Genomic DNA, 56,392 nt, shown 5'->3' with positions numbered 1-56,392 from the left:
CCTGCAAGAGTAGGACGTCGCTAGGCACATCAAATCCATTCCACAGTAGCTCAGTGGTAGAGCTATCGGCTGTTAACCGATCGGTCGTAGGTTCGAATCCTACCTGTGGAGCCATAATGGAGAGCTGTCCGAGTGGCCGAAGGAGCACGATTGGAAATCGTGTAGGCGGTGTTAAACCGTCTCGAGGGTTCAAATCCCTCGCTCTCCGCCACAAATTTTGTTTAATAAAGTAAAGTGCCAAATAAAGTACTGTTATTTTTCTTTCATGGCCCGTTGGTCAAGCGGTTAAGACACCGCCCTTTCACGGCGGTAACACGGGTTCGAATCCCGTACGGGTCACCATTTAACCTAAGTGTAAAAGCACTTATTAATTTAAAAAGATTTTATGTTCTGTAATTTGGAGGATTAGCTCAGCTGGGAGAGCACCTGCCTTACAAGCAGGGGGTCGCAGGTTCGAGCCCTGCATCCTCCACCATTTATTTTTTTATATTGTCGCGGGGTGGAGCAGTCTGGTAGCTCGTCGGGCTCATAACCCGAAGGTCGTAGGTTCAAATCCTGCCCCCGCAACCAATTAAATTTTCTTACATTACCGATTAAGCAACGTGCTAGAAAAAAATCGTGTACTGTAAGTGCAACCAATTAAGTTTGAGTATTACATAATACGGTCCGGTAGTTCAGTTGGTTAGAATGCCTGCCTGTCACGCAGGAGGTCGCGGGTTCGAGTCCCGTCCGGACCGCCACTTTTTATAGTAATTCACCTTATGGCTCGGTAGCTCAGTCGGTAGAGCAACGGACTGAAAATCCGTGTGTCGGCGGTTCGATTCCGTCCCGAGCCACCATTTATTTGGAGGGATAGCGAAGTTGGCCAAACGCGGCGGACTGTAAATCCGCTCCCATCGGGTTCGTAGGTTCGAGTCCTACTCCCTCCACCATTTTTTTCTTTTAAGCATGTATAAGAATTCTCACATAGGGGTATAGTTTAACGGTAGAACAGAGGTCTCCAAAACCTCCGGTGTGGGTTCGATTCCTACTACCCCTGCTCTTAATTGTGGCGACTGTGGTGAAGTGGTTAACACATCGGATTGTGGTTCCGACATGCGTGGGTTCGATCCCCATCAGCCGCCCCATTTTTTAAAAAAAATTATATTAATATATATGTTGGGCTATAGCCAAGCGGTAAGGCAACGGTTTTTGGTTCCGTCATGCGTTGGTTCGAATCCAGCTAGCCCAGCCATTTAAGCGAAAGTAGTTCAGTGGTAGAACACCACCTTGCCAAGGTGGGGGTCGCGGGTTCGAATCCCGTCTTTCGCTCCATTTTTTTATTATCATCTAGTTGCTAAGCGCATATAATTAAAATATGGCGGTATAGCCAAGTGGTAAGGCAGAGGTCTGCAAAACCTTTATCACCGGTTCAAATCCGGTTACCGCCTCCAAATAGTGCCGGTGTGGCGGAATTGGCAGACGCGCGGGACTCAAAATCCCGTGTCTTCACGGACGTGTCGGTTCGACCCCGACCACCGGTATCTAAACACATATTTTTTGTTTATATGAAAAGCCTATAGCTGTTTAAACAGCTATAGGCTTTTCATATAAATTTTTCTTTAGCGATTCACTTTTAGTTTATTAAATTAGCCTTTTAGATGATGATAACTGCTTACATATTCACTTAGATTAATAATTAGAATTCTATCCAATCTATTACACCAAGTGGCTCAAAGCAAATAGTAAAACCATCTACCTGAGTACAAACACCATATTTCTCAACATACCGCTCAATAGCTTCTCCTAGAAAGCCTTCTGTTACTCCTAAAAAATCTGCTAATTCATAGCGGTTTCTAACGTTTGCCTTATGGGCGGATATGATCTCTGTTAAAGGGATAAGCTCTTCATGCGCCCATGATCGTGCACGCTTTTCATGCTTTCTATTCACTAGTTTTGACTGATCTGTGATATTTCCAGCAGTTGTGTGATAATGCCCAATCTCTTCAGCTAATACACAAAATTTTTCTAAAGTGCATAGTCTGTCCTTAATGAGAATTACTTTTTTGCCTAATACCTCAGCATATAGACCTTTAAATTGTTCAGGGAGAATGTCCGTTTCCTTAACAGATACTGGGCTTCTATTTAAAAGAATTTCGTAATTATTCATTGAATACCTCCAAGAAGCTCAATCTTTTTCTAAAGCTATTCTAAGAGCATTTTTGACTTGTTTAATTTCTTCATCAGTTAAATTTCCTTCATAGCCAACTCTATGAGCTGCAAGCGTCATAATTTCGTCATCTGTTAACCCTAATTGTTGTTCGGTTTTAGGTATAGAATCGGATCTACTTTCGAGCATAGTCGTTTTTTTACCAGGAGTTCTCTCTTTTCTACTGTCATAGCCCATTAACCAGGCTTCATTAACCTCTAGTGCTTTAGCAAGAATAAACAATTTATCTGGTCTGGGTTCCGTTTTTCCATTAACATATTGGCTTAAATCTGTCTTAGATATTTTTAAATTTCCATGTGTAAATCTTTTTGTGAGATTTAAAATATCTACTTGCTTTAAGTTTCTTTCTGACATAATTTGATTTAGTCTTCGCCCAGTCGTTTCCCGCATCGTGAACATCCTTTACAATTTATTCTTTTAATAAGTATAAGCGAAATTAAGCATTTGATCAACATTGTAATTCAATTTTATTGAACTTTTTGTTGACATAATGTAATTATCTAGTTATTATTATTTTAAGTTCAATTAAATTGAACATCTTTAATTAGATTAGGTGTTTAGAAAATATATAAAGAAGACTAAAGATGAAGCTTGGATACAAAGGGTTGTAATTTCATTGAAAGTAGTAATTAGATTGTTTATGTATTAGGTCTATTAGAGTAATATTTCTTAGTTTTATTGAACTATTCTTTAATAAAATGTTGTGAAGGGAGGATAATTATTTGAAATTCTATATGTCGGTATGTTTAGTTATGGGAACTTTTAATCTTAGGTAATAAGAAAAATTGCATAATAATTTAAAAATTAATAAAGCTTTTTTTAACTTTGCTTTTTACTTGCATAAGAAGAAAATTAGGAGGTTTCTCAATGACAGAATTAACAAAGGATTTATTGAAAATTATTTCTGAGACTGCTATTAAATTAAACCGAGCGGACGAGCTTAAGAAGCAAGAAGAGAAACATGATCGACGTATACGCAACATTCGTTTACTCTTAAAAAACTATCGGGCACTTGTTTTGCATTCTGAAAGAATAAAAGACGACTTAGACTGTCTTGATGAAACATCAATTCATCATTTAGATGTTTATACAATTAGCTTAGAATCAATTGAATCAATAATGAAAAGTCAGAAGAAAACAGTGGCTATGATTGAATTTGTTAATGATAAAATTAATGCCTATAAAAAATCATGTAATAAGGAAGAACTAAAGTATTTCAAGGTTCTTGAGATGAAATATATTACACCTGAAAAATATAGTGCTCAAGAAATAGCTGAACGAATCAATGTTGACAGGACTACTGTAAGTCGATATTTAAGTAGAGCAGTTGATGATTTACATGTTATTATTTTTGGAATCGAAGCGCTGCAATTTGAGAGATAAAGTATACTAATATTGTCATATTAAGTAATAATGGCTTTTTATTATAGTTTTTAATTAAATATTGTATTAAAGGTTATTTATTCTAAAGGCTATTTACTTCAAATATAAAAACTCAAGGGTACCTAGAAACTGCACAAGACTTGCACACAAATACATTATTTTATGTGTTAATATGATAGTGTAAGAAATTATGGTTAGATTGAAAAGACTTAAACTGTTATAGACAGTTGTTAATTGAAACAAATAGCTAAGTTTTTACTAGCATCTGATCGCCAAAAAGGAGATAGGTGCTAGTTTTTTGCTTGAAATAACTTCTTGACACTTTATATCCTGTTGCAGATAATTTGCAAACAAATACAATATCTTATGTGATAGTATGATACCCTAGGAAAATGAAGGTAAAAAGAAGTTCTTCTAAATAAGAACCTTTAATAATTTAAAACGATTAGATTTAAATCTTACCAGCATCAGATCTTTAAAAGGGGTAGTCACGATTATTTTGCTGTGAATAGCCATTTACATTTCAACTCTGACTGCATAAATTTTGCACACACATACAACATTTAATGTGCTAAAGTGATAGAGTGATAAATTATTATTTTATCGATAGCAATTAGTAAAAATAAGATTTCTAAAGCAATTAACATAATTTAGAATATAAAAAGCGTTTGATTCCTATTAGGATCAAGCGTTTTTTTTTGCCCTGTAGCATGGCGTTAAAAGGCTTTTAAATAAATTATTATCAATATGGTTAAGGGGGTGATAGATGAACAGTGAAAAATATTTTGAATTAATTATTTCGCTTTTGTAAAGGAGGTATTTACAAATGACCATTTATTAACAAAAAGGAGGCAAGTTAAATGGATGTAACCAATAAAATTTTAGAAACATTAGGCCTCTTGTTTCCGGATGTACCAGATCAATACCGTAATAATCTGAGGCAAGGTTTTAATGAAAATAGTTTCTTTGTTAAACAGGTTTCTGTTAACAATGAGCAGATGTTGGCTAATAGATCAATTCGATCATATAATTATCAGTTACATTATTTCCCGGAAAATAATCCGATAGATCAGGAGCAAAGATTAGAAGAGCAATGTGAGAAGATGGCTGAAAGGATGTATAATCAATTTCTCTATTTGAATAATCATGAAGGTAAGGTATTAAAGCCTTATCACAGAATAGAGGATGGTGTTCTTTTATTTCAATTCAATTTAAAATTTGAGATTGAACATTCGCCAGATCATACACCTATGCAGTCTTTTGAGGAAAGGAGTGGTCTAAAAGGTGACAGTTAAAAGCGACTTGAAAAACATGTTGAGAACTGAACCTGTTTTTTCTAAGCTAGCTTTGGTTATCTCGGAGCAATTTAGCTTTGGGGATAAGGCCATCTTAGGAGCTGTACTAGAGAATAAGGAATACACGATATCAGAGGCAAAAGCTGCCGTTGTTAGACATAAAAGAAGGAGAGTGATTTAAATGGCAGGAGGAACATTTACTAGCCACAATAAAGTAAGACCGGGTGCGTATATCAATGTGCGTACTAATAATTTAAATGTAACAAATGAAGGTATTTCTGGAATTGTCACTATTCCTATTGTATTAGGGTTTGGACCGGAGAAAACGGTGATTGAGGTTGATTCAGGAACCAATTTTAATCGTATTTTTGGATATAGTTTGGATTCACCACAATTATTATTAGTACGAGAAGCACTAAAAAGAGCAGGCACTGTCCTCGTGTATCGTGTTAATGAAGGAACGAAAGCCTCAGCAGAATTGGCAGAGGAACTCATGGTTACAGCAAAGTACGGTGGAGAGCGCGGAAATGAAATAAGTGTGGTTATTCAGCCAAATGTTGATTACGCGGATACATTTAATGTGCTCACCTACTTAGGGGTTGACTTAGTAAATACACAGCTTAGTGTAGAAGGAGCGGCTGATCTAATTGATAATGATCTAGTTACTTTTAGTGGTGAAGGAAATTTGAGTACAACTGCTGGTATTACTTTATCAGGAGGTGCAACGACCGATGCGCTAGCTGGTGATTATGCTGATTACTTTAATGCTATTGCGGTATATGATTTTAATACTCTGGCTTTACCAATTGATGATCAAACAACAAAAGTTGCGGGTGTTAATTTTATAAAGGCATTACGTGACCAAGAAGGTAAGAAGTGCCAAATTGTTATTTCTGGCTATAGAGCGGACCATGAGGCAGTTATTAACGTAAAAAATGGTGTCGTTCTAGAGGGAGGTACTATTTTAACACCGGCACAAGCTGTTCCATGGGTAGCAGGTGCAACGGCAACGGCTGCTGTTAATGAATCATTAACTTATTTTACTTATGAGGGGGCAATTGATGTTCACCCTCGGTATACTAATTCCGAGATTATAACATCCCTAAATAATGGCGAGTTTTTGTTTACTGAAAAACGTGGGACAGCAGTAGTTGAACAAGATATTAATTCATTAGTTACGTTAACTGTAGAGAAAAATCAAGAGTTTAGAAAGAATCGTGTATTACGAGTTCTAGATGATATTGCAAACAATACCAAGCAAGTTTTTGAAGATAACTTTATTGGCAGAGTAAATAATAATGCAGATGGTAGAGGTTTATTTTTAGCTAATCGCATTAGTTATTTTACTGCCCTACAGGATTTAGGGGCCATTGAAGACTTTTCTTCTGATGATGTTTCGATCTCCCTTGGTGAGACGAAGGACACAATTGTCATGAATGCTATTGTTAAACCAATTGACTCAATTGAAAAACTATATATGACTGTCGTTGTGCAGTAGGAAGGGAGCTAAGTGAATATGAACTTAAAAGCTAGAGATACAATAAGTGGTCAGGAAGGTACAGCCTATATTGAAATAAATGGTCGTAATGAAGAAATGTTCTACGTCAAAAGTATTAATGCAACTGTTGAGAAGAACAAAGTGCAACTACGTACGTTAGGAAAACGGGGTGACCAAAATAAGACAGTGGGTTGGTCTGGATCTGGTTCGGCAACTATTTATGGTGTTACATCTCGTTTTGTTGAGATGGCACTGGATTATGTGAAGAATGGGCGAGATCTTTTCGTAAACATTATGGTAACAAATGAGGATCCTACCTCTACAGTTGGAAGACAAAGTGTTGTTCTTAAAGAGGTTAATTTTGATTCTTATCCGATTACTATGTTGGACGTTGATGCAGAAGCTTTGGAGCAAGAGATGGACTTTACTTTTGATGATTTAGATTTATTAGAAAAATTTCAGGAACCTACTAATTAAGGAAGGATGAATTAAATGAGTTCACTTCAAGATTTTATGTTAGAAAATACCTCACTCTCGGAGAAGGAGGTAAAACTGCCACGCTTCAAATCGCCTTTTGTTATAAAGGCGATTTCTGAAGCTGAAAATACTGCTTTACGCAAAAAGAATACTGTTAAAGTAAAGGGTTCCGGTGGTCAACTCATGCCCCGTACTGATTCAGAAAAGTATATGGGTGAACTAGTAGCTTCTTGTATTGTAATACCCGATTTGGCGGATAAAAAATTACAGGAGCATTATGGGACGTTAGGTAGCAAGGTTGATACATTAAGGTCAATGTTGCTTGCAGGTGAGTTTGCGACTATTACAAATGAAATTCAATCTATTAACGGCTTCGATATTGAACTTGATGAATTGAGAGAAGAAGTAAAAAACGACTAAATGACGGTGATGGGGAATTTAATTATGCCTATTACTGTCTTCATAAATTTAAGTGGGAGCCTTCAAAACTCGGCAAAATGTCGATGCGTGAGAAGGCTCTTGTGTTTGCTTTTGTTGATGAACGCATTAAACGAGAAAAAGAAGAAGACCGTCAAATGAAAAGCCGCCAGAGTGCTTCACGCTCTCGACCATCTCGAGGCAAAAGGGGAAGGAGGTAAAATATGGATAATAATGCAATTGCAAGAAGCATAAAACTTTTTGAATCTTTTGGTAGTGTAATCCAACAGTTTAACAAAGGTTTAGCTAATGCGATAGATAATTTTGAGAAATTTCAAGTTGTTTTAGATAAGGGTTGTAATTCAGCGCCAACACCCTTAAGTCAGGGTTTTGATAAAGCAAATCAAATAGATTTCATGAGTAGAGAGATCTGTACTGGTGGGGTAGACGATAATAATGATTTATCATTAATGAATCATGCCAGTTCCCTTAGTCAACTTGAATTATCTTATCAGCGTATTAGTATTGGGGCTAATAGGTACGCTAGTATGCTTCTTGTTTTAAGATCTAGTATGGGACAAATGATTCAATTACAGAGCAGCTTAGGTAATAATAAAGGATTGAATCTGCAACAGACGAAGCTTCAACGAGCAGCAGAGTATGCTCAAATGTTAATTAATCGCTTTAAACAAACAAGTCCACCTATTATTGCCTTAAGCTATCATATTTCAAGGGTAAAAGACCATATTACTCAGAGTGCACTTGCGCAGAGTCGCTTTGGGCAAGTAATTGGACGATCATTAGGATTTATCGGCCGTTTAACAAGTTCTGCTGCACGTTTACCAGGAGCATGGGTATCGTTAATCCCAATTATTGGACAAGCAATTAAAAAGCAGTACCAGCTCAGGACGGCGATACAGACAACTGCGAAAGGGCAACAGAAATTCAATGGTCTATCCTTTTTAAAGGGAATAGGTAATGCAATTAAAACTGTTCGCCAGTTTGCCCAGTTACTTGGAGCTGCTGCAAGTCAAGCTGATTTAATTACCCAGTCAATGAGACGTGTGAGTAATATTACAAATTCTGACCAATCCTTAGATCAATTAAATGATAATATTATGGCCAGTAGCATAGACGCAAGAACACCTTGGCAAGAGACAGCAGCTTTTGTTGCTAAAGTAGCACAAACCTCTGGTGGATTGTTTGCTAACAATGACGAGGTAGTTGGCTTCACAAACTTGCTACAGAAATCATTCAAAGCTGGTGGTGCGAGTGCAGAGGAGCAGAAGTCTTCCATGACGCAGCTTGCTCAAGCACTACAGAAAGGTGTCTTAAGTGGGCAAGAACTTAATTCTATCATGACCGATGCCCCTATGATAGTTGATGCTATTACAAATCATTTAGGTATTACAAAAAGTGAATTGAGCGGTATTGCTGACGAAGGGCAGCTTTCAGCACAGCTTTTTAAAGATGCAATGTTTGCTGCTGCAACTGACATTAATAATAAATTTCAAGAGATCCCCATGACATGGGGAGAAATGTGGGCGCAAACAAAGAACATTGCTCTATACGCTTTTATGCCTCTAATTGAGTCTTTTAATGCCTTTATTAATAGTGATGTAGGTCAACAAATTTTTGAGAGCATTAGTACAGGGTTTGTAATGTTGGCTGAGGTAGCGAGTTGGGTGTTTGCCTTCATTGTTATTGGGCTGACTTGGCTGCAAGAGAACATAGAAAAGGTCATGACTTTTTTCACAATTCTAGGAGTAGTTATTGCAACAGTTGCACTTATAGTTGCTATTTCCTGGGCAATTGCGAACTGGCCAATTATTTTAATGATTTTATTGATCATGGCACTTGTTAATTTTTTTGAAAGTCTAGGTATTACTGCAAGTGACATATTGGGATTTATAGCGGGTACATTTGCTTTTCTAGGTGTGCTTATTTATGACGTTATTATTATATTAGTTGGGATATTTGAATTTTTATTCCAATTAGTTACTAATGGATTGATAGGTATAGCTAATTTAGCATTGGCAGCAGCTGAATTCTTTGCTAATTCATGGAACAACTCCATTTATAATGTTAGAAAAGCAGCGCATGCAATGATTACATTCATTCTAGATATCTTTGCAAAACTTGCAGAAGGATCTGGTGAGACAGGTCTTGCTTTAGCTAATGCCTTTGTTAATGGAGCGAATATGGCTATTAAAGGTATTAATTGGTTAATCGACGCAATAAATGAAATCCCAGGTATTAGTTTAGGCAAAATCTCAACAATGGATAATTTCGGATCTTCTGCAGAATTAGGTGATCAAATACGAGGATTAGTAGATCATTTCGATCCAGGTGACGAGCCTGAGCAGATTCAGTATAAGCGCTTTAAATATTTAGAAATGGATGGTTTAAGTAAGGTAGGAGATAAATTAAAAAATCCTAATGATGCATTCAACAAAGCTTATGAAAAAGGTTCAAATCTAGGTAATAACGCTAACGGCTTTATGGATAGTCTTACTAGTAAAATGTCTGGTGATTTAGGTCTTTCTCCTAGTACAAATAGCTTAGGTAATATAGGAGATGGAACAGGTGACAAAATTGGTAAAGGAAAAGAAATAGGTGACATTGGTAAGATAAAATCTGAAGTCTCCATTAATGATGAAGACTTGAAATACTTACGTGACATTGCCGAACGAAACTTTATTATACGTTATCAACAGTTATCACCAAATGCAACAGTTAATCTTTATGGCTCCAATAATAAGGAACAAGATGCGAAGAAATTACTGGAGGAGATGGAGATTCTTATTGAAGCAGCCGCAGCAACTAATTTAGCGTAAAGGGGGCTATACTGTATGGCCATTGGTTTTTTTATTGAATATAGTGGGCAAATAGCCCACTTTCCTGTTAACCCAGAATCGGTAGTATTTAGTAAGAACTCTAGCAACGAAAGCACCGAAATAGTTGGTCTTGGTGAAATAAACGTATTAGGCATTACAAGTTTAGGAGAAATGACTTTTGAAAGCTTCTTCCCCGGTTTTCGTCATGCCAGCTATGTTAGAACAAAAAATAAGTTCTGGAACCCGAAACGGTACATTGATTTAATTGAGAAGATTAGACGTCAAAAAAAGCCTTGTCGTTTTGTTATTACTCATACACTTATTAATACTTTAGTATCAATTGAAAGCTTTGAGTATGAGTATCGTGCAGGTGAAGAAAATGATGTTTACTTTTCGATCACACTTAAAGAATATCGCCCCTATGATGCTAAGTTTGTAAAGGTTGTACAGCAGGTATCGCGTCCAACGACACCTAAAGTCACAAAGAAACCTACTAAAAGTAAATCAACTAACAAGCAAGTTACTACCGGTAGTACGGTTATTGTTAATGGTCGTTTACATCGTGATTCTTATGGTGCAGGACCAGGGCAAACTGAGAAAAATGCTAGACGTAAGGTTAACTTTATCAAGAAAGGGCGTAAATGCCCTTATCATGTTACCAATTTAAATGGTGGCTGGCGTGGCTGGGTAACAGCTAGTAGTGTTAGAAGGGTGGATTAAGAATGAATATTGAGTTTTTAATTCAGAACATTAACAATGGACGTACCTTTGATATTGGAGAGCTTGCATCAAATATTGAATGGTCTACAGATGTTGATTTTCAGCCAGGAAAATTTACCTTTAATCTTCTTCAACATAATGATGTTTCCGTTAGCGAGGGTGATATTATTCGGTTTAAATTTGAAGGCCGTAATATTTTTTATGGGAGGGTATTTAAGAAAGCAAAGTCAGAAGGGTTATGGTCGATTACTGCCTATGACCGTCTGCGTTATTTGCAAAATACCGATACTGTAGTTTTTGGTGCATTACCTAGTCATGAGGTTTTTACCCATATATGCAGACTAAACAATTTACCGTTCCGGATTGTTAATGCAAGTAGATATAGCTGTACTCCTGCCATTCAGGATAAAAAAAGCTATTTTGCTATGATTCAAGATGCACTTGATCAAACATTAGTTAACCATGGATTATGGTATATCATTCGCGATAACTTTGGGACATTAGAGCACATCTCTCTTAACAGCTTAATTACTAGCCTTGTAATTGGTGATCTTAGTATGGCAACTAGCTACAGTTATGAGTCTAGTATTGATGACTCTTACAATGTTGTTAAATTATCAATGGAAAATAAAGAAACAAATAAACGTGAGGTTTACCTTGTGCGTGATTCATCACTTGAAACAAAGTGGGGTAAGCTCCAATATCACGAATCAGTTAATGGCGATTTAAACCCTGCGCAGATTGCTAGTCAAGCTAATAAAATGCTGCAGGCATTAAAAGTAGTTAATAAAACTTTTAGGATAGACTGCTTGGGTGTAAAAGAAATCTCCGCTGGATCTGGTATAGTTCTGCAATTTAAGGACCTTGAAAGTGAGGGGTTGGGGAAACCTAAATTGGCGATTGTTTCTAAGTGTACCCATAGTTGGGGAAAAACTCACGAAATGTCAATTGATCTAAAGGTGGTGTAACAATGGCTGGTGAGAGAATTGCTCAGATGATTAAGGCTGCTAGAGGGAATGAACAAGACTTTTCTGATGTTTTATTCGGACAAGTCACACAGAATAAACCACTAATTATTAGAGTGGATAATCGTTTTGAAGTTACAGAGCAGCATTTGGTTTTATCAAGGAATGTCCAACCCTATAGTGTAAAGGTTGAAGTACCGACTATAGCAAGTTCTTCTACTGGATTTGTGCAACCACCTGTTCTAGCAGGTAAAATAGATGTTAATAGTGATGTCTCCTATCAAAATGTGGTTACTGATGTTACAGTGGGTAGTCGGTTAATTAATATCCAAATCTTTAGAGCACTGGAAGTGGGCGATTACGTATCGTTAATTAGATCTCAAAAAGGACAACTCTATTATGTCTTAGATAGGAGGTAGTTGCCTATGATGGCAATGGAATTGCACAATGAAGAAATTGAAGAAACACTCCTTCCCTCACGAACCTATGCAGTCTATAACAATAGAATTATAGGCACGGTTGATGGTATAAAGGCAATAAGGCAAGCTGTAGAAAAAATTCTTAGAACTCAGCTCTTTAATTATGAAATATATACTGAAACTTATGGCATTGAATCTGATCGGTTGATAGGACAAAATTTTGACTTTGTGAGAGCAGATATTCAACGGACGATAGAGGATGCTTTGTTAATCGATGATCGAATTGAGGAAATTAACGATTTCAGGATTATTTCAGAAACAAGGAATGCTCTAGCGGTGGGCTTTACCGTTCTATCTATAGAAGGCCTATTTCCAATAGAAAGTGAGGTGCAAATGTGAACATAAATGAACTTGGTACATTTCTAGAAAAATATACGTACGAAACATTACTTGAACAAGCCTTAGATCGAGTACCTGAAGGTATTGATATAAGAGAAGGAAGTATTATTTACGATGCTCTTGCGCCTTCTTGTTATCAGCTTGCTGATTTTTATATGCAACTTAAAAATGTCTTGCTTGATATTTTTGCTCAAACTGCTTCAGGTGAATATCTTGATTTGAAAGTATCTGAATATGGTGTTAAAAGGTTTAATAGCACAGCTGCCATAAGACTTGCTTCATTTCTTGATACTAATGGTGAATTTTTAGATGTACCAATCGGAGCACGCTTTAGCACATTTGAAACAAATGGATTAATATTTGAAGTGTTACAAATGCTTAGTAAAGGGAATTTTCTATTGCGATGTGACACAGATGGTGCAATAGGAAATACTTATCATGGGCCAATATTACCCGTAGATAATATTAACGGTCTGGCAACTGCTACTATAGGCGAGGTTTCCACACCAGGGCAGAACGAAGAAACGGATGACGAATTACGTAGCCGCTTCTTTAATTTTGTTAATCAAAAATCATTTGGTGGAAATTTTTCTGATTACGTAACGAATGTTGGGCAAATTGAAGGTATAGGCGGACAGCAGATTTATCCGGTGTGGGACGGCCCAGGTAGTGTAAAGGTTGTTATTATTGATTCAGACCTAAATATTACTACCCAGACATTTATCGATAAGGTAAAAGAGCTACTTGATCCCAACCCTTATTCGGGTGAAGGGATGGGACTAGCGCCGATCGGTCATAAGATTACGGTCACGACTGCTGAAGCATTGACTGTTAATGTAGTTTTTTCTATCTCATTGATGGCAGGCTATAATTTAGATCAAGTTAGGCCAGCATTAATGGATGTCATGCGTCTATACTTTGTCGATTTGCGAGGGGAGTGGTCATCCTTTACTGAATCCAATGCATACCATTTAAGTGTTTATCGAAGTCAACTTGTAGCTGGATTAGTTAAGGTGCCGGGTGTGGCTAATATTGATAATATGGAATTTAATGAGCAAGCAGCAGATGTTAACTTAATTATGACAAACGATCGAAGCCAACTGCCGTTCTTAGGTGAGGTGACGATAAATGAGAGTTGAGCGGATTAATCTTGAGGAATTAAAACCTAGTTTTTATAAAGATGTGCTAGAAATGGATGCGCTTATTCATAACTATGGCAATATATTTGAGAACTTACGCCTTGATACGCAACGTGTACAAGATAATGCTTATGTAATGCTTTGTGATGACGATGCCCTAAGGGTGTACGAAGATATGTTTCGCATTATTGCTGATTCAGTCAATGAAAGTAATGAGTTTAGGCGTCTACGGGTTCTGAACCGCATGACTTCACGCCCACCCTTTACGTATAAATTCTTGGTGGAAAAGCTTAGTGAAATCTTCGGTAATGATCACTATGCCGTGTTCTTAGATTACGATGATCAAACACTCTATATTGAAAGTGCTGCCACAACGTCAGACTGGTATAAAGAAGTTAGTTTGACTGTTAATGCGGTTAAGCCTGTCAATATGCGTTATATTCAAATACCTGTCCATTTCGAACAAGTACGCTTAATCGAGCGTGCTTTTTTGCTTGAAATGACTTATGCACGTGTAGGATATGCACGAGTTGGGAGAACACCTCTTGAGGAGAGACTCTCAGAAAGTGAGGTTGAATTAATATGATTACTGATTTAACAAAAAATTTAATTGCGGTTCAGTATGAAGAGAATTTAATAAATGTTAGGTTAAACGGTTCTGTTTTAGTTAATGATTTTGAATTAAGTGAAGTCAATCAAAATACTGTGACTCTTGAGTTTAATGTCCCTAGTGGCATAAGTCAGATTACTAGGCTTGAGTTATTAGGTGAAACAGGCGTGTTGTCTGACTCAAATTTATTTGTGCCAGTTGAGGTTGATACACGATTTAGATACAGAATGAGGGTGGTATAGATGGCAGATAAACAATGGGAGGTAGGCTCAGTCATTGGGCTTGATGATGTATTAAAGTGGGACCGTAAAGTTGCACCAGAAGAGTTGCTACAGTTAGTGGAACAGTTGCAGTCAGGACAGATTACCGTAGCGGAAGCGAGGAAGTGGGCAGAGTCTATAACCGTTACGCTAGCTGGTGATGTGCGAGGTAATGTTAATATTGATGGATCGGGGAATGTTACGCTTACTGTCACAGTTAATAAGGCTACTCAGGCTGAAGCTGAAGCGGGGGAAAGTAATACGCGCTTTATGACTCCATTAAGGACAGCCCAGGCTATCTTTTCAGCCGGATTAGCAAAGGTAGCTGATTTGGCTGGTCATATTGCTAACCGATCTAATCCTCACCAAGTCACTAATGAGCAAGTGGGGCTAGGTAATGTTGATAATGCTAAGCAAGCTACCAAGCAAGAGTTTGATGTGCATATTGACAACGAAGATAATCCCCATGATGTAACTACGAGGCAGGTAAATATACTTCCAACCAGTAATACAGATGTAACTGGTCAATCTGGTATATCTGAATACCCTTTTGGAATTACATCTCTACAGATTATAAATAGAAATGGATTCCCTACCGCGCATGGTGTATTAGAAACCGTTAGTCAGGTTAGTTCGAGTGGCTATGGTTACCAAATATTCTCCTCTCGTGTAACTCCAAGAGGAATTTGGTTTAGGAATGCTATTAGCATAAATTCTTGGACTGATTGGAAAGAAATTGAAACAACTGATTTTAGCATTGGGGTAAACAACCTTGTCCCCAGTTTCAAAAGTAATGAATGGCTGTTTAGTTCTCTGGCAAGTCCTAATATAGATGATTACAAGGTTACAATATCAACGGAAGGTGCGGGTTGGATTACAGGTCGTTTGTTTTTATCCTTAGAACCCAACACACAGTATTTTCTAGGGGCTAAAAGAGCTGATGCTAGAGTTTCAATAAGATTAGGTCATAATCTAAACGGCTCTACAATAGGCGATAAAAATGAAATATTCATAACACCTTCTGATGGTTTAGTTACTGTTAGGATTGACAACAGTGGAGCGACAGGAAGCTTCATTTTTGAAAACATTTATGTTGTAAAAGGGACTAAAGATGTGGGCTGGACATTTCCTGCCATTGATGTAAAAAATCACATGGCTGATCTGAATAATCCACATAAGGTGACCAGTGAACAAATTAATCATCTTCCTGCTGAATCAATTAGTAATGATACAGGTCCAGATGAATTTCCTGTTGGGATTAGTGTTGTTAGAGCTAATTCGGACTTAGGTTTTCCTGTACAGTACGGTGTGCTAACGACGGAAAAGTCAAGTACTCGTTATACTACGCAATATTACCGACCTGTTCAACCTGCTAATAGGGGTCAAATGTATTTCCGAAATTGTACGACTAATGCTGGCGTGTGGGGAGATTGGATGCAGGTGGAAACCACGGGAGGGGCACAATCTAAAATTAACACTCATGCTAATTTAAAAAATAACCCGCACAACGTTACCGCAGCACAAGTAGGTTTGGGAAACGTTCAAAACTATAGCTTTGACAACATATTAATTGATCCAACTTATGATCAGTTTAGGGGGGCCGCATCTAAGAACCTAGGACCTGCAAGCAATAATGAGGGAACTGTACCTTTTTATATATTGCTGGCTAGAGCAGATGTTGCAAGTAAAACAGCAGGTACTATTATGGGATCAAGATCAAATTCATCTTCTCATTATGATGCTGCTTTATTTTTAGTGTCTGTGAGTTGTGCAGAAAATGGTGATGGTGCTATGGTTATCTCTTTGGAAACAAGAACTCCAGTTGCTAATTTAGTAAAGGTTACGTTTAACTCAAGAAGATACTTTGCCTTAAAGTTAATATTGCCTCAGCACAGACGGTTTGATGTAAATATGTTTCAGGGAATGTCAACACATATCGATGAAATGCGAGTAGTAGATGAAGAGGATGTGACAAATGAAGAAGCTTATTCAGGTGGGAATGCAAGAAACGTATCAGTTCTAGGTGCATCTGGCATTACGGTTAATGATAAGCCACTGGTGACGCCGCCTGATGTTTTAACTGTCACTGGCACTTCTTATACAATCCCGACTAATTTTGGATCAAGCGTTGTCATTAGGTTTACAGGATCAAGTAATACTAATGTCACCTTGGCTAGTGGAGCTGCTAATTTACCAGCGGGTACTCAACTACTTTTATCTAACTCGGCTAATAAAACCGTAAACTTAATTGCACAGGGATCAAATGGCCTACAGGTAAAAGAAGGGTATATTCCGTCATGTTCAGGTGTAGGTTCATGTATGGGTCTGGTAAAGCTAGACTCAACTACTTGGGCAGTGTTTGGTGACGTAGATGTTGGGGGCGTGGGATAATCATGTCACTTATAATTATGCAAGCTGTTATGCAAAGTAATAATGGATTTAAAATCTATGAGAGAGGTTTGCAATATCAATCAATTTTAGGGTACTCAGGAGGGAATGCTGAAGCGAATTTCCGTGGCGATTCACTACAGTGTATTTTTACTTCAGGCGCTCCAATAGCCTTTTTTTATCTGGCAAACCCGATTAATACAAATGCATTTAGCAGAGTGTTTATAGATTGGCAGTACAATGTTGCTGCAGGGGACAACGGACCATGGATAGGTATATCTGCTTCAGGAGGCAACGAACCGTGGAACTATCAAAACATATATTTTGGTAGGGATGAATGGGGCTATTCAAGACGCTTAGACAGTTTTGATTTACCCAGTCAAGGAAATAGATACTTGTCCTTTGGATTAAAGCATGAATTTGCACTGTCTTCTGCAGAACTGAATATATTTAGAATTTATTTAAAGTGATAGTTAGGAGGTTAATCTATGACTTGGGGGGAGATCGGAAGCATTGTCGGCAGTTTAAGCGCAGCGGGCTCCTTTTTAATTTGGCTTTATAAGAAATTGGTTCAGGAACCTGATCAGAAAATCAGAGAGAAAACTGCTGAGGACTTACTTCAAGCTGATCAGGAACAACGTATGCATATGGAAAAGGTTTTGTTACCCATCTCAGATCAAATACAAAGGCTTAATGAAAATCTTGAAGAGAGTCGGCTTGATCGAATTAGGATTCATGAGCGGTTGGATCATCATAAGGAAGAAATAGTCGGACTTGACAAAAGGTTTACTAAGATCGAGCATCATGTATTTGAAGGAGGTGATAAATTATGAATCTGAAAGGTGTAAGCAAGTCGGTATGGGTGCGAGCAATCGCACTTTTTTTAGTGCTGGTAAATTTAATTTGTATTGAGTTTTTTGGATTTCAAATTATTCCTTTTGCGGAGACTGAGATTTATGAAGGAGTTTCTATTGTTGTTGTTACAACGGTAACGATTTGGACAAGCTGGAAAAATAATAGTTTTACAAAAAAGGCACAGCACGCAGATAGATTTTTAGAATAATTAAAATGGGAGTGAATTTATTATGAGTGAAGTATGGAACGGCTTTAGAATTTCAAGTCCATTTGGCTACCGAACGCATCCCATTACTAAACAGAGACATACTTTTCATACTGGCATTGATCTTGTGAAAAAACACCTTGCCCCAATTGAGGCCTTTATTAGTGGTCGTGTCTTATTTGTTGGTATGGGGCAACAAGGGTCTGGCTTTGGTGGCTATGGTAATGTTGTGTTGATTCAGGATGCTATTGGACGAGGCAATGTTTATGCACATCTACATGATGTTTCTGTAAGGGTTGGACAAACTGTAAAAAAAGGTCAGGTTATTGGCCGTCAAGGAAGCACTGGTAATAGTACAGGGTCACACCTTCACTTTGAAGTCCGTAAAGCAGCTTCCTCTAATGTACCTTACGGTTGGATTGCTGACCGTCCTAACAACTGTGTTGAGCCGACAGCTTATGTTGATGCATACAAAGAGCCAGTAAAAAGCAATCCTGTACCTAAACCAGGAACTGGCGGTAAAATCACCTTAAAGATTGATGGACGTTGGGGGCCACAAACGACACGAGCTCTACAAGATGCGATTAGCACGGTGACTGATGGTATAATCAGTGACCAGACAAGAAACCAAGCTAGTCAAGCTATTATCGGTGTTGAGTTTGGTAATGGTCGCAACGGTAGTTTGGTCATTAAAAGATTACAGCGCATTGTTGGAAGCAAGCAAGATGGCTTAATCGGTCCACATACGGTTAGAGCAATGCAAAAGCATTTATGTACCGTGCAAGATGGTGTGATTAGCACACCTAACTCGTTAATGGTTCGTACACTGCAGCGGAGACTTAAGATAGGGAATCTAAAATAGAAAAGAAATTTTACGGATTTAGATAATAAAAAAAGGAGAGATATTTATGGTGAATTTTATATGGCCAACAACAACAAAAAAAGTAACAAGTGGGTTCCGTCCACCACATAGACCTAGTCACCATGGGATTGATATTGCTGAGAATGGATACCATGAAATCTATGCGTCTGCAGCTGGAACTGTTTCAAGATCGGAAAATAATCAAAATGGTTATGGTCAATGCATTTTTATTGTTCATAATATCAATGGTCAAACCTGGGAAACAGTATATGCACATATGAGAGACAATTCGAGAACTGTGTCTGTGGGTCAAACAGTGCGTCAAAATCAACAAATTGGAGTAATGGGTAACACGGGAGACAGTTCAGGTCAACATCTACACTTTGAATTACACAAAGGTCGATGGAATGGTAGTAAGTCCAATGCGGTTAATCCTCTAAATTATTTAGATGTGAAAGAAGAACCTAATCCAATCACTGTTCCTAATGAAACACCATCCGATAATAATTATTATCGCATTCACACTGGTTTATTTACTACCTTATCTGGTTATGAAAGAGCCCTAAATGAGCTTAAAGCAGTGTATAATTACACTATCTACTTAGCACCAGATGAACCTAAGCTCGTAGGTGATGATGAGTGGCGGATTCGCTTTTATACAGGACGCGTCCAAGGACAAAACAATGCACGAATTCTGAAAAAGGCATTTGAGGATAGATTTTCTTGGAATATTCACATTGTAGATGCTAATCAAGATCATGAAGAAATTGACTATAAAGCAGCCGGAAACTCAGAGAACACGTATTATCGTATAATGACAGGTTTCTTTCGAAGTCTTGGCGGTTTTAATAATGCTAGAGCTACTCTTAAGCAAAGTTATTCAGGTATTACCTATGAAGCGTCCGATGACTCTAGACTTCGAGAAGATGGGGATCTTAAATTGAGATTCTATACGGGAAGGGTTATGGGAATTACCGCAGCTCAAGAGCTTAAAGCTAGACTAGAGCAACAGTTTTCATGGAACTTTAATATTATTGAAGCACAAGTTGGAAAGAAGTAAAATAAGTAAGCCAAGCCCTCACTTTCTATGACTACAGTAGTGAGGGCTACATAATTAGAAAGGTCATTTACTAATTAAATCTTTTGAAATAATTCTTGCAAGTACTTATGAATTAAAGTGTTTTTATATAGCCACAAAACTAGTGTTAAGCTTACTAAAACGAAAAGCTAGCAAGTAAGGAAAGTTAACAGCTTTGAGAACTACCAAGATTAATTGAATTTAGAAATGGTAAGTATAAGCTCATAACTTCTATTAAAACCAACCCCTTATTTACTATTTATAGTATCAAACTAATCACAAATATACCGTCATGAAGGCTCATTCATTTTTATTTTTAATTATGTATACTGAATCTACATAGAGAGGGGTAATAGTGTGAAAAAAATACTAGCTTTATTAATTGTTTCAATTATGTCGATGGTATTTATTGTGTCTTGCAGTAATGATTCAACAGAAGGGGCAGGACAATCAAATGATAACAGAACAGATTCAGATAATGCTGAGAATGAAGCAGATGAAGTAGAAATTACGTTACCAGTCTCATTTTTAGGAGAAGAGACTGATATTGACCAAGTTCAGGCCGATGCTGTTGAGCTTGGAATGACTAATATAAATCGTAATGATGATGGTTCAATTACCTATTCGATGCCAAAAGACCTTCATCAAGAGTGGATGAGTGAATATGCAGCAGAAATTGATACAGCAATGACTAATTTAGAAGAAAATGAACATTTTGTATCGATAGCTACAGTCGCTGCGAATGATAATTATTCAACCTTTACCATCACAGTTTATCAAGAGGCTTTTGAAGAGAACATGGAAGGAATGGCGGCATATGGCCTTGGATTTTCAGGAATGTACTACCAATTTATGAATGGTGAAGGAGAGGTTAACACTAGCGTTACCATCGAATTTGTTAATCAAGCATCTGGAGCAGTTTTTGATCAATTTGTTTTTCCAGATGATCTTGAATAGTCGTTTAAAGTCACCTTTTGGTGGCTTTTTTATCGAGCATAGCTAATCTGAAAATGTAAAATCTAGACATTTAAGAATAAAAAAAACGGCTAAAGCTACCAACTCGCCGTTTTAGAATGTTTTCTTGATTATAAGCTTTCTTCAAGCAAAGACTACTACCCTCTATTAATTCCACCATGCAATAAAGTATGCACCCCACTTCACAACGACAAGCTAATGTTACATAGCTATCGCCCAAACCGATACGTATACAACTCCCCATTATAAAAGGTTTCAAAATAGCCAAGTTTCTTCTCTTGCTGGTCAATCGCAACTGTTGTAAGTACTTTTGATTTAAGTAGTGCCCCAAGGTCAATTTCAAGAATTTCTTGTTGCTCAGCGGTTGGCAAAACAGCTTCCATTTCAAGATCTGATCCAATTATTTTAAAGTCTAGGCTAGTAAGATAATCGTATAGGGAGTGGTCTAATGCTTCAATATTTAATGCAGACAAAACTTTGGTAGAAATGTAATTATAGCTAATCGCAATGGGCTTCTTGTTTCCAGTTCGTAAGCGGATGAAATAATGAAGAAATGTATCTGGCGGTAAGCCTAACTTTTCAGCTATTTCTGGAACTTCATTGCCATGAATTAATCGGTAAGAGAGCAATTTTGATCCGGGTGTCAGGCCAATACTTTTCATATCGTCAGAGAAACTTGTGAATTCTTTTAGCGATTTGGTAATATGGCGTGGTTCTACAAAGCTACCTTTGCCGGACACTCTTGTTATATACTTTTTATCTACTAATTTGCTGAGTGCTTTATTAATAGTCATTTTACTAAAGCCGAAGCGGTCAACTAATTGATCCTCAGTCTCTATTTTGTCACCTACCTTCAGGTTGCCTTGCTTAATTTCATCAATAATAAAGTTTTCAACTTGAATATATTTAGGTACCTTACTCATAAATTCGCTCCTCATTCAACACTTCAATATTTTTTCCAATTATAAATATATATGTATTGTAACATAAAATATATAATTGATCATTAGTGAAGATGAAAATTATACAATCATCATATAAAAATAGTGCTAACTGATAAAAAATTCTTCTTAATTCTCTTTTTAAGATAATTTTTTTCTTAAAAACATATAAATAATATCTTTAAATTATATATTTATTAGTGTACCATATTATATAATTAATAAAAAAGCTTGAAGATTCAGAAAAAGGAGGTTGGCGATTTAAACAGTTAATAAATCTTGAAAGGGGATTTAAGATGAAGAAAATTATTATTGGTACTCATGGACATTTGTCTAAGGCGTTTATCGAGACTGCCAAGTTAATCGCTGGTGATGACATTGAGGTGAATTATCTTTGTATGACAAAGGGCAAGTCAGTAGCTGAAGCGGAGCAAGAAGCAAGAAGTTTGTTAGAGGCTGATGGGCAAGATTGCAAAGTTATTGTGCTTACCGATGTCTTAGGAGGAAGTGTAGCCAATTTATTTACAGCTTTACTACAGAGCTATCATTTTGATCTTATAACAGGTGTCAATTTACCAATGGTCTTAACTGCACTATTATCAGTAACCAACCATTCTTCTGGTGAACTTATTCAAGAGATTATTACCGAAGCACGAAATGGCATTCAATATGTCAATGATTTAATCGACGAAGCAGACAAAGGGGATGACTTAGATGATCTCATTAATGAGGGTTGATGATCGGTTAGTCCATGGTCAGGTTGCTTATGGCTGGACATCGACAGTTGATGCTAGTGTTATTTTAGTAGTTAATGATGAAGCAAAGAACGACAAGGTGCGGGCGATGGCGTTGAATATGGCTAAGCCTAGCAACGTAAAGCTTTATATTCGGGGAGTCGAGGAATCTGGAGAGATTGTTAAAAAATTTGCCGAATCAAAGAAAAACAATGTCCTTGTCATCGTCAAAAACATAAACGATGCTCATCGGTTAATTAATATCTCAGAAGGGGTAGTCAACCATTTAAACATTGGTGGTCTCCCACATCAGGAGGGGAAAACAAAGCTAATGGATCTGGTTTCAATTAGTGAACAGGAATTAGAACAAATACGAGAAATAGAAGGTCGAGGCGTGGAAGTAGAATTTCGGATGCTACCAAGGGATAGGCGGAGAACATTGAACCAATTAACGAAATAAGGGGGATTATTATGTTTGTTCAAGCGTTAATGATCGGCTTAATAGCAGGGATAGGTATTCTTGATGGGCGTATTTTAGGGCAAGTGATGCTGGATCGTCCTCTTGTTACTGGAACATTGGTTGGGGTTGTTTTAGGTGATATTGAACAAGGAATTGTTATTGGGGCGCAGCTCGAATTAGTCTGGATGGGGTTAACGGGCATTGGAGCATCAACACCACCGGATGTGGTAACGGGTGGTGTGCTTGGTACGGCATTCGCAATTATGTCTGGTAGTGGTTTTGAAGTAGCACTTGCACTAGCCGTCCCAATTGCTGTCTTAGCGCAGACATTGGGTGTGCTTTGTCGAATTGTTAATTCATACTTCACTCAAAAAGCAGATATGTATGCCAAAAAAGCAGATTTCCGTGGCGTTACGATTATGATGTGGATTCCTGTTAGCTTATTCTTTTTGAGTACCTTCATTCCATCATTTCTTGCCATTATGTTGGGGGCAACTCGAGTGGAAGGCTTTATTAATGCAGTGCCAGATGCCATTATGGCTGGGCTAGGTGTAGCGGGTGTGCTTCTTCCGGCAATTGGCTTTGCTTTGTTGCTTGACATGCTTTATTCAAAGAAAATGGCAGTGTTTTTCTTTGTCGGCTTTCTGTTAGTTTCATACACAGCGTTGGATACCATGGCTATTGCCTTACTGGGTGCATGTTTAGCTGTCATTTTACACTTCTATGCTCCAAGTATAAAGGGCTCAGGGGATAATCATGCAAAAAGCTATCAACCAATAACAGATAACCTAACGGAAGGAGAGATTGACTTTGACTAGTGTGGAAAGAAAAAAAGTCACGAAAAAGGATTTGAAGCAGGTTTTTTGGCGGTCCTTTGCTTTACAGGGTGCCTTTAACTATGAACGGATGCAGAATTTAGGCTATGGCTATGCTATGTTACCAATCATTAAACGCTTATACAGCAAAAAAGAAGAGCAATCTGCTGCGATGGAACGACATCTAGAAATTTTTAATACAACACCGCAAGTTTCACCATTAATTATGGGGATATCTGCAGCGATGGAGGAAGAAAACGCAAATAGTGACGCGTTTGATGTTGCATCAATTAATGCTGTGAAAGCATCGTTAATGGGACCGTTAGCAGGTATTGGAGATTCGTTATTTTGGGGTACCTTCCGGATCATTGCAGCTGGAATTGGTGTTTCGCTTGCTTCAAATGGCAATATTCTTGGCCCACTAATCTTCTTACTGTTATTTAATACGCCGCATTTTTTGGTCCGTTTACTAGGGCTGAAGTATGGCTATGAGGTTGGGATCAACTCGCTAGAACGCATTCAACGAGAAGGCCTAATGGATACAGTGATGAATGTGGTAACCATTGTGGGTCTGCTAGTTGTCGGTTCCTTAGTAGGTTCATTGTTAAACATTAATACGCCACTAGTCTTTGAGGTGAGTGGGGCAGAGGTTGTTATTCAGGAAATTCTCGATAGTATTCTACCTAATATGCTGCCGTTAGCTTTTGTTTTTCTACTCTTTCGGCTAATTCGTAAGGAAATTAGTGTGACGAAATTGACGTTAGCTACTTTGGTGGTAGGTGTCGTGTTAAGCATAATTGGAATATTATAGACAGGGGGTAGTTCAAATGAAAGTAGCAGCATATATCCAAGAAACTCCAGCTAAAATGCATCAGGTGGTCGACAAGTCTACTTCACTATTTCAAGAGGTAAAACAAGCAGCGTTCGATCGCATCATTCTAACAGGTTCTGGCTCAAGCTTTCATGCTGCACTTCAAGTGAAGCCATTATTGCAGCGGCTATTAAAGATTGAAATTGAAGCATTATATCCTTTCCAAGTAACTAGTGAGACTTTTGCAGGAAGTCACCACACCACCTTGTTAATTGGTTTATCTCAAGGTGGTAGTAGCTACTCTACCTATCGAGCTATGCTTACGGCAAAGGAGCACAATGTCAAGATTGCTTCGATGGCAGGTGCTGAACAAGTACTAATTGATGAGCTAGCCGATTATGTGTTAACCGTTTTTTGTGGTGAAGAGAAGGCTGGACCTAAAACGAAGGGTTTCACCACTACTAAATTAAATCTAATGCTGTTTGGCTTGCATGTGGCATTAGAGAGAAAGCACATAACGCAAGAGGATTTTAACAAACAACTTACATTAATCGATCAAGCTATTGCAAAATTTGATCACGTTTATCAGACGGCGGAAGTGTGGGTGAAAGCAAATCAGGAGACCTTAGCTGCTGCTTCAGATCTTCGCGTTGTAGGGACAGCTGACTTGTATGGTGACACCCTAGAAAGTGCGTTGAAGATGTTAGAAACGCTTCGTACCCCAGTTACGGGCTATGAATTTGAAGAGTTCATCCATGGTATTTACAATGCAATTAATGAGAATTCGACCTTGATTATCTTTAATTCTGGTAAAGAGGAGCGGGTATCCAAGTTGATTGAGGTATTAAGTGACTGGACGAGTCAAGTTTTTGTAATTACGAATCAACAAGTGACGAAATGGGAGAATAGTATTTACCTGCCAATCGATGAAAACAATCCATATGACATGCTATTTCTCGTCATTCCGATCCAATTAATTTGTGCTTTGGTTCCAGAGTTAAAGGGCATTAATCCAGCTATTCCAAAGGATCGCCAATTCCATCAAAAATTAAATAGTAAAAAACTTTAAGTAAAAGAGGGAGGGGTGACGTTTTTTAGTCAGCCTCCCTTATTTAACAGGGGGATTTTTATGCGTCTAATCGTTGCTGCTGACAAGCTATTATACAACGGAGAACTAGTAGATGATCACGTTTTAGAAATAAAGCATGGGAAAATAGTTAACCTACTTAGCAAAGAAACAGTCAGAAAACCTGATTACACTTATCGGGGCATCATTGCACCAGGGTTAATTGATACCCATATCCATGGTTACGAAGGGGTGGAGGTTATTGATGCGAGTGTTGAAGAATTGGTAACCATGAAGCAGAAGCTATTGAAATGTGGTGTTACATCGTTTTTACCAACACTTCAGACAGATGCACCTGATAAAATATCACAAGCAATTAACAATATAACTGAAGCACAAAAAAATTCACAAGGGGCACAAATCGTTGGTATTTTTCTCGAGGGGCCTTTCTTAGCAGAGGCATTCAAAGGCGCACAAGACGGGCGTTTTTTACAAGAGCCATCAATTGAGCAGCTACGTGAATGGCAAGCCGAATCAGATGGTTTAATAAAGAAAATTGCAATTGCACCTGAACTAGCGGGTGCATCTGAATTCATTACTTACGCTACTCAACAAGGGATCGTGGTCGCTATCGGACATTCAAACGCTACAGCTGCTGAAGCTGAAAATGCAATTGACAATGGTGCTACTGTCGCCATTCATACCTTTAATGCTATGCGCTATCTACACCATCGTGAGCCTGGTATTATAGGAGAAAGCTTAATCAACGATGATCTTTATGCTGAGCTGATCTGTGATGGCTACCATCTTGATAAAAGGATAGTTGACTTAATTTTACGGGCAAAGGGAGTTGATCGCTCCTTATTAATAACAGATGGAACCAAGGCATCAGGTTTACCAGATGGAGATTATAATCGAAGTGGGGTTCCCATTCAGGTTAGAGGTGGTGCCGTCCGAACTAAGGACGGCGCTTTAGCAGGGAGCTCGCTCTCGCTTCTTCAAGCAGTAAAGAATATTGTAACCTGGGATAAGGTTTCATTAGTGGAGGCATTGCAGATGGCAACGATAAATCCGGCTAAATCATTGAAACTGGAAAAAGAATTCGGAGGCTTTTGTAAAGGGGCCCGTGCCGATTTTGTTGTTCTAGATGTCCAGCTTGACGTGATTGCGACCTGGGTTAATGGTGTGGAGAATTTAATTAATAAAGAAAACGAATAGCGAAAATTGGATTCTGGCTTTTTTGAACGCTTCTAAACCTTTCTCTATCTAATTAGCGTGTGCATCTCTATGGAGTTAACACAATACCTTAAAACAAACTAAATAGAATACACTAATACGCTTACACTTGAAATTGGTGATGGCATTTCAACGACAATATCATAAACAGGTTGATTAATCTACATTTTGTACTAAAATATATAAGAGTATAGCAAAAGTGTTTAGGTTGCTATATTCTTAACAATATGTTTATTATATCGTTGAAGGAGTCAGACAGTGAAGCTTAAACAATTTACGTTAACCGCCATTTTTGTATCCATTATCTTGTTATTTGCTTTTACGCCAATTGGCTTTATCCACTTGGGCATAATTAAAGCAACAATTATTCACATTCCCGTTATTATTGGTTCAATTGTGTTAGGACCGAAACTTGGTGCAGTGCTTGGTTTTTCATTTGGAATGACTAGTCTTGTTACCAACACGCTTACACCGAGCCTATTATCATTCGCCTTTTCACCGGTTATTCCGGTTTTAGGCACGAACCAGGGTAGCTTTTGGGCTTTGTTTATTGCCTTTGTCCCACGAGTATTACTCGGTATCATTCCTTTTTTTCTTTATAAAATGCTTGCAAGTGTAATGAAGAGAAAGGAAAGTGAAAAAGCCCCCCTATTTATAGCGGGACTTGTAGCAACATTTATTCATACCTTTCTAGTCATGGGTGCAATTTCAATCTTGTTTTATGATGCCTATGCGCTCGCCATTGAGGCGGGTAGCATACAGGCGATTGTAATTGCTGTTCTAACGGTATTTCTGACTAATGGTCTCGCAGAGGCCCTGCTTGCTGCTCTTATTTCGGCAACAGTAGTACCGCCGTTAGTTAAGCTTTCGAAAGAAAAATAGATAAACAAAAGAACTCGCCAATTAGGTGAGTTTTTTTGTCTGTACCTTTTTTGATGGCTGTTATCAAGCAACAAGGGAAGTGCAGGTAATGGCTAGGTTAAGCAAGCTGATTCCAGACTAAGATACTTTAATAGGTACCTCGACTTGCAGTCAAGTAAGTATTTTTCAATAAAGCCTTAATTATAGAAAAAAGAGGTCCCTCTCAATTTACGACTGAGGAGAGATCCTTCTGCGCACTGTTTTATAAAAAACAATAAGCTATAAAAAATTTAATTTATTTCACTTGCTAGCATCTGTTTGGCTGTTTCATGCATTTCTGGTAGTCCAGAAGTTTCTGCATATTCAGCAACTGTGATACCGCTTGTTGTTAAAAGATTGACGATATGCTCATTCATACGTGGCCATGTTTTGCCACCGGCATTTTGGTAAGCATCAAGTAATTGCCTTAGACCGGTCTGACCGAAAAGAAGATAATGGGACATAAAATCAACCGATACATCGGCAATGCCCACTTCTGTCCAGTCAATTATCCCGGTTACTTGATAATTGTTATTAATCAGAATGTGACCAGGGTGAAGGTCGCCATGCTTTACCCCAACATGGGTTGGCCATAGGGTATCATCTGCTAACCAGTCCTGCCAGCACTGCCAACGCGAAGGATTAATGTCATAAGTCTGATTTACTTTCTTCATCCGTTCTTTCATATGACTTCTTAATTGATTTGCAGGTAGGTATTCAATACCAATTTTTTTAAATGGAGCTTGGGGCAGGGCGTGTAAATTTGCTAACGCCTGACCTAATGAGTGATTGTATTCAGCTGGAACCTTCATGTTATCAAAGCTCCAGATATAATCTTGCAGTTCCATATCTATCGTGGCGGCTGGGTTCCCACCTAGCTGTTGATAGGCAACGAACTCTTCAGAGATAATTGACCATTTTGGAACCTCAAAACTGGCATGCTGACCGATGATAGCCAATGCTTCTTGTTCTAGTTGAGCGTGGCGCAGTGACTCTCGGCGTCGTGGGATTCTTAAAATCCATTTATTGTCATACTCATCTTTGGCATAGGCGACTTGAAAGTCAACGCCAGATTCATTAAATGTGATACTGTCTAGTAAGATATTTAGTCCATGCTTGTGTGCTAACTGCTGTAATTTAAGTGTATGCATTGTTTTTTCCCTCCAAGTAGTTTGTAAGGTTGAAATCATAAAAAAGACACAGACTGGCGCATGTCTGTGTCGTAAGTAAACGTTGTGCTCTTTAGCTATTAGCTGCATGTTCACAATGTGTATAAAGATATAAGAAAAGACAAATTAATAGCTACTTTTCCTCATCTTTAGGTTTATCTTTATCCGTAGAAGATCATTAAAAATGTGCAGACTACACCCGTTTACTCTGTTTTATCAAGACAGAGCCTTTGAATATATTAAATTAGCCATTATTCAAAGTTTGGTAACGTAGTCTTCCAGATAGCATCATTTTTTCACAATCCTCCTTTTGTTAATTTAATACTACTATACCTTCTTTTTTTTCTTATTGTCAATCGTTATTTTTTACGATAAACGATCAGGTTTTTTATTGGTAAATGGTCACTATTTGCCCGTCAGGAAACATTAGTTTAAGTGTAATTGTTGCTAAATCAGTCGGTAGAGCATCGTAATTAATTTCGAACGTTGTACCCGTAATGCCGGTTTTAATACTGCTACCAAGCCATACAACTTCTTCATTATTAATAAGTAGCTTAATCTGATCAAGCGTTAGCCCTTCAATAACTGCTTTATCACCACGACCCGCGATCTTTGTTTGGGTTGGGGAGGCAGTTAGCGTTTGAATCGTTAGGGAACCACCATCAAGTTTAACGCTTTTGCGGATTGATTGCTTAATGGAATGACCAAGAGCTTGGGCTGGGTTGTAGGTAAATGTTAATGTTTGATTAGTCCCCCAAAATTCAATGGTTAGAGCTCTAGCAAAACCATTTGGCGGCGCAAAGGTTTGGACGCCTTTAAGTTTCTTCCCATCTTCACTATACTCACCAACGCCACTTATTGCGCTAGCATTTGTTAGAAAACCAGTTAGTTGCTGGGGTGTGACGTCATAATTAGGATTATCCTGTAATGGTTTAGGACTTTCAAGTGTGTAGAACATGACCAACTGATTGTCATCAACCATTACACCATCAACAGTGAAACGAAGTCCATTTTCAAACACTAAGCTTTTATTAATTGCTTGCCCTAATCCACCTTCATTTAAATGCTGTAGTGTATCAGAAATAATATGGTCATAGCCAAGTAGTTTCTTGCCATAGTAGGCAAGGCTTGGCGCCGCATGATTAATGATCAGGATCATGATAATAAAGGCAGTTGCATACCTCCATAGTTTTTTCATTCGAAACAGTCTAACAGACTTAGGCTGTTTGATTAATGCCTGGCTAAGACGTTGCTCCAGTTCAGCAGGTGCTTGGATCTGGTTAAGCTGCTGCTTACGATGATAAAAAAGCTCTTTTACTTTATCCATCCTGTTCACCTCGCGCTAGTTGATTTAAGTGTTTTAATCCATAATAAATACGGGACTTAACTGTTCCGATTGGGGTATTAGTCAGCTGACTAATTGTCTCCAAATCAAAATCATGTAAGTATTTAAGTTTAATCATTTCAGCATGATGCGGTTTAGTTGTGCTAGTAAATAATCAAGCTCCAATTCTTGATGTTTCTGTTCAACCTGATCGCTAGCTGTAACAAGCTCAGCTTGGTTGTCTGCTAAACGTGTCATTTTTTTCTGCTCACGAAAGGCACGATAACAGCACCTTACTAATATTTTTTTGCTCCAGCTATAAAAGGCTTCTCTTTTTCTAAGGGTCTGAATTTGCTCATAGAGGATAACGATCATATCCTCCATTACATCTAACGCATCATTTTTGTTTTTCATGTACGACCATGCCAAGCGATAATAGTCGTCTTGTTTATCTAGAATAAGTTGCAATAAAGCTTCTTTATCTCCTTTTTGAGCTTGCTTAACTAACCTGTTAATCAACTGGCCATCACCTTCCTTATCTGTAAGAGATAATCGGACTATAAAAAGTTCAATTATCGATAAAAAATTTTTTTCTTGTTCAATTAAAATTAGTATACTTGAGCAATGAAGCAAAATTAATGACGATGTAAATTCGGCAAAACTTAATTAAGCATATTATGATAGAATAATAACAGTCTTAAACATGTAAGTTCGCTAAAGAATTAGAGGGTGAGGACAGATGAATCTAAAAAAATATTGTTATAGATTAAGTAAAGGCAAGCTAGTCATGTTCACCTTTTTAATAATACTCTTTATTGGGTCAATTATCTTTGTGAATAATAATGATCGTTTTTATAATCGATCGATTGTTGAAGTGACAAGTATTGCTCAAGTTGATGAAAGGGAAGTCGTGGATCAACGGCAGAATCGAGATATTGTCTTTCGACAATATCTTACGGGAGTTGTCAAGAATGGGCCTTTTAAGGGACAATCGATTCAATTAAGTAATGAATATTCACAATCAAGAGCTTATCATCCTGAATTATCCGTAGGGCATGCCGTGTTTGTTGGTATTGAGGAGCAAGAAAATGGTGCGCTTTTCGGTGAGATAACAGAGATAAAACGTGATCAGGTCCTGGTATTAGTGGGTTGGCTATTTATCTTCACCTTACTGATCGTTGGAAGAAAGCAAGGTCTCTTTGCAATTATAAGTTTAGTGTTAAATACGGTTATCATTGTCTATACAATTCATCAATTTGCTGCAACTGCCAATGCTGAGTTATTACTATTAATGAGCTTTGCCGTCGTCGTTATTACGATCCTATCAATCTTCTTTGTGAGTGGTTTTCATGTGCGGACCTATGCTGCCATCCTATCAACCTTAATAGGAACCTTTGCTTTACTTGGGATCGCCATTGCTGTACTCGAACTAACGGGAGAACAGGGATTAAGATTTGAGGAAATGGCTTTTTTAAGCAGGCCACCACATGCGATCTTTATGGCTGGGGTGCTCATTGGTGCACTAGGAGCAGTAATGGATATTGGTGTATCAATGGCATCGTCGCTCTTTGCCTTGTATGAGCAGAATAATCAAATCTCTGTCAAAGCCTTGATTGAGTCAGGACGTGAAATTGGCAAGGATATTATGGGCACGATGACTAATATTTTATTTTTTGCCTATGTAAGTGGTACTATTCCTTCATTACTACTCTACTTCTTGAATGGCGCACCGTTAGGGTTTACACTGTCAATGAATTTGTCCTTAGAAATAACACGGGCATTAGCTGGTAGTATCGGAATCGTGCTCACCATTCCAATTGGATTGGTAACGACAATTTTAATGATTGAGTGGAAGCGGAGGAAGCTATGAATACCATAACAGCATTAAGTCTTATCCTTTTCCTATTAATGATAGCTATCGGGGGAAAGAAAGGGGTAAAGTCATTTATTGCCCTTTTTCTTAATTTTTTTGTATTAATAGTGGCTGTCATTATTATGAATGATGTCAATGTCGATCCAATAATTCTAACCTTAATTGCCTGTGCCTTTATTACATGTATTAGCTTATTTTTTATTAATGAAGTCAATAGTAAAACGAAAACAGCCTTTGTATCAACGATCATGACAGTTATCCTAATGATAATGTTAATTAGGCTAATTACTGAATACGGCATGATTCATGGTTTTGGTGAAGAAGAGGTTGAAGAACAGACCATTTTCTCTTATTATGTCGGGGTGAACTTTGTTAATATTGCGGCATCTGTCATTATTATGAGTACAGTAGGGGCAATTATTGATGAAGCAATTGCGATCAGTTCGCCCATGTTTGAAATTCATCGCCATCATCCTGATATTAAACGAAGAGAGCTTTTTCTAATTGGCATGAGAATCGGTAAGGATTTGTTAGCAAGTAATGCAAATACGTTATTCTTTGCCTTCTTTGGTGGTTACCTTGCGCTTCTTATTCGTTTTTTTGATCTTGGCTATACGATTGGCGAGATCGTTAATTCAAAAGTCTTTAGCAGAGAAATGCTGACGATCTTTGCTGGTGGAATTGGTGTTGCGCTTGTTATTCCAATAACCGCTAGTGTGGCAGCATATGTTTTAACGAAGCAGACTAAATCAATCCATGATCATGAGGAATAATAACGGGAAGGAGAGCGAGTTGTAGAAACTGGCTCTCTTTTAAAATAACAAGTTGTGTTAATATAATCCTGCTCCAAATCTAGTTATTTGCATTGATGTATTCAGCTGCTTGTTGCCCGGCTTGACGACCGAAAATGATAATATCAGCAAGGAGGAATTGTGATAATTCCTCCTGATAATTAATTACTTATTTTAAAAATTTAGAAACATTTTTATACGCATATTTAATGAACAAGATTGTCAATAGCGCATACTTTGATAAGCACTAATCATTTGCTCATACGTTAGTGCACCGTAGCTTTTGTCATGAATAATACCAGTTTGGTCAATCATAAAAGTAGTTGGAATAGCTTGTATATCGTACAAGCTTGAAGTGTCACCAGCTTTATCTATCGGGATGGGAAAGGTTAAAGCATGTTCCTTAACAAATGCGTCAACATCTGAATTTGAATGCTCAGTGTCAGTTAGGTTAACAGCAAGAATAGTAATTTCGGTATCTTCATAGAATCGTTGCATGTCAGGCATTTCAGCGCGGCACGGTGGACACCAGGTAGCCCAGAAGTTTAGCATGATTGGACTGCCAAGATAGTCGGAAAGCTGAACACGTTCGCCAGTTAATGTTTGAAGGTGAAAGTCAGGAGCTTGATTTCCAACCGCCAATCCGACTTCAACCTCCTCATTAGTTAGAACAAGCTCCCCATCATCATCATTATCACGAGAAAAAGTGGTGTAAATAAAATCAAATGCTGTCCAAGCCACCATGCCAATAATAGCAAGGATTAGAAGTGATTTGCGCACGCTAAAACCCCTTTCTAGCCTAGTCGCCCAAGCCAAGTATCTTGAATCAGTTTAATTAAGAGCCGGGAAAGATAGGGCATTAAGCCAAAAAATAAGGTTAATCCCATTAGTATCATTAGAATTGCACTGAGCTTATGCAGTTTAGTGCTGTATTTTCCAAGCCAGCTTGTTTTTTCAATGAAAATAATTAGGAAAACAAAAGGAATGATAAAACCAAGAACATAGACAAACGTATAAAGCAGTCCTTGAGCAGGGTAAAGAGCCGCTAACCATAAGATTGACCCGAAAATGGGACCGATACATGGTGTCCAACCTGCCGCAAAGGCAAGACCAACCAACAAGCTACCAAGATAGTGGGTAGGCTTCTTCGTAGAATGAACGCGCCAATCCCTCATTAAGCTCGGGATTTGAAGCCAATCAAGCATAAATAGACCCATTATCATCATAAAAAGGCCACCAATTCTTTGCAGGAGTAAGCCGGTATGTCCACCTAGTAGATGTTGGAACCATTGACCGAAGAAGGTCGCACTAGCCCCTAAACTTATAAAGATAAATGATACACCAAGTATGAAGAACAGACCGTGTATGAAGAGGTGATAAATTGATTTGGTTGTCTTATCCTCTTGGCTAATACCAGATAGATAGGACAAGAAAGCTGGTAGAATCGGGAGGAGACATGGCGATAGAACGGATAAAGCACCAGCAGACAATGCCCAGTATACACCTATAAATAATGACTCGGTCTCAAATAATCCCATAGCTTGATCTTCCTCCTATAAGGATGTCCATAACTCTATTCTTGTTATATATACGTTTAAAAACTAAAATCATGCATTGATAACATCGGAATTTCGTTATCAAAGGTAGCTGTTGAGAAATTGACAATATACCCATGCGGGTATATAATCTAGTTAATTATTAATAGAAGGAAGAACGAGAGGAACAATAAGAATGAGTCGTTTCACTTGTTTTTTACTGACATACTGAAGTTCCTAAAAAAACAAGATTTGTCTAACGATGATTGAATTAAAGGAAGTGGCCGATGTTGGATCACGAAACATTGTATACGACTGGAAACTGTCCGTACTGTATTATGATGAAGAATTTCTTAATTGAGGAGAAGGTTAGTTTTACTGAAGTAAGAGTAGATGCCGATCCAGCTGCCATTCAACAGGCTATTCAACAAACTGGACGTTTAGGGATTCCACAATTAGAGGTGAACGGGCAATGGGTTGTAGGCTAACACCCCCAAACTGTTTTGAAGTTAATAAACTGACATAATGCTGGTGAAATGACTAAAAGCAATTTGTTTGTTAAATATGCTTTAAGCCAGCTAAAGCTTAAGAAAATTTAAAATCCGCTAACAGATAGCTAACTAGAAGGAGTGATTGAACAATGGAAAGTATGACTGCAAAGGAATTATATGACCGAATAATGAATAGAGAGACATTGAATATTATTGATGTGCGTGAAGCAGATGAAGTTGCAGAAGGTAAAATTGCTCAGGCACAGCACATTGCGATGGGCCAAATTCCTAATGCTATTGCTGATTTAAATAAGAATGAACATTATTATATCATTTGTTTATCAGGAAGTAGAAGTGCAGCAGTTTGTCACTTCTTAGCAGATCAAGGTTTTGAAACAACAAATATTGAGGATGGCATGCTTGCATGGCAAGGCGAAACAGCTTAAGGGGGGCAATTAATGAGCAAGAAAATTGTAATTGTTGGTGGCGTTGCTGGTGGGGCATCCGTCGCGGCCAGACTTAGAAGATTGGATGAGCATGCCGACATCATCATGTTTGAGAAAGGGCCTCATGTTTCTTTTTCAAATTGTGCGTTACCCTATCATTTAAGTGGTATTGTTGAAAACAGTGACAAGCTGATCCTGATGTCTCCAGATATGTTTAGAAAACGATATAATATTGAAGCTAGAGTTGGTCAAGAAGTTACTAAAATTAACCGTAACCAAAAAACCGTGACCGTGTCTGAATTGACCAGTGGAAAGAGCTATCAAGAGAGCTATGACCAATTAGTTCTTTCGCCAGGTGCCGCGCCCGTACGGCCAAATTTACCGGGAGTTGAGCTTCCCCATGTTTTTACTGTTCGTAATGTTGTTGATATAGACCGGATTCATAAATATATTTACACGAATGAGTTAAAGGATATTACTGTTGTTGGTGGTGGCTTTATCGGTGTTGAGGTCGCTGAGAATTTACAATTGGCTGGCTATCATGTTACTTTAGTTGAATTTTCCGAGCAAATTATGAAGTCCTTTGACCATGATATGGCACAGATCTTACATAAAGAAATGCATGATCAGGGTGTAAAACTGGTATTAGGTGACGGCTTAGCAAAGATTAACGACAGCTCGATTATGACCCAATCTGGAAAGGAGATTTCGACCCAAGCTGTAATTTTAGCAATGGGAGTTAGTCCAGAGACTTCTCTCGCAAGTGAAGCAGGACTTGCGCTTGGTCAAACAGGTGCAATAAAAGTTGATCATAATTATTTAACGAATGATTCTAATATTTATGCGGTTGGCGATGCGATTGAGGTTTATCATAAATTACTGCATAAACCTGTTCGATTATCGTTAGCAGGGCCAGCACAAAAACAAGCACGAGCGGCGGCAGATCATATTTATGGTATTCCCAGCCGTCATCAAGGGGTGATTGGTTCATCTTCACTTCACTTATTTGACTTAAATGCGGCTTCGACCGGGCTAAATGTTCGTCAGGTTGAAGCGGCGGGGATAAGTTATGATTATAGTTATCTTATTCCACCGGATAAGGTCGGTTTGATGCCCAATAGTGCGCCCATGCACTTTAAACTGATTTTTGAAAAACCAACGGGAAGAATTCTTGGTGCTCAAGCGATTGGTAAAGGTAATGTTGATAAACGGATTGATGTGATCGCCACGATGATCTCAATGAATGGGACACTTGAGGATTTAAAGGATCTTGAGCTTAGCTACTCACCTATGCTCGGTACAGCAAAGGATGTTGTTAACCACGCTGCTTTAGTTAGCTTAAACCTTCTCCATGGTTACTATCAAGAGGTAAAAGTATCCGAGGTAAGATCACTTGTGGAGAAAAATGCTTTTATTATTGATGCTCGCGAAGAGGGAGAGTTTAGGTCAGGCCATCTGATTAATGCGATAAACATACCTTTAAGTGAATTTAGAACGAGACTTGACGAGATACCGAAAACAGAACCAATCTATGTCCATTGTCGATCTGGCCAACGTAGCTACAATATGGTTATGGCTTTGTTACATTTAGGTTATCAGGATGTTTACAATATCGCAGGTTCATATTTGGGCATTAATCTGTATGAATATTTTACTGATCAACATACCGGGCGTGAGCCGATTGTTACCAAGTACAATTTTAAATAAAATAGAGGCTGGTAGTATCTAACCTCTAACATTCACTGACGACAATTAAAGGTGAGGGAGTATACATGAATGGATTATGATAAACGTATTGTTAATCGTTTGAAGCGAGCAGAGGGTCAAATAAAAGGTGTGCTCACAATGATTGAGCAAAATAAGGATTGTCGTGATGTGATCACCCAATTATCGGCCTCCCGCACCGCGATTGATCGTGCGATTGCGTTAATTGTCAGTATAAATTTAGAGCAGTGTGTCAGAGATAGTGTTGAAACGGGCCAAGATAGTAGTGAGCTTATTAAAGAAGCGGTTAATTTGTTAGTTAAGAGTAATTAGGTTGGTCAGGCTAAAGATAAAGTGAATCTTTAAGCAGTGTGTGTTTTTATCCTACACTGAGTGTTGTCACCACAGGCATGGGACTGCGGTTACTCGCCCCATCGAAAGCATTTGCGCCTAAAGTTATGACCAAAGTGCGGTCTCTGAATGAATTGGACTTTTATTGACTGTTGATCCCCCACCGCACTTGGATTTTCCTCGTATCCTTGAACTGGGGGCATACAGTTAGTTAATCTGCGAAAAGGGGAAAAATTGATGTTAATGGAACTAGACAGATCGAAGTTTGAATGTTTAACTGAGCTTGTTAGTCAAAGTAATCATATTGAAGAGAAAGCGATTGTGACTGGTAATAATCCTGGACGGATATTTGTTTTAGATTCAAATAATCCGCGATCTGCTTTGATTTGGCCAGCCAATAATGATGGTTTTATTTTTGTTGGTTATGCAAATGATCCTGTTTTTAACAGTGCTGCAAAAAACTACATTGAACAAAAACTAGTTCCAGAGTTGAAGGCACTAAAGTTGGATTATTTTGAATGCATCGGTAATAGCCTAGACTGGTTTACTACGATCGAGAAACTATTCTCAGACCGTAGCTTAAGCTCTTGGAAGCAAAATTTGTATCAACTTCCAGAAAATAACTCACTTGATGCATTGATGCTTGATCTTGATGATAACTACGAATTAGTCGAGGTAACTAAAGATTTTTTAAACCGAGTTGATCTAACTAACATTGCTTTTCTCCAAGATTGTTTAAGTGAGTTTTGGGGGAGCTTAGCACAATTTTTTGAGCACGGTATGGCATTTGTCATCATCTATAACAATGAAATTGTGAGCATCTGTTATTCAGGGTTTGTCTTCCATAACACGCACGCAATTGGGATTGAAACCATTGAGCCATATCGGGGCAAAAGGCTTGCGCTTCAGATTGCTACAGCTTTTGCTCAAGCAGCGGCTGTTAGGGGAGTGTGCCTTGTTTGGGACTGTATGGCGGAGAATGTCCCCTCAAATAAATTGGCGCAACGGCTTGGTTTTCAGTTGCAGTATACTTATTATGGGTATGAATTTGAACTTTAACCTAGTAAATTAACAAGCTCTTATTGAAGTAGAGGTTCAATGAGAGCTTGTTTTTATTTAAGGGTTGTGTGCACCACGAACAATTGCAATGAGGTACCATTCATCATTAATCTGTTCGAAGACGAAGCGAAGTGCTTGCCAGTAATGCCAGTCATCTTCATCTGGTTCATGATAGTACTCAATGTATATAGCATCAGGAAAAACTTCGGGAATGGTATTGGGTTGACTACCGCCCCCGTCGACAATGGAATCATTATAACTAATTTGATCATAGGTAAGTTGATAATCTGGATTAAATTTATGTACGGCTAAGAATTCATCAACCCATTCATTCGGGGTAGCAAAATATTCACGTCCGCTTTGATCCCAAGACCATCGATATTCTTTTTCATTATTATTAAAGTCCTCAATATCTTTAACACTAAAAAAAAGATCATCTTCAGCCCCGATATTTGCAAACGGGGAGTAAATTAGCCCCTTGTCATAATGAGGTTTGCTTGCTAATTGGGACCATTCTTTATGCATTAAATTTTGAAAGATAGCATCTGCTTTTGCTAATAGGAAAAGCTCAGCTTGAATGCCTAATTTTGTTGTTATCTGATAGTTAACAGTTTCATAGCTAGTCACCTTTAATTGTTGGAGTGAATAATTGGTAATGAGATAGCCACCTAGAAAAATGACAAAACAAAAGAAGAAGGCGATAATAACGTATGGATTTACTGCTTTTTCTCTTTTCTTCAAGGGCAAGACTCCTTTTATTTTTGTACTCGCCATAAACTATACCCAAAATAATAGTAAGCGACACATGCAGAAAAAAAATCCCTCGATTAGAGCAAATGATTATTTGCTCTAATCGAGGGAGGAACTTAAATTGCTTTTAGTTTCTCGTGCAAGTATTCAGCCAAGTACTCATGTGCAAACATACCTGCCGCTTCTTCGGCACTAGAATTATAATTTGTGTTGGTATTGACATCATAAACATAAATTTGATGATTACTATCCTCGACCCATTCAATGGCAGCTACATCAATATTAGCTTGATTTAAAAAAGTTTGATAGCTTTGCTGCTGGTTGCTTGGAAGGGGCTGAGTGATCTCAAATTTGGTTGAGCTCTCAAGCTGTTCCGGCCTATCTTCAATCGTACATTCATCGGCGGGGCATAATTGAAACCCATCTGTTGTATCAATAGAAACCGTATATAGAAATTTTTGATTAATGAATTCCGAACGTCTTATTTTCCCATCAATTGGTTTAATGTATTGTTGTAATAATGTAATGCCATCAACTGAAGGTTCAAATAATGGGCTGTTAACATATGCAGCTAGCTCTGCTTGTGAAGCAAACAAGTGGACTCCAAGACCTTTGCCAGCACGGTTGTGCTTGGTGATAAGTGGATAACAATTAAGCTCCTGTGCCGCAGAAATAATGCGCTCTTGTCCCAGGACAGCAACGGTTTTAGGTGTTTGAATGTTAGCCTGTTGCAGCGCCAAGTATTGCTTAACCTTACTAATCTCAAGATCAATAGCACCCGTACCATTTATGACAGGGCGTTGATAGAATTCTAGCCATTTAATGACTTGTTGGGTGAATTCAGGCGCATAGCGATGCCCTCGTGTATGGGAGGAGGCTGACATGCGATTATAAAAGACACCAATTGGTGGTGAACTATCGATATTTATGCTGCCACTAGCTAGATCCCACAGCTCGTAAGGAACACCTTTTATGTCTAGCCATTTGGTCAAGTGTTCAGTCCACTCTAAGTTTTCATGTAAGACAAATACTTTTGGCTGACTCATTCCTTCACTCCTCGTTTTTCACTAAATTTAAGTGATCGTATCATTTAGAAGTGAGATTGTCAAAGTAATTGACTTACCTAATAGCATCGACAAACGATTAGGTCATGATTCTATCTGGGATAGGGTGTAGCTCACGAATCCTGCTGTTAAACTGAATATCATATAGACTATTAATTAAGTTGTTAAAAATAGTATCCCACGATTGAGCTTTAGCAAAGTTTCGAGCTGACTGTGCCATTGCTGCACGTAGTAACTTCTTTTCAATTAACATTAGCGTTTTGTTGGTAAACTGCTCAACTTGCTTTGCATCGCATAGGAAGCCGTTAACCCCATCTTGAACAAGGTTCTTAACCCCGCCACTGTTCGCTCCAATAATCGGTAACCCCGATGCCATGGCTTCTAACACGACATTACCAAAGGTCTCACTTGATGAGGGAAAGAGAAAGATGTCACTTGATGCATACAAGGTTGCTAATGCCTCTCCTTTAACGAAACCAGTCCAGGTCACATTTTTCTTTTTTTTCTTGGATAAAGGAGAGAGGAGTGGACCATCTCCAGCAATGATTAAATGTGTATGTTGTCTAACCTGATCTGGCAGTGCGGCAAACGTCTTTAATACAATCTCAATCTCTTTTTCTGGCGCAATGCGCCCGACATATAAGAGTATGGTCTCAGCGGTTATTTGATATTTTTCTCTAATAAAGGTTTGATGCCGTTTTTTTGGTGTGAAGTAAATATGATCAACACCACGGCTCCAAACTTCAATTTGCGGATGGAACTGTTGGGCCGTTAATTTCATCTTTGTCTCCACTGAGGGAACATAAATCCGCCTAATGGGTTGATGAAACCATGCTAAATACTTTTGTAGCCATTTTTTAAAATAGCTTAGTCGATAATAATCTAAGTAATGATCAAAATGGGTATGATAGGAGGCAACGATCGGAATATTTTGGCTTTTACCATAATGTAAGCCAATTAAGCCAAGGTTAAATGGTGTGACAATATGAATGAGATCTGGTCTAAATTTATCTAGCTCTTTCTTTATGTGTGGGTAGATAGGAAGCGTAAATCGACAATTGCGATAAAGTAAAAATGGAATACTAGTAAGGCGCTGCACATCAGGCTCCGTGCTGATAGCTTTAGCAGAAGATGGTGCAAACAGGCGATAGCTAATACCTTTTCGTTTTAAGTAGGTGAGGTAGCGCTCCAATGTTACAGCGACACCATTAACTTCAGGTGCAAAAGTATCAGTAAAAATAGCGATTTTCATAACAGCACTCCTTTTCATGACTGATTTAATGCTACTTTTACTATAACAGTCGTTCTTTGAGCAGGTATTAAGCTAGAGTTAAGGTATTGAAAACTTTTACTGAAAAGAAGCACTATTTTTTTGCGAAAATAATCAAAACATTAGTTGCTATCATTCATCATAAACATAAGAAGCAGGCTCTTCATAGCCCGGATCGTAATAATCTGCTTTAATAAAAGTATTCATCTAAAATATCTGCGTTCAATGATATTTAATGAGATGCGTGGTCAGGAGTAGGGGAGGGTTAACGATTTTCCCTGACAATGAACAACTGGCCAATAGATTTTCTGTAGTTATTATCAATGGCCTACTTATGTTGCTCAGGAGCAGTGACGTAGTTTAAAATGTTCATAAGTAGATGTTTTTCTTAATTTAACCCTTAATTAGTGCTTGGATGTTTGAGTAGCCTATAGAATGGTTATAGATGTCACTAGTAGCTATAAAAAGGAAGAGAGGATGTTTAAGAGACATGAAGGTTTTAATCATTGGTGCAAATGGACAAATTGGCAAGCATTTAGTGAAATTAATGCAAGAGACGGAAAGTATTCATGCCAAAGCAATGATTCGCAAAGAGGAGCAAGCCGCATATTTTAATAATCTGGGCGCTGAGACAGTGCTCGTTGATCTAGAGGGTGAAATAGAGCAAATTGCTGCGGCAGCTAACGATGTAGATGCGATTGTATTTACAGCTGGATCAGGACCAAAGACAGGTAAGGATAAAACAATTATGGTTGATCTGGACGGGGCTGTTAAAACGATTGAAGCAGCTAAAGTAGCAGGAGTACAGCGCTATATCATGATTAGCTCATTTGACACGACGCGAACAGCTATTCAGGAAGCGCCAGAGTCATTTGCCCCTTACGTCGTGGCAAAGCATTATGCAGATGAGTGGTTACGTGCTACTAATCTCGACCATACCATCATTCATCCAGGAATGCTTACAAATGATGAAGGAACAGGACAAGTGACCTTGGCAAACACTGTAGAGGTGGGAGAAGTTGCGCGCGAGGATATTGCTCTTGTTATTTTAGAAACGCTTAAGCAGGACAGTACAATAGGCAAGGAATTTCAGGTCGTTGGTGGAACAACACCAATTGCCGAAGCAATTCAGTCAATTTAAATTAAATAGAAGAGCACGTTAGTTCATGGTAACCATGATGCTAACGTGCTTTTTAAATAGTATTTGTGTTGGCGTTAACGTGGGATTGATAACCGTTTTCCATATTAACGCAAGTGCTGTTTGCGTCAACGAGGAAACGATTACCGCCCTCCAGATTAATGCTTACGTCAGAAAAATTAATGAATTAGCCACTTCAGACTAGCAGTAATCACCAATATCAAGCGCTGTAATCACTTCGAAACAATCGCGATAGTCAATCGTGACCTGTTCATCTTCAAGATAGCGTTTTGTTGTATAATCAATCTGAATCGGAATATTGTCAATGGTTACGGTGGTATCAATCTTTCTTGGCTGATCAAAGGTGAATAGATAACGGACACCCATGCCACAGCCACCGGAAATCTGTGCATCAATTCTAGGCAGATACGAATCTGAAAAGTGCATCATTTTTAACTGGTTAAGTGCTGGTTTTGTCAATAATATATTCACCTTATCTCCTCCTTAGCTAGTCCTCTTTAGTATAACGTAAGATCGGTTTTCGAGAAGCCTTTGTTTCATCTAAGCGACCAATTACCGTGGTATGTGGTGCATTTAATACCATTTGCGGGTCGTTTTCAACCTCTTTGGCAATTGCAATCATCGTATCGGCAAAGGCGTCTAATGTTTCTTTTGTTTCTGTTTCGGTTGGTTCAATCATCAGGCCTTCTTCTACATTTAACGGGAAGTAGATGGTTGGCGGATGATAGCCAAAGTCAAGTAAGCGCTTGGCAATATCTAATGTACGCACACCAAGCTTTTTCTGCTTTGAGCCGGACAAGACAAATTCATGCTTACAAACCTGTGGGTACGGTGTTGCATAATAAGGTTCTAAGCGTTTCTTTAAGTAATTGGCATGAAGCACGGCTGATTCCGACACTTGGTACAAGCCGTCTGGCCCCATTGTGCGAATATACGTGTATGCTCTTGCTAGGATACCAAAATTGCCATAATAGCCCTTTACTCGTCCAATTGAAAGCTTCTCACTCGTATTTAACGTGTATTGGTCACCGTTTTTCTCAACTCGCGGAATCGGTAGATATGGTGCAAGCTCCTTGGTAACGCCAACAGGACCTGCACCTGGTCCACCGCCACCATGTGGTGTGGTAAATGTTTTATGCAGATTTAAATGGACAATATCAAAGCCCATTTTCCCTGGTGTTGTTCTTCCAAGAATGGCGTTGGCGTTAGCCCCATCGTAATAAAGTAAACCACCAGCTTCGTGGACAACCTGAGCAATCTCAACAATATCCTTCTCAAATAAACCAAGTGTATTTGGGTTTGTAAGCATTAAAGCGGCTGTTTCTTCATTAACATGCTGTTTAAGTTCAGCAAGATCGACTAAACCAGCTTCATTTGATGGAATTGTAACTGTTTCAAATCCAGCAATAGCTGCCGTTGCTGGATTTGTCCCATGGGCAGAATCGGGTACTAACACCTTTGTTCGATTTTGGCCATTTTGCTTATGGTAGTGCTTGGCAATCATCAATCCGGTCCATTCGCCTTGCGCACCAGCAGAGGGCTGGAGACTGACTTCATCCATACCAGTAATTTCGGCTAAGTCTGCTTGTAGTTCATATAAAAGCTGAAGCGCACCTTGAACTGTTTCTTCAGGCTGATAAGGATGAATGCGACTAATGCCATCTAAACGAGCTATGTCTTCATTTACCTTTGGATTGTACTTCATTGTACATGATCCTAACGGATAAAAACCACTATCGACACCATAATTCTTATTTGATAGAGCTGTATAGTGACGCATAAGTTGAAGCTCTGAAACCTCAGGGAGCTCGGCTTCACTGTCTCTGAGTAAATGACTTGGAAATTTATCTGTTAAGGTCACTGGATCAACATCACTTGTTGGCAGGTCAACGCCAATCCGTCCTGGTTGACTGACCTCAAAAATCATTTTATTGTACGTTGTCATGATAATGCCCCCAATACAGCTACAAATTGATCAATCTCTTCTTTAGTACGTTGCTCAGTGACAGCAATTAGCATGTGTGTGTCTAAAGAATAGATTCCTGATAAGTCAAACCCGCCAATAAAGCCTGCTTCAAATAGTGCTTGATTAGCGTCCTTGGTTGAAACAGGTAGCTCAACGACAAACTCATTAAAAAACGCTGACTGATTATGAATAGGAAAGCCCTTTTCCCTAAGCTGATTGGCCAGATAATCTGCCTTCTCAATATTAAGCTTAGCCATTTGTTGAATGCCCTTTTTGCCCAAGGCGGACATACAAACAGCTGAGGCAAGTGCATTTAACGCTTGATTCGAGCAGATATTTGAGGATGCCCTTTCACGTCGAATGTGCTGTTCCCGCGCCTGAAGGGCTAGGGTAAAGCCACGCTTACCGTCAGCATCATTGGATTGGCCGACAATTCTTCCGGGAATCTTCCGCATTAACTTCTTCGTTGCTGCAAAGTAACCGCAATGTGGACCACCAAAGGACATCGGAATGCCTAAGGGCTGCATATCGCCAACAACGATGTCAGCACCTAGCTTACCAGGTGCTTGAAGAACTGCTAATGCAAGCGGATTTGCACTAACAATAAAGAGGGCGCCGTTATCCTGAGCAATCTTTTTTATCTCGGCTAAATCCTCAATCGATCCCAAGAAGTTAGGATACTGTACAATAATAGCTGCTGTCTGCTCATCTGTTTGCTCAGCTAGACAAGTTAAGCTAGTAATATCGCCTGTTCTTTCAGCAGTGTTGACAGTATATTCAAGTCCCTCTGCGTTGGTAGCAAGAATGGCACGTGTTTCTGGGTGGACAGTTTCAGCAACGATTACCTTGGGCCGCTTTGTTGAGGTTACCGCGAGTGCTGCTGCTTCAGCAACAGCGGTGAAGCCATCATACATTGATGAGTTAGCAACATCCATACCAGTTAGCTCACACACCATTGTCTGAAATTCAAAGATAGCCTGCAATTCACCTTGGCTAATTTCCGGTTGGTATGGTGTATAGGCAGTATAAAATTCAGAGCGTGAGATAACGTGATTAACCACACTTGGAATAAAATGATCGTAAGTACCTGCACCAAGGAAGTAGCTGTATTGATTAGCATTAATATTACGTCCAGCTAGCTGATGCATTTTTTTAACAAGTAGTGACTCGGGTAGCGCCGCTGGAATTGTTAAAGGCTCAGTCAATCGAATTGATTTTGGTAAATCTGCATATAAGTCATCAAGTGAATCCATCTTTAAGAAGTCAAGCATTGCTTGCTGATCTTCAATTGTATCTGGCAGGTAGCGGAAGCGAGCAGTCATGGTTATTCTTCTCCTTCAGCAATTAGGTTTTGATAGGCTGCTTCATCTAATAGCTGCTCTAACTCACTTGGATCAGTAAATTCGATTTCAACTAACCAACCTGCTTCATAGGGGTCGCTGTTTATCTTCTCAGGTTCATCCTCTAAGCTCTCATTTACCTTTACAATCGTTCCTGAGATTGGCGCATAGAAGTCGGAAGCGGCCTTTACTGACTCAATAACGCCTAATGAATCGCCAGCATTCACTTTATCGTCAACCTCAGCATTTTCAACGTAAACAATATCGCCAAGCTCCTGCTGAGCAAAATCCGTAATGCCAATTCGTGCTCGATTATCTGTTAATGGAACAATCCATTCATGTTTGATCGTAAATTTAATAGTTTTGGTCATAAGATAACGCCCTTTCCTTTTTGCTTATTTTTTTGTTAAAAATGGAGTTTTTACAATTTTAGCCTCAACCAGTTTGTTTCGAATCTCAATGTAAACGGTCGTTCCTACCTCACTGTAGTCAGTATTAATAAGTGCTAGCCCTAAGTGTTTTTTTAGTGAGGGGGAATGGGTGCCTGACGTAATAACGCCAATTTCAGTACCTTCCGCTGTTAAAACACGATAATCATGGCGAGGAATTCCCCGTCCAAGTAGTTCAACGCCAACTAACTTGCGCTTAAGCCCAGCAGCTTTTTGTTCAGCAAGAGCGGTTTTACCAATAAAGTCAGCTGGCTTGTTAAGCTTAACCGTAAAGCTAATCCCAGCTTCAAGTGGTGAAATCTTGTCAGATAGCTCTTGACCGTAAAGGGCTAAACGTGCTTCAAATCGCAAGGTATCACGAGCACCAAGGCCACATGCCATTATCGCATCATTAGCAGCTAAAAGTGCCTGCCACAACTTAGGTGCCTCACTGTTTGCAAGATAGAGTTCAAAGCCATCCTCACCCGTATAACCGGTTCTAGAGACGAGGATATCAGAAATATTAGCAATTTCTATCTCCTGAAGGAAATGAAATCCTTTAATTTGACTTAAATCTGTTTTAGTCAGTTGCTGCAAAATTTGCTCTGCCTGTGGCCCTTGAATAGCTAATTGCGCCATTTGATCGGAAATATTAGAAATGCTTAGCCCTGCAAATCTTGAAGCGTGTTCTGCTACCCAATTAAAATCTTTCTCAATATTGGCTGCGTTAACGACCAGTAAAAAGCGATCATCTGCCAATTTATAAACAAGGAGGTCATCAACCGTCCCGCCGTCGGGATAACACATCGCTGTGTACTGAGCTTGATTAATTGAAATTTTTGTTACATCATTGGTAAGCAAATAATTAAGAAATGACTCTGCCTGATGTCCTTCAATCAAAAACTCACCCATGTGCGAGACATCAAATAGACCTGCCGCTCCTCTTACCGCCTGATGTTCATCGATAATACTTGAAAAATGGACTGGCAAAGCCCAGCCACCAAAATTAATTACCTTTGCACCATATTGCTCATATAACGGGAAAAGTGGTGTTCGCTTTAAAGCATCCTGACTCATCTACTCTAGCACCTCCTAAATTAATCGAACCCTTGCTCGTAAGTCTCTAGATAACAGAAAAAAGGACAGAGAAGGGCACTTAACTACAGCCCTTCTCTGTCCTCTTTACCTGAGAGTTTTCGCTTTTTAAAAAAATAAAAAGCTCCCCTTTGGTGGCATCAGCATGCGCTCTCCAGAGATTCGTCCTATTATGGTTCGGTTACCTGAGAGATTAATTCATAAGGGATCTTTTATGAACTTGCTCCTTCGGTGGTATGCAACATACGCTCTCCCATAATAATCATCCGCACTATTTATACTTAGTTAACATGTTACTATTGTTTTAAGAGAAATGCTATAGCTATGTTATTTTTTTTAACAATTTTTCAAGCGAAAAACGAACAATGTCTTTGTTTTGTTTTGAAAAAAGGAATGAAATAGTTATTAATGAGGTAATTTTTAAAAAAATTATCTTAATGTTCGGTTTTAGAGTTGGATAAGCGTAAGGATAATAAATTAAAGAAAGAGAATGTTTGTTCGTGTGAGGTGTGTTATAATAGGAATAGATAATGTTCTTTTAGGGTAAGGTCGGCTAATCCCCGAGAATGGAAGGGGGTGAGGCCTATGAGTATGTACGAAAGTATAATGGTACTGTTAGGGTTTGGTACCTTCTTGATTGCATTGCTCGCTTTGGTCATATCAATGATCAATAAAAAATAGACCTCCCTATTTGCCCTGAAAAGTAATTAGGAGAGGTCTATCACCCAACGTGATAGCCGATCCCTCTGGGGGAACCGCTTATCGATAACGCGTAGTGATCGCTACGCGTTATTTATTATCGTCATTTATGATTTTATTATAACATAAATGTGTTCGATAAGTCATGACGTATATTTATTTTGTACATTTAATCTGTAATTTAATAAAAATGGTTAATCTGTAACGGTGGATTTATCTGACATTTCGTGAAAAATCGAACAATATCGTGTATAATAGATCATATTTGATAGATACAATGGAGTGAGTAATTTGGGGAATTTATATAAAAGTAAATTAACAGGTAAATCGCTTGGTGTTATCTTTGGCACCTTTGCACCGATGCATTTAGGACACTACAACAATATTATGCGGGCAAAAAGAGAAAACGATGCTTGTTTAGTTGTTGTAAGTGGCTATACAGGGGATCGTGGTGATGCAATCGGCTTGAATCGGACTAAGCGGTTTAGATACATAAGGGAATTATTTGCTGAAGATGAGAACATCTACGTTGCTCAGCTAGATGAAAGTCAAATTAAGCGCTATCCACACGGCTGGGCGGAGTGGCTGGTTAAGATGAATCAGCTTAAGGACTCAGCAACAGAAGAAGTGCCCGAACGCGTAACGTGGTATGTCGGTGAACCTGAGTATAAGGAGGAGCTTGATAAACGGACAAATGATCAGATTGTCCTGTTAGATCGTAGCAGTTTACCAATTTCAGCCTCGATGATCCGCAGTAACCCATTAAAGTATTGGGACTACATTGTCCGAACCTTTAGAAGGCACTTTTCAATTAATATCTTAGTGATGGGAAGTGCGTCTACCGGTAAGACGACACTGGTTCGAGATATTGCGCGGAGCTTTGGTAGTCCGTATACCGATGAGTACGCCCGTACCTATGAGGAAGAGTCCAATGTAAGAGATGAAGAGCTCGTCGCCAATGATTTTCACTACATTGCCAGTGGCCAATTTGATAATAATAAAAAAACAATTATGAGCCCATCTAATAATGGTATGTTTTTTGCAGATACCGATGTAGCGGTAACCAAGTGCTATAGTAAAAAATATTTACCTGGCGAGGATCACGAAAAGTTAATCCCTTTTTATGACCTCTTAGCTGAGAAGGAGAAGTGGGATATCATCATTGTCATCCCGCCTGTCACCAAATATGTTGATGATCAATTTCGGGACATGTCACATGCCGATGAAGAAACACGACAAGAAATGCATGATTTGATGATGGCGGAGATTACTTACCAAGGTTGGGAGGATAAGGTGATTATGCTAAACCCTTCCTTTGACCAGCAAGCGAGCTATGATAAAGAAGGGTTTTATGCCCGATATACTGAAGCTAGGAAAGTCGTAAAGAACTACATTTTAGATAATTATCAAATTGAATTACCATAGCAGTCTGGTTTTTTCAACGCCAAGGTGGTAGATGTTGTCATAATGTCTATTGGCTTGGCTTTTTAAATCCTTATTCTAGCGATATGTTGTGGACATTGTTCTAGCATTAATATTATAAGCATTTATGAGCCTCTATACTTGCCATAAATTCGATTGTAGATAATGATTAAGATAACAATGCCGCGTAAACATAAAGGTACTAATGCAATAGGCCCTATTATAAAATTTTATAGAGATAAGGTACCAGTCATAGCCATAAGAATGCTGTAAATTGCCGCATTAAACCATTCGCACGGTTATAAGAGGGGATATCCGTTATTTCTTCAGCACGTACAGTACTTCCTGACCAAAAATGCATCGGCTCTTTTCGCTTGAATGCACAAAGGGCAGCTTATATAAGCTCATTGTCATCATTTTTTTTAGAAACTAAAAAACTTAGATATTACGTTAGATTTACAATCAAACTCAAGGATTGATTAAAATGCAAATTCAATTGATGTCACACGATGTGAATAGTCAAAGCCTATTTTTTCGGCCACTCTTTTGGATGCCTCATTCGATTCATCAGTTGTCCAATACACACCAAACCCTTTTTCCAAGCATTCCTTTATGTATTGTTGTCCTAATATCGTTGCCAAACCACGATTTCGTACGTTTTGATCAAATGTTGCTATATAAATTTCATGGCGGTCTCCGTTAACACAACATGAGTAACATGCACTTATAACCTTCTCATTTTTTAAAATAGCATATCCTAATCCGAATTGATCAAAGGATTCGAGGGAGGGCCAATATTCAGTTAATTCTTCTTCTAAATCCACATCAGAATTAATTAATTCCTTAGTGATTTTTATCATGGTCAAATCTTCATCAAGTATATGAAAGGGTTGCTTCAAACATTTATTAAAACGAACAGTATTCAATTCAAAATAGACGCAGTAATCCACATAATTCCAGACTTTCTTGCTTTAATTGCACAGAAATCAAATCACCTAGGTGGCTGTTAAACGACTCATTCTCTGGATCACCGAGCAGAAAGTATTCCAATCCTACTGCGTATACGATTGCAGTACGAGGCTCCTCTATTTGATCAACATATACTACGCCTTGATTCATACCGCTAATAACTGCATTTAATACATTTTCATTTTTTTCTTGCGGACTAACCAACATTCTTTTGATTTTATAATAATTTTTTTTAGGCATTTTAACGATCATAACTTTTCTCCTCGCAGTAATATAAGAGTCATAGAATTAGTCCTGCTCTTTCTAGCTAACTCGTTTACTTAAGCTATTTTAAGTGTTGGCATTTCATCTTACAATTTCACTTAAAATAAAAGTAGCACCTAATCAGATTTGATTAGGTGCTAAGAGATTTAACAACAAATTTCTTCATCATTCATTTCAACAAGTTCCATCTGATACCTTCCAGCTAATATGTTAGACTCAATGTCGTGAATATAAGCTTGAATATCATCTGATTGATCCGTTAATTCAGCAAGGTCAAAATAGAGAAAGCCTTGCTCCCTGTGTAAAATGGTTAAATGAACATTTTCTGCATGCTTTGACGTTGCAACGAGCCGACAGGTTTCCCCTTTTGGTGCCATCTCGAATGAAATCGTCATCTCCCCCTCGGTTACGTAAATACTAATATTTAATCCATAATAAATTGTATCACATGAGAGTTATGACTTAAATATGCATAGAGTAACTTTTCGGCGAATAATTAATAGTTATTTACTATTAGAATAATCTAGGGATGATATGCTTAAAATTGCTCTAGTTAGTAACAATTTAAGCCTATAGTTGATCTTTTACAGAATAAAGAATCCTGCAATTTGCTGGTCTTGATCAAAGGTCAGCTGAAACCTAATGGAAGTCCGTTCAAATTCTCCTGCTAGAAAAACAATGGTATGTCCTTGATCCTCAGTCGTTTCTTCAAAACTGTGTCCTTTAAAGTCACCAAATTCTACTGTGAGTTGCTGCCATAGTTCCGCTAGAATAGCTGGTGTTAGAGCGTCAGCCATTTCATCATTTAATTGGGCAGCAGCATCCTCATAACTGCCTTCATTAAGACTGTTAATAAACCCCTCTGCTCGTTCAATTACTTCATGTTCATCTTCATTTTCATTAGATTGACAACCTATTAATATGCTAGTCAATGTTATCAATACAAGAGTTAAAAACAGTTTTTTCATCATTTAATCTCCTTTAAATTAGTTTTCTTGCTTGAGTAACCAATTGGCAATGTCATCAATAACCTGTGCGTCCATCTCTGCCTCAACCATATACTCTTCAACAGTACCTTGTTTATCACCCTGATAATCGACGAAAAAATGATTTAAATTAGAGTAGAGCATAAACGTAGCGAACAGGTTATTGTTGAGCAGGTCTTGATACGCCTGGTAATCTTTATTAACAGTAACCTGAAAATCTTGTTCTCCTTGCATAATGAGTAGCGGAATATCAATTTGTAATAGGGCTTCTTTGGTATCAAAGCTATCAAGTTCTTTAAGGTAAAAAGCGGGTATGCCAAAAATGGTTTGACCATAAACTTCTGCGAAACTTTGCGATGTAAGCTGTTTGGCCCGCTCAAATTCTGCCTCCACAAACGTCTTATTTGTTTGATAATGAATACTTTCTGAGTCTAGATCTGCTAGTACAGCCATGTTCTGATCATAAATAATTTTCCAAAGTGAGCGAGGTGAACCAGCTAATAGGATAAGCCCCGCCAAATTTGGCTGGAGTGAGTAAATGCGAGGTGCAATCATCGCCCCCTGACTGTGTCCAATTAGATAAATGGCGTCCGAATTAATCCGATCATCATTTTCTAATAGAGAAATTGCACTTAAGGTATCCTCAATTGATTCGTCCATAATGGTGAACTGTTCTAAATCAAACTCACTAGGATAGCTATAGGTTCGCTTGTCATAGCGAAGCGTTGCAATGCCTTGCTCAGCAAGGCCATGAGCGAGATCTTTAAAAATTTGATAGCCAAAGACAGCTTGATTACGATCACTTGGACCGGAGCCATGGACTAGAACTACGGCCGGAACAGGGATATCTTGCTCGGCAGGAATACTAAGTGTTCCTGCTAATGGGAAGTCACTATCCTCAGCCAATGTAATGGATTCCTCAACAAAATTAGCATTTGAGCAAGCCGTTAACATGATTACTAAGGTGAAATAAAACAAAACATCTATGATTTTGATAATGAATGCGACCTCCCCGCAAATTAATATTGACTTCGATGTGTTGCCTTAAGAAAACATAATTCACATGTATAAGTTTACCTTACACTTTTAGTAAAGGGAAGGATATCCATATGCGAATTTGGTTGTATATGGATAAACTTGTCCGATTGTAAGGCGTTTAATAAGTTATTTATTAATTGGACAGGATTTGTGGTTAAGGATCATGCTGAAAAAGTCGATCGCTATGGGGTTGTTAGTAATCTGAAAATAGCTAAGATAGTAGAAAAAATAGACGGTCCGTTATCAGATGTTGAAGTAAAGACGTTTGAACTTGAAGATGAAGAGGCGGCAAGACAGTGGTTGCTCTGAATTTAATAGCAGGATAAATAGATAAAAGTAACGACACCATTTGGTAAGGTCGTTACTTTCTTTACATCAAGCCAGCTTATGCTTCTTTAAAATATTTAGTTCTTAAAGGTGAGATCCAGTGATCAGCGTAATATTATTTTGAAGTTATATTTGTAGATTATCTAGGTTTTTATAATATAATAAAGATAAATATGCTATCAGGTAGCTTACTTTACATACCCTTAGGAGTTTAGTACTAAAGGAAATGGTTATGTAGTTTACAAAATAAAAGAAAGCGACAATATTACAATTGGTTACAGAAAGGTGTCCTTCAAATGGAATGGCAACAGGAATTAAGTGAAAAGGGTTATCAGAAGGTAGCTGAGCGTCTAGCAAATATACATAGCTGTGATTATTTTCTTAAAGAGCTTACCTTAATTATCAAGGGTTGCGTTCCCGCGGCCAGTAATCTTCCTGACGATATTCATATCTTGTACAATCAATTGACGAGTTTAACTACTTTTTGCGAGGAATACAAACCAATTATTATGCGTGATTTGAAATTTCTATTCATTGAAATCACCAACCCTTCAAATAAATGCGCACAAATGTATAGCAGTACAACAGAGGAAGGTATTGCTCTGTATCATCAAGCCATGCAAGGTAACGTAGCTGCCCAGCTCAAACTGGCTTATTTTTATCAAGCAATTGAGCGTGATGATTGGGCCTTTGACTGGTTTAAAGTAGTGGCCGATCTTGGTAGTGCCGAAGCGCAGTATTGGCTAGGCAATGCATACTTTGTTGGGAAGGTTATCAAGCGTAATTTGGAAAAAGCTTTTTTTTATTATAAAGAGGCTGCTGAACATGAGCATGGTGATGCTCTAAATAACTATGCCGATATGTATTTGCGTGGGGAGTTTGTCGAGCAGGATGAGGGGAGAGCTTTAGAACTTTTTAAGCTAGCTGCTGGTAAGGGCGTACCTGAAGCAATGTATACACTTGGTCATATGTATGAAAATGCTGTTGGGACAGAAGTGGACATGGTAGAATCCAAGCGCTGGTTTACTGAATCTGCTCTTTGTGGTGATGTGTTTGCAGCAAATCGCTTAGGGCATGAGGCGGTGGAAGATGGGCGAGGCGATGAAGCAATAGCTTGGTACCAACTGGCTGCTGATCAGGGTGATGCTTACGGAGAATTTAATTTGGGTGTTTGCTATGAGTCTGGGATCGGAACCCATGTTAACATAAAGAAAGCGAAATATTGGTATAAGAAAGCTGCTGTTAAAGGTGATGAGCAAGCAAAGCAGAAGTTGGAAGAATTTTAACGCCACACTTAAGGACAAGTTGATGGTTATAGTAATAATAAAGGACAGCTACTCATAGTGGGTGCTAATGCCATTGTTGCAGCACTATTCTTTAACCATAAGAGTTGTGTTGGTCGTGCTGAGCAATGCATTCGCTTATCGTGCGCTTGCCTTCATGTAATAGACTAAACGTTAAAATTGCTATAGTAGGGAAAAGATTGCCGCGTTGTTGCTTAAGCAATAAGGTGATTGAGCGGATTGTGAATACTTATCGTAAATTAATTGACTTCAAGCATTAGAACGAAACTAAGTCTGCTAAGTGCGGATTAACAGCCAGTAATAGCCTGGTTTGTTCAGAATCTAATTTTTTTGAGGGTGCACTTAACTCATGCTTTTTGGTGCATGCCTGTGGAACTAACAATCAGTGGGGCTAAAGAAAACCCCGCTGATTGAAGATTCCCTTTACTGGAAAACCATCAATTCCTACAAGCTAATTAAAGCAATCAGCCAGCTGGATAATAAACCTCCAACTTTTAGAGATCACTACCGCTTGCGTTCATTCACAAACAATGACCTGTCTAGAAAACAGCCCCTTTTTCCCTTTATTAGCAACGCATCGATCGGTTATTATAAAACCAGCTTGCGCAATTTCGTTATCCATGTTTTCGATGGTAATGATAACTGCCTTATTTGCTATTCTCTTAGCATGTTTGATGATAGCGACCTGTTCTTCAGTTGTAGCTTGGGAGTAGAGGTTGTATGGCATATCGATAATGGCGACATCATAATAGCTTTCTTCATCAGCGATATCCTTTACTTCCACTATTCCATTATAGTTGAAATAAGCGATATTTTCTCTTGATCCGTTCACTACTAATGGATTGCGGTCAGAGCCGACAATATTGATGCCCATCGATAGTGCTTCAACAAGCACTGTGCCTATTCCGCAGCAAGGATCAATGATGCGGAGGCCAGAAGGATTTGGAACGGCAATATTGACAACAGCTCGTGCCAAACGTGTGCTGATTGCCGTCGAGTATTCTTGCGGTTTTATTACATGATGATGCCAGATCGGTTTGCTTTCTTGGTAAGTGCCGAAATACCATCGACCTTCAAATGGTACAATTCCAAAAAGTATGTCAGGATCTTTCATCTTTGCCGTTCCGATGATCCGCCAGCCAATTTCCTTTTCAATCATGCGCTGATCGACAAATGCTATTTTTTGTTCCTTAGAAAGATCATTAATTTTTATAAAACGCACTTTAAAGGTTTGATCCCTAAGATCGATTTGATCAACTTGTCCAGCAATTTCTGGAACAGATGTTCCAGAGAAAAGAATCGATAGTTTTCCTTTTATAAAAGGGCTTCTGCTTGGATCGATGCTAAGCTTGCTTCTTATAATGTTATCTGATTCTAGTCCAAAGAGAGCTCTTTGCTCTAATGCACAGAGTGAGCTTTCTTCCAGAGCATGTGTGTAGGTGTATAAGTATTCAGTTGCTTGTGGGTAAAGTTCAGTCATGTATGGTGTATTTACCTTTCTTCATTATTAATAAACTGACCTTTTCGTATGGTTCCCTTTACGACAGTTAGGCCTAACTGTCGACTAAACTTCTGTAGCTGTCGCTCTTCAATCTCGGTCACAATTGCAATAAC

The 56,392-nt window shown here is 38.5% G+C and carries 64 protein-coding genes, 14 tRNA genes, 1 rRNA gene and 1 riboswitch (2 of these 80 only partly in view); of the genes, 55 read left to right on the top strand and 24 right to left on the bottom strand.

Features of this window, described 5'->3' with window-relative positions:
* The 15 genes from rrf to BM000_RS03840 form a co-directional block, all read left to right on the top strand.
* Nucleotides 1-26, top strand: a 5S ribosomal RNA gene (rrf, locus tag BM000_RS03910) (it extends 89 nt beyond the left edge of the window).
* A 13-nt stretch (nt 27-39) separates the two neighbouring features.
* A tRNA-Asn gene (locus tag BM000_RS03905) sits at nt 40-114 on the top strand.
* Nucleotides 115-118: 4 nt separating this feature from the next.
* A tRNA-Ser gene (locus BM000_RS03900) sits at nt 119-211 on the top strand.
* A 56-nt stretch (nt 212-267) separates the two neighbouring features.
* A tRNA-Glu gene (locus BM000_RS03895) sits at nt 268-342 on the top strand.
* 57 nt (nt 343-399) lie between these two features.
* Nucleotides 400-475: transfer RNA gene (locus BM000_RS03890), tRNA-Val, on the top strand.
* Nucleotides 476-493: 18 nt separating this feature from the next.
* Nucleotides 494-570, top strand: a tRNA-Met gene (locus tag BM000_RS03885).
* A 93-nt stretch (nt 571-663) separates the two neighbouring features.
* A tRNA-Asp gene (locus BM000_RS03880) sits at nt 664-740 on the top strand.
* 23 nt (nt 741-763) lie between these two features.
* Nucleotides 764-839, top strand: a tRNA-Phe gene (locus tag BM000_RS03875).
* A gap of 7 nt (nt 840-846) precedes the next feature.
* A tRNA-Tyr gene (locus tag BM000_RS03870) sits at nt 847-932 on the top strand.
* Nucleotides 933-968: 36 nt separating this feature from the next.
* A tRNA-Trp gene (locus tag BM000_RS03865) sits at nt 969-1,039 on the top strand.
* Between the two features lie 12 nt (nt 1,040-1,051).
* Nucleotides 1,052-1,127, top strand: a tRNA-His gene (locus BM000_RS03860).
* A gap of 32 nt (nt 1,128-1,159) precedes the next feature.
* A tRNA-Gln gene (locus BM000_RS03855) sits at nt 1,160-1,234 on the top strand.
* 5 nt (nt 1,235-1,239) lie between these two features.
* A tRNA-Gly gene (locus BM000_RS03850) sits at nt 1,240-1,314 on the top strand.
* Between the two features lie 45 nt (nt 1,315-1,359).
* A tRNA-Cys gene (locus tag BM000_RS03845) sits at nt 1,360-1,433 on the top strand.
* Nucleotides 1,434-1,439: 6 nt separating this feature from the next.
* A tRNA-Leu gene (locus BM000_RS03840) sits at nt 1,440-1,523 on the top strand.
* 155 nt (nt 1,524-1,678) lie between these two features.
* Here the strand turns inward: BM000_RS03840 and BM000_RS03835 are convergent.
* Together BM000_RS03835 and BM000_RS03830 are read right to left on the bottom strand one after the other, a co-directional pair.
* Nucleotides 1,679-2,149 carry an ImmA/IrrE family metallo-endopeptidase gene (locus BM000_RS03835; protein WP_091494978.1) on the bottom strand — a complete coding sequence of 157 codons (471 nt, stop codon included), beginning with the start codon at nt 2,147-2,149 and terminating at the stop codon, nt 1,679-1,681.
* An 18-nt stretch (nt 2,150-2,167) separates the two neighbouring features.
* The gene (locus tag BM000_RS03830; RefSeq protein WP_218144074.1) at nt 2,168-2,599 is read right to left on the bottom strand and encodes a helix-turn-helix domain-containing protein; all 432 of its coding nucleotides are present in this window, start codon (nt 2,597-2,599) and stop codon (nt 2,168-2,170) included.
* Between the two features lie 477 nt (nt 2,600-3,076).
* Between BM000_RS03830 and BM000_RS03825 the strand changes: the two genes are divergently transcribed.
* From BM000_RS03825 to BM000_RS03725, 21 genes are all read left to right on the top strand, one after another.
* Complete coding sequence (locus BM000_RS03825; RefSeq protein WP_091494974.1) at nt 3,077-3,592, top strand: RNA polymerase sigma factor sigma-70 region 4 domain-containing protein; 516 nt, start codon at nt 3,077-3,079, stop codon at nt 3,590-3,592.
* 860 nt (nt 3,593-4,452) lie between these two features.
* Nucleotides 4,453-4,887, top strand: coding sequence for a phage tail terminator family protein (locus tag BM000_RS03820; RefSeq protein WP_091494973.1), 435 nt, complete (start codon nt 4,453-4,455; stop codon nt 4,885-4,887).
* Nucleotides 4,877-5,068, top strand: coding sequence for a hypothetical protein (locus tag BM000_RS03815; RefSeq protein ID WP_091494972.1), 192 nt, complete (start codon nt 4,877-4,879; stop codon nt 5,066-5,068). Before BM000_RS03820 ends, BM000_RS03815 begins: the two co-directional genes overlap by 11 nt.
* Nucleotides 5,069-6,385: a phage tail sheath family protein gene (locus tag BM000_RS03810; RefSeq protein ID WP_091494970.1), complete on the top strand. Its 1,317-nt coding sequence runs from the start codon at nt 5,069-5,071 to the stop codon at nt 6,383-6,385.
* 18 nt (nt 6,386-6,403) lie between these two features.
* The gene (locus BM000_RS03805; RefSeq protein ID WP_091494968.1) at nt 6,404-6,862 is read left to right on the top strand and encodes a phage tail tube protein; all 459 of its coding nucleotides are present in this window, start codon (nt 6,404-6,406) and stop codon (nt 6,860-6,862) included.
* A 15-nt stretch (nt 6,863-6,877) separates the two neighbouring features.
* On the top strand, nt 6,878-7,282 hold the full coding sequence (locus tag BM000_RS03800) for a phage tail assembly chaperone (protein WP_091494966.1): 405 nt from the start codon (nt 6,878-6,880) through the stop codon (nt 7,280-7,282).
* 221 nt (nt 7,283-7,503) lie between these two features.
* Nucleotides 7,504-10,116 carry a tape measure protein gene (locus tag BM000_RS03795; RefSeq protein ID WP_091494964.1) on the top strand — a complete coding sequence of 871 codons (2,613 nt, stop codon included), beginning with the start codon at nt 7,504-7,506 and terminating at the stop codon, nt 10,114-10,116.
* Nucleotides 10,117-10,131: 15 nt separating this feature from the next.
* A complete protein-coding gene (locus tag BM000_RS03790; protein ID WP_091494962.1) occupies nt 10,132-10,836 on the top strand; it encodes a phage baseplate protein in 705 nt (234 codons plus the stop codon).
* Nucleotides 10,837-10,838: 2 nt separating this feature from the next.
* Nucleotides 10,839-11,804 carry an XkdQ/YqbQ family protein gene (locus BM000_RS03785; RefSeq protein ID WP_091494960.1) on the top strand — a complete coding sequence of 322 codons (966 nt, stop codon included), beginning with the start codon at nt 10,839-10,841 and terminating at the stop codon, nt 11,802-11,804.
* A 2-nt stretch (nt 11,805-11,806) separates the two neighbouring features.
* On the top strand, nt 11,807-12,220 hold the full coding sequence (locus BM000_RS03780; RefSeq protein WP_091494958.1) for a DUF2577 domain-containing protein: 414 nt from the start codon (nt 11,807-11,809) through the stop codon (nt 12,218-12,220).
* A gap of 6 nt (nt 12,221-12,226) precedes the next feature.
* Nucleotides 12,227-12,619, top strand: a complete 393-nt coding sequence (locus BM000_RS03775; RefSeq protein ID WP_091494956.1) for a DUF2634 domain-containing protein — start codon at nt 12,227-12,229, stop codon at nt 12,617-12,619.
* A complete protein-coding gene (locus BM000_RS03770; protein ID WP_091494954.1) occupies nt 12,616-13,758 on the top strand; it encodes a baseplate J/gp47 family protein in 1,143 nt (380 codons plus the stop codon). The genes BM000_RS03775 and BM000_RS03770 overlap by 4 nt, the downstream gene beginning before the upstream one ends.
* The gene (locus tag BM000_RS03765) at nt 13,748-14,344 is read left to right on the top strand and encodes a putative phage tail protein (protein WP_091494952.1); all 597 of its coding nucleotides are present in this window, start codon (nt 13,748-13,750) and stop codon (nt 14,342-14,344) included. The genes BM000_RS03770 and BM000_RS03765 overlap by 11 nt, the downstream gene beginning before the upstream one ends.
* Entirely contained in the window at nt 14,341-14,610 is a 270-nt protein-coding gene (locus BM000_RS03760) for a hypothetical protein (protein WP_091494950.1), read from the top strand. The genes BM000_RS03765 and BM000_RS03760 overlap by 4 nt, the downstream gene beginning before the upstream one ends.
* On the top strand, nt 14,611-17,019 hold the full coding sequence (locus BM000_RS03755; protein WP_091494948.1) for a pyocin knob domain-containing protein: 2,409 nt from the start codon (nt 14,611-14,613) through the stop codon (nt 17,017-17,019).
* Nucleotides 17,020-17,021: 2 nt separating this feature from the next.
* Nucleotides 17,022-17,486, top strand: coding sequence for a hypothetical protein (locus BM000_RS03750; RefSeq protein ID WP_091494946.1), 465 nt, complete (start codon nt 17,022-17,024; stop codon nt 17,484-17,486).
* Nucleotides 17,487-17,504: 18 nt separating this feature from the next.
* Nucleotides 17,505-17,849, top strand: coding sequence for a hypothetical protein (locus tag BM000_RS03745; protein ID WP_091494944.1), 345 nt, complete (start codon nt 17,505-17,507; stop codon nt 17,847-17,849).
* Nucleotides 17,846-18,079 (top strand): phage holin, encoded by a 234-nt coding sequence (locus tag BM000_RS03740; protein WP_091494942.1) that lies wholly within the window; start codon nt 17,846-17,848, stop codon nt 18,077-18,079. Before BM000_RS03745 ends, BM000_RS03740 begins: the two co-directional genes overlap by 4 nt.
* A 22-nt stretch (nt 18,080-18,101) precedes the next feature.
* Complete coding sequence (locus BM000_RS03735; RefSeq protein WP_091494940.1) at nt 18,102-18,938, top strand: M23 family metallopeptidase; 837 nt, start codon at nt 18,102-18,104, stop codon at nt 18,936-18,938.
* Nucleotides 18,939-18,984: 46 nt separating this feature from the next.
* Nucleotides 18,985-19,998, top strand: a complete 1,014-nt coding sequence (locus BM000_RS03730) for a M23 family metallopeptidase (protein ID WP_091494939.1) — start codon at nt 18,985-18,987, stop codon at nt 19,996-19,998.
* 375 nt (nt 19,999-20,373) lie between these two features.
* Nucleotides 20,374-20,973 (top strand): hypothetical protein, encoded by a 600-nt coding sequence (locus BM000_RS03725; protein ID WP_091494937.1) that lies wholly within the window; start codon nt 20,374-20,376, stop codon nt 20,971-20,973.
* 227 nt (nt 20,974-21,200) lie between these two features.
* On the opposite strand, the gene BM000_RS03720 is transcribed toward BM000_RS03725, so the two are convergent.
* Nucleotides 21,201-21,914 (bottom strand): GntR family transcriptional regulator, encoded by a 714-nt coding sequence (locus tag BM000_RS03720; protein ID WP_177178193.1) that lies wholly within the window; start codon nt 21,912-21,914, stop codon nt 21,201-21,203.
* Nucleotides 21,915-22,228: 314 nt separating this feature from the next.
* Between BM000_RS03720 and BM000_RS03715 the strand changes: the two genes are divergently transcribed.
* The 7 genes from BM000_RS03715 (at nt 22,229) to BM000_RS03685 (ending at nt 27,936) form a co-directional block, all read left to right on the top strand.
* Nucleotides 22,229-22,669: a PTS sugar transporter subunit IIA gene (locus tag BM000_RS03715; RefSeq protein WP_091494933.1), complete on the top strand. Its 441-nt coding sequence runs from the start codon at nt 22,229-22,231 to the stop codon at nt 22,667-22,669.
* A complete protein-coding gene (locus BM000_RS03710) occupies nt 22,647-23,126 on the top strand; it encodes a PTS sugar transporter subunit IIB (RefSeq protein ID WP_091494931.1) in 480 nt (159 codons plus the stop codon). Before BM000_RS03715 ends, BM000_RS03710 begins: the two co-directional genes overlap by 23 nt.
* A gap of 11 nt (nt 23,127-23,137) precedes the next feature.
* Nucleotides 23,138-23,944, top strand: a complete 807-nt coding sequence (locus BM000_RS03705) for a PTS mannose/fructose/sorbose/N-acetylgalactosamine transporter subunit IIC (RefSeq protein ID WP_091494929.1) — start codon at nt 23,138-23,140, stop codon at nt 23,942-23,944.
* 1 nt (nt 23,945) lies between these two features.
* Nucleotides 23,946-24,752, top strand: a complete 807-nt coding sequence (locus tag BM000_RS03700) for a PTS system mannose/fructose/sorbose family transporter subunit IID (protein WP_091495053.1) — start codon at nt 23,946-23,948, stop codon at nt 24,750-24,752.
* Nucleotides 24,753-24,768: 16 nt separating this feature from the next.
* Nucleotides 24,769-25,821 (top strand): SIS domain-containing protein, encoded by a 1,053-nt coding sequence (locus tag BM000_RS03695; RefSeq protein ID WP_091494928.1) that lies wholly within the window; start codon nt 24,769-24,771, stop codon nt 25,819-25,821.
* 60 nt (nt 25,822-25,881) lie between these two features.
* Complete coding sequence (gene nagA / locus BM000_RS03690) at nt 25,882-27,036, top strand: N-acetylglucosamine-6-phosphate deacetylase (RefSeq protein WP_091494926.1); 1,155 nt, start codon at nt 25,882-25,884, stop codon at nt 27,034-27,036.
* A gap of 276 nt (nt 27,037-27,312) precedes the next feature.
* Nucleotides 27,313-27,936, top strand: a complete 624-nt coding sequence (locus tag BM000_RS03685) for an ECF transporter S component (protein ID WP_091494925.1) — start codon at nt 27,313-27,315, stop codon at nt 27,934-27,936.
* A gap of 269 nt (nt 27,937-28,205) precedes the next feature.
* On the opposite strand, the gene BM000_RS03680 is transcribed toward BM000_RS03685, so the two are convergent.
* The 4 genes from BM000_RS03680 to BM000_RS03670 all read right to left on the bottom strand — a co-directional run bounded on the left by BM000_RS03680 (nt 28,206) and on the right by BM000_RS03670 (nt 30,966).
* Nucleotides 28,206-29,105, bottom strand: coding sequence for a macrolide 2'-phosphotransferase (locus tag BM000_RS03680; RefSeq protein ID WP_091494924.1), 900 nt, complete (start codon nt 29,103-29,105; stop codon nt 28,206-28,208).
* A gap of 406 nt (nt 29,106-29,511) precedes the next feature.
* A complete protein-coding gene (locus BM000_RS03675; RefSeq protein ID WP_091494922.1) occupies nt 29,512-30,450 on the bottom strand; it encodes a DUF4179 domain-containing protein in 939 nt (312 codons plus the stop codon).
* Nucleotides 30,443-30,586: a sigma factor-like helix-turn-helix DNA-binding protein gene (locus BM000_RS17140; RefSeq protein ID WP_143063884.1), complete on the bottom strand. Its 144-nt coding sequence runs from the start codon at nt 30,584-30,586 to the stop codon at nt 30,443-30,445. Before BM000_RS17140 ends, BM000_RS03675 begins: the two co-directional genes overlap by 8 nt.
* Entirely contained in the window at nt 30,583-30,966 is a 384-nt protein-coding gene (locus BM000_RS03670; RefSeq protein WP_342708150.1) for an RNA polymerase sigma factor, read from the bottom strand. The genes BM000_RS17140 and BM000_RS03670 overlap by 4 nt, the downstream gene beginning before the upstream one ends.
* A 220-nt stretch (nt 30,967-31,186) precedes the next feature.
* On the opposite strand from BM000_RS03670, the gene BM000_RS03665 reads away from it, so the two are divergent.
* The gene (locus tag BM000_RS03665; RefSeq protein ID WP_091494920.1) at nt 31,187-32,317 is read left to right on the top strand and encodes a YibE/F family protein; all 1,131 of its coding nucleotides are present in this window, start codon (nt 31,187-31,189) and stop codon (nt 32,315-32,317) included.
* A complete protein-coding gene (locus BM000_RS03660) occupies nt 32,314-33,093 on the top strand; it encodes a YibE/F family protein (protein WP_091494918.1) in 780 nt (259 codons plus the stop codon). Before BM000_RS03665 ends, BM000_RS03660 begins: the two co-directional genes overlap by 4 nt.
* Nucleotides 33,094-33,333: 240 nt before the next feature.
* Here BM000_RS03660 and BM000_RS03655 read toward each other — a convergent pair whose 3' ends face one another.
* Nucleotides 33,334-33,891 (bottom strand): redoxin domain-containing protein, encoded by a 558-nt coding sequence (locus BM000_RS03655; protein ID WP_245751558.1) that lies wholly within the window; start codon nt 33,889-33,891, stop codon nt 33,334-33,336.
* 14 nt (nt 33,892-33,905) lie between these two features.
* Nucleotides 33,906-34,649, bottom strand: coding sequence for a cytochrome c biogenesis CcdA family protein (locus tag BM000_RS03650; protein WP_091494916.1), 744 nt, complete (start codon nt 34,647-34,649; stop codon nt 33,906-33,908).
* A gap of 284 nt (nt 34,650-34,933) precedes the next feature.
* Here BM000_RS03650 and BM000_RS03645 point away from each other — a divergent pair, with 284 nt between their 5' ends.
* The 5 genes from BM000_RS03645 (at nt 34,934) to BM000_RS03625 (ending at nt 38,697) form a co-directional block, all read left to right on the top strand.
* Complete coding sequence (locus BM000_RS03645) at nt 34,934-35,134, top strand: glutaredoxin family protein (protein ID WP_245751557.1); 201 nt, start codon at nt 34,934-34,936, stop codon at nt 35,132-35,134.
* 152 nt (nt 35,135-35,286) lie between these two features.
* Nucleotides 35,287-35,583, top strand: coding sequence for a rhodanese-like domain-containing protein (locus BM000_RS03640; RefSeq protein WP_091494914.1), 297 nt, complete (start codon nt 35,287-35,289; stop codon nt 35,581-35,583).
* 12 nt (nt 35,584-35,595) lie between these two features.
* Nucleotides 35,596-37,290: an FAD-dependent oxidoreductase gene (locus tag BM000_RS03635; RefSeq protein WP_091494912.1), complete on the top strand. Its 1,695-nt coding sequence runs from the start codon at nt 35,596-35,598 to the stop codon at nt 37,288-37,290.
* 69 nt (nt 37,291-37,359) lie between these two features.
* Entirely contained in the window at nt 37,360-37,620 is a 261-nt protein-coding gene (locus tag BM000_RS03630) for a metal-sensitive transcriptional regulator (protein ID WP_091494910.1), read from the top strand.
* A gap of 255 nt (nt 37,621-37,875) precedes the next feature.
* The gene (locus tag BM000_RS03625) at nt 37,876-38,697 is read left to right on the top strand and encodes a GNAT family N-acetyltransferase (protein ID WP_091494908.1); all 822 of its coding nucleotides are present in this window, start codon (nt 37,876-37,878) and stop codon (nt 38,695-38,697) included.
* Nucleotides 38,698-38,754: 57 nt separating this feature from the next.
* On the opposite strand, the gene BM000_RS03620 is transcribed toward BM000_RS03625, so the two are convergent.
* The 3 genes from BM000_RS03620 to BM000_RS03610 form a co-directional block, all read right to left on the bottom strand.
* A complete protein-coding gene (locus BM000_RS03620) occupies nt 38,755-39,438 on the bottom strand; it encodes a hypothetical protein (protein WP_091494906.1) in 684 nt (227 codons plus the stop codon).
* Nucleotides 39,439-39,563: 125 nt separating this feature from the next.
* Nucleotides 39,564-40,493 carry an ATP-grasp domain-containing protein gene (locus BM000_RS03615; RefSeq protein WP_091494904.1) on the bottom strand — a complete coding sequence of 310 codons (930 nt, stop codon included), beginning with the start codon at nt 40,491-40,493 and terminating at the stop codon, nt 39,564-39,566.
* A 97-nt stretch (nt 40,494-40,590) separates the two neighbouring features.
* Nucleotides 40,591-41,763 carry a glycosyltransferase family 4 protein gene (locus BM000_RS03610; RefSeq protein WP_091494902.1) on the bottom strand — a complete coding sequence of 391 codons (1,173 nt, stop codon included), beginning with the start codon at nt 41,761-41,763 and terminating at the stop codon, nt 40,591-40,593.
* A gap of 508 nt (nt 41,764-42,271) precedes the next feature.
* On the opposite strand from BM000_RS03610, the gene BM000_RS03605 reads away from it, so the two are divergent.
* Entirely contained in the window at nt 42,272-42,922 is a 651-nt protein-coding gene (locus tag BM000_RS03605) for an SDR family oxidoreductase (protein ID WP_091494900.1), read from the top strand.
* A 198-nt stretch (nt 42,923-43,120) separates the two neighbouring features.
* Here the strand turns inward: BM000_RS03605 and BM000_RS03600 are convergent, their stop codons facing one another.
* The 5 genes from BM000_RS03600 to gcvT are packed head-to-tail and all read right to left on the bottom strand — an operon-like array spanning nt 43,121 to nt 47,751.
* Nucleotides 43,121-43,411 carry a hypothetical protein gene (locus tag BM000_RS03600; protein WP_091494898.1) on the bottom strand — a complete coding sequence of 97 codons (291 nt, stop codon included), beginning with the start codon at nt 43,409-43,411 and terminating at the stop codon, nt 43,121-43,123.
* A 16-nt stretch (nt 43,412-43,427) separates the two neighbouring features.
* Entirely contained in the window at nt 43,428-44,885 is a 1,458-nt protein-coding gene (gene gcvPB, locus BM000_RS03595; protein WP_091494896.1) for an aminomethyl-transferring glycine dehydrogenase subunit GcvPB, read from the bottom strand.
* A complete protein-coding gene (gcvPA, locus tag BM000_RS03590) occupies nt 44,882-46,228 on the bottom strand; it encodes an aminomethyl-transferring glycine dehydrogenase subunit GcvPA (RefSeq protein ID WP_091494894.1) in 1,347 nt (448 codons plus the stop codon). The genes gcvPB and gcvPA overlap by 4 nt, the downstream gene beginning before the upstream one ends.
* Nucleotides 46,229-46,230: 2 nt before the next feature.
* Nucleotides 46,231-46,617 carry a glycine cleavage system protein GcvH gene (gcvH, locus tag BM000_RS03585; protein WP_091494892.1) on the bottom strand — a complete coding sequence of 129 codons (387 nt, stop codon included), beginning with the start codon at nt 46,615-46,617 and terminating at the stop codon, nt 46,231-46,233.
* Nucleotides 46,618-46,641: 24 nt separating this feature from the next.
* On the bottom strand, nt 46,642-47,751 hold the full coding sequence (gcvT, locus tag BM000_RS03580; RefSeq protein WP_091494890.1) for a glycine cleavage system aminomethyltransferase GcvT: 1,110 nt from the start codon (nt 47,749-47,751) through the stop codon (nt 46,642-46,644).
* Between the two features lie 181 nt (nt 47,752-47,932).
* Nucleotides 47,933-48,035, bottom strand: a riboswitch (glycine riboswitch).
* Nucleotides 48,036-48,354: 319 nt separating this feature from the next.
* Here gcvT and BM000_RS03575 point away from each other — a divergent pair.
* Both BM000_RS03575 and BM000_RS03570 read left to right on the top strand, forming a co-directional pair.
* Complete coding sequence (locus BM000_RS03575) at nt 48,355-48,450, top strand: putative holin-like toxin (protein WP_091494888.1); 96 nt, start codon at nt 48,355-48,357, stop codon at nt 48,448-48,450.
* Between the two features lie 309 nt (nt 48,451-48,759).
* On the top strand, nt 48,760-49,893 hold the full coding sequence (locus BM000_RS03570; protein WP_091494886.1) for an AAA family ATPase: 1,134 nt from the start codon (nt 48,760-48,762) through the stop codon (nt 49,891-49,893).
* A gap of 476 nt (nt 49,894-50,369) precedes the next feature.
* Here the strand turns inward: BM000_RS03570 and BM000_RS03565 are convergent, their stop codons facing one another.
* The 5 genes from BM000_RS03565 to BM000_RS03545 form a co-directional block, all read right to left on the bottom strand.
* The gene (locus BM000_RS03565) at nt 50,370-50,840 is read right to left on the bottom strand and encodes a GNAT family N-acetyltransferase (protein WP_091494884.1); all 471 of its coding nucleotides are present in this window, start codon (nt 50,838-50,840) and stop codon (nt 50,370-50,372) included.
* Nucleotides 50,818-51,111: a hypothetical protein gene (locus BM000_RS03560; protein WP_091494882.1), complete on the bottom strand. Its 294-nt coding sequence runs from the start codon at nt 51,109-51,111 to the stop codon at nt 50,818-50,820. The genes BM000_RS03565 and BM000_RS03560 overlap by 23 nt, the downstream gene beginning before the upstream one ends.
* Nucleotides 51,112-51,269: 158 nt before the next feature.
* Nucleotides 51,270-51,518: a hypothetical protein gene (locus tag BM000_RS03555; protein ID WP_091494880.1), complete on the bottom strand. Its 249-nt coding sequence runs from the start codon at nt 51,516-51,518 to the stop codon at nt 51,270-51,272.
* Nucleotides 51,519-51,707: 189 nt separating this feature from the next.
* Nucleotides 51,708-52,091, bottom strand: coding sequence for a DUF3887 domain-containing protein (locus BM000_RS03550; RefSeq protein ID WP_177178191.1), 384 nt, complete (start codon nt 52,089-52,091; stop codon nt 51,708-51,710).
* Between the two features lie 18 nt (nt 52,092-52,109).
* On the bottom strand, nt 52,110-53,015 hold the full coding sequence (locus BM000_RS03545; RefSeq protein ID WP_177178190.1) for an alpha/beta hydrolase family protein: 906 nt from the start codon (nt 53,013-53,015) through the stop codon (nt 52,110-52,112).
* A 231-nt stretch (nt 53,016-53,246) separates the two neighbouring features.
* On the opposite strand from BM000_RS03545, the gene BM000_RS16725 reads away from it, so the two are divergent.
* Complete coding sequence (locus tag BM000_RS16725; RefSeq protein ID WP_342708149.1) at nt 53,247-53,456, top strand: SpoIIAA family protein; 210 nt, start codon at nt 53,247-53,249, stop codon at nt 53,454-53,456.
* A gap of 314 nt (nt 53,457-53,770) precedes the next feature.
* Complete coding sequence (locus BM000_RS03535; protein WP_091494872.1) at nt 53,771-54,760, top strand: tetratricopeptide repeat protein; 990 nt, start codon at nt 53,771-53,773, stop codon at nt 54,758-54,760.
* Nucleotides 54,761-55,295: 535 nt separating this feature from the next.
* Here BM000_RS03535 and BM000_RS03530 read toward each other — a convergent pair.
* Nucleotides 55,296-56,258 carry a TRM11 family SAM-dependent methyltransferase gene (locus BM000_RS03530; RefSeq protein ID WP_091494870.1) on the bottom strand — a complete coding sequence of 321 codons (963 nt, stop codon included), beginning with the start codon at nt 56,256-56,258 and terminating at the stop codon, nt 55,296-55,298.
* An 11-nt stretch (nt 56,259-56,269) separates the two neighbouring features.
* A protein-coding gene (locus tag BM000_RS03525; protein WP_091494868.1) for a DEAD/DEAH box helicase crosses the window boundary here: on the bottom strand, nt 56,270-56,392 show its end. Its footprint extends 1,032 nt past the window's final position; only the last 123 of its 1,155 coding nucleotides appear in the window; its start codon lies beyond the right edge, outside the window; the stop codon is at nt 56,270-56,272.

Source organism: Amphibacillus marinus, from assembly GCF_900110345.1.
GTDB lineage: Bacteria > Bacillota > Bacilli > Bacillales > Amphibacillaceae > Amphibacillus_D > Amphibacillus_D marinus.
The sequence above is the reverse complement of the archived record's forward strand: the minus strand, read 5'-3'. Positions and strand labels throughout refer to the sequence as shown.

Bases quoted from the DNA above. Each gene is read 5' to 3' on its own strand.
- BM000_RS03835 (WP_091494978.1), bottom strand. From the start codon at position 2,149: ATGAATAATTACGAAATTCTTTTAAATAGAAGCCCAGTATCTGTTAAG.
- BM000_RS03830 (WP_218144074.1), bottom strand. From the start codon at position 2,599: ATGCGGGAAACGACTGGGCGAAGACTAAATCAAATTATGTCAGAAAGA.
- BM000_RS03825 (WP_091494974.1), top strand. From the start codon at position 3,077: ATGACAGAATTAACAAAGGATTTATTGAAAATTATTTCTGAGACTGCT.
- BM000_RS03820 (WP_091494973.1), top strand. From the start codon at position 4,453: ATGGATGTAACCAATAAAATTTTAGAAACATTAGGCCTCTTGTTTCCG.
- BM000_RS03810 (WP_091494970.1), top strand. From the start codon at position 5,069: ATGGCAGGAGGAACATTTACTAGCCACAATAAAGTAAGACCGGGTGCG.
- BM000_RS03805 (WP_091494968.1), top strand. From the start codon at position 6,404: ATGAACTTAAAAGCTAGAGATACAATAAGTGGTCAGGAAGGTACAGCC.
- BM000_RS03800 (WP_091494966.1), top strand. From the start codon at position 6,878: ATGAGTTCACTTCAAGATTTTATGTTAGAAAATACCTCACTCTCGGAG.
- BM000_RS03795 (WP_091494964.1), top strand. From the start codon at position 7,504: ATGGATAATAATGCAATTGCAAGAAGCATAAAACTTTTTGAATCTTTT.
- BM000_RS03790 (WP_091494962.1), top strand. From the start codon at position 10,132: ATGGCCATTGGTTTTTTTATTGAATATAGTGGGCAAATAGCCCACTTT.
- BM000_RS03785 (WP_091494960.1), top strand. From the start codon at position 10,839: ATGAATATTGAGTTTTTAATTCAGAACATTAACAATGGACGTACCTTT.
- BM000_RS03780 (WP_091494958.1), top strand. From the start codon at position 11,807: ATGGCTGGTGAGAGAATTGCTCAGATGATTAAGGCTGCTAGAGGGAAT.
- BM000_RS03775 (WP_091494956.1), top strand. From the start codon at position 12,227: ATGATGGCAATGGAATTGCACAATGAAGAAATTGAAGAAACACTCCTT.
- BM000_RS03765 (WP_091494952.1), top strand. From the start codon at position 13,748: ATGAGAGTTGAGCGGATTAATCTTGAGGAATTAAAACCTAGTTTTTAT.
- BM000_RS03760 (WP_091494950.1), top strand. From the start codon at position 14,341: ATGATTACTGATTTAACAAAAAATTTAATTGCGGTTCAGTATGAAGAG.
- BM000_RS03755 (WP_091494948.1), top strand. From the start codon at position 14,611: ATGGCAGATAAACAATGGGAGGTAGGCTCAGTCATTGGGCTTGATGAT.
- BM000_RS03750 (WP_091494946.1), top strand. From the start codon at position 17,022: ATGTCACTTATAATTATGCAAGCTGTTATGCAAAGTAATAATGGATTT.
- BM000_RS03745 (WP_091494944.1), top strand. From the start codon at position 17,505: ATGACTTGGGGGGAGATCGGAAGCATTGTCGGCAGTTTAAGCGCAGCG.
- BM000_RS03740 (WP_091494942.1), top strand. From the start codon at position 17,846: ATGAATCTGAAAGGTGTAAGCAAGTCGGTATGGGTGCGAGCAATCGCA.
- BM000_RS03735 (WP_091494940.1), top strand. From the start codon at position 18,102: ATGAGTGAAGTATGGAACGGCTTTAGAATTTCAAGTCCATTTGGCTAC.
- BM000_RS03730 (WP_091494939.1), top strand. From the start codon at position 18,985: ATGGTGAATTTTATATGGCCAACAACAACAAAAAAAGTAACAAGTGGG.
- BM000_RS03720 (WP_177178193.1), bottom strand. From the start codon at position 21,914: ATGAGTAAGGTACCTAAATATATTCAAGTTGAAAACTTTATTATTGAT.
- BM000_RS03715 (WP_091494933.1), top strand. From the start codon at position 22,229: ATGAAGAAAATTATTATTGGTACTCATGGACATTTGTCTAAGGCGTTT.
- BM000_RS03710 (WP_091494931.1), top strand. From the start codon at position 22,647: ATGATCTCATTAATGAGGGTTGATGATCGGTTAGTCCATGGTCAGGTT.
- BM000_RS03705 (WP_091494929.1), top strand. From the start codon at position 23,138: ATGTTTGTTCAAGCGTTAATGATCGGCTTAATAGCAGGGATAGGTATT.
- BM000_RS03695 (WP_091494928.1), top strand. From the start codon at position 24,769: ATGAAAGTAGCAGCATATATCCAAGAAACTCCAGCTAAAATGCATCAG.
- nagA (WP_091494926.1), top strand. From the start codon at position 25,882: ATGCGTCTAATCGTTGCTGCTGACAAGCTATTATACAACGGAGAACTA.
- BM000_RS03680 (WP_091494924.1), bottom strand. From the start codon at position 29,105: ATGCATACACTTAAATTACAGCAGTTAGCACACAAGCATGGACTAAAT.
- BM000_RS03675 (WP_091494922.1), bottom strand. From the start codon at position 30,450: ATGGATAAAGTAAAAGAGCTTTTTTATCATCGTAAGCAGCAGCTTAAC.
- BM000_RS17140 (WP_143063884.1), bottom strand. From the start codon at position 30,586: ATGATTAAACTTAAATACTTACATGATTTTGATTTGGAGACAATTAGT.
- BM000_RS03665 (WP_091494920.1), top strand. From the start codon at position 31,187: ATGAATCTAAAAAAATATTGTTATAGATTAAGTAAAGGCAAGCTAGTC.
- BM000_RS03660 (WP_091494918.1), top strand. From the start codon at position 32,314: ATGAATACCATAACAGCATTAAGTCTTATCCTTTTCCTATTAATGATA.
- BM000_RS03650 (WP_091494916.1), bottom strand. From the start codon at position 34,649: ATGGGATTATTTGAGACCGAGTCATTATTTATAGGTGTATACTGGGCA.
- BM000_RS03645 (WP_245751557.1), top strand. From the start codon at position 34,934: ATGTTGGATCACGAAACATTGTATACGACTGGAAACTGTCCGTACTGT.
- BM000_RS03640 (WP_091494914.1), top strand. From the start codon at position 35,287: ATGGAAAGTATGACTGCAAAGGAATTATATGACCGAATAATGAATAGA.
- BM000_RS03635 (WP_091494912.1), top strand. From the start codon at position 35,596: ATGAGCAAGAAAATTGTAATTGTTGGTGGCGTTGCTGGTGGGGCATCC.
- BM000_RS03630 (WP_091494910.1), top strand. From the start codon at position 37,360: ATGGATTATGATAAACGTATTGTTAATCGTTTGAAGCGAGCAGAGGGT.
- BM000_RS03625 (WP_091494908.1), top strand. From the start codon at position 37,876: ATGTTAATGGAACTAGACAGATCGAAGTTTGAATGTTTAACTGAGCTT.
- BM000_RS03615 (WP_091494904.1), bottom strand. From the start codon at position 40,493: ATGAGTCAGCCAAAAGTATTTGTCTTACATGAAAACTTAGAGTGGACT.
- BM000_RS03610 (WP_091494902.1), bottom strand. From the start codon at position 41,763: ATGAAAATCGCTATTTTTACTGATACTTTTGCACCTGAAGTTAATGGT.
- BM000_RS03605 (WP_091494900.1), top strand. From the start codon at position 42,272: ATGAAGGTTTTAATCATTGGTGCAAATGGACAAATTGGCAAGCATTTA.
- gcvPB (WP_091494896.1), bottom strand. From the start codon at position 44,885: ATGACAACGTACAATAAAATGATTTTTGAGGTCAGTCAACCAGGACGG.
- gcvPA (WP_091494894.1), bottom strand. From the start codon at position 46,228: ATGACTGCTCGCTTCCGCTACCTGCCAGATACAATTGAAGATCAGCAA.
- gcvH (WP_091494892.1), bottom strand. From the start codon at position 46,617: ATGACCAAAACTATTAAATTTACGATCAAACATGAATGGATTGTTCCA.
- gcvT (WP_091494890.1), bottom strand. From the start codon at position 47,751: ATGAGTCAGGATGCTTTAAAGCGAACACCACTTTTCCCGTTATATGAG.
- BM000_RS03575 (WP_091494888.1), top strand. From the start codon at position 48,355: ATGAGTATGTACGAAAGTATAATGGTACTGTTAGGGTTTGGTACCTTC.
- BM000_RS03560 (WP_091494882.1), bottom strand. From the start codon at position 51,111: ATGATCGTTAAAATGCCTAAAAAAAATTATTATAAAATCAAAAGAATG.
- BM000_RS03555 (WP_091494880.1), bottom strand. From the start codon at position 51,518: ATGACGATTTCATTCGAGATGGCACCAAAAGGGGAAACCTGTCGGCTC.
- BM000_RS03550 (WP_177178191.1), bottom strand. From the start codon at position 52,091: ATGAAAAAACTGTTTTTAACTCTTGTATTGATAACATTGACTAGCATA.
- BM000_RS03535 (WP_091494872.1), top strand. From the start codon at position 53,771: ATGGAATGGCAACAGGAATTAAGTGAAAAGGGTTATCAGAAGGTAGCT.
- BM000_RS03530 (WP_091494870.1), bottom strand. From the start codon at position 56,258: ATGACTGAACTTTACCCACAAGCAACTGAATACTTATACACCTACACA.